Annotated in this window: 61 protein-coding genes and 2 tRNA genes (2 of these 63 only partly in view); 29 read left to right on the forward strand and 34 right to left on the reverse strand. The window is 40.8% G+C overall.

Annotation, left to right across the window (positions count from 1 at the left end; all coding sequences use genetic code 11):
* Positions 1-82, reverse strand: the beginning of a protein-coding gene (locus WDB87_RS14600; RefSeq protein WP_286246270.1) for a hypothetical protein. The gene continues 284 nt to the left of window position 1, outside the view; only the first 82 of its 366 coding nucleotides appear in the window; it begins with the start codon at positions 80-82; its stop codon lies beyond the left edge, outside the window.
* Between the two features lie 44 nt (positions 83-126).
* Positions 127-1,017 carry an oxidoreductase gene (locus WDB87_RS14605; protein ID WP_337850267.1) on the reverse strand — a complete coding sequence of 297 codons (891 nt, stop codon included), beginning with the start codon at positions 1,015-1,017 and terminating at the stop codon, positions 127-129.
* A gap of 291 nt (positions 1,018-1,308) precedes the next feature.
* On the opposite strand from WDB87_RS14605, the gene WDB87_RS14610 reads away from it, so the two are divergent.
* Positions 1,309-2,226 (forward strand): helix-turn-helix domain-containing protein, encoded by a 918-nt coding sequence (locus WDB87_RS14610; RefSeq protein WP_337850268.1) that lies wholly within the window; start codon positions 1,309-1,311, stop codon positions 2,224-2,226.
* A gap of 219 nt (positions 2,227-2,445) precedes the next feature.
* Here WDB87_RS14610 and WDB87_RS14615 read toward each other — a convergent pair whose 3' ends face one another.
* On the reverse strand, positions 2,446-3,843 hold the full coding sequence (locus WDB87_RS14615) for a heavy metal sensor histidine kinase (protein WP_286246267.1): 1,398 nt from the start codon (positions 3,841-3,843) through the stop codon (positions 2,446-2,448).
* On the reverse strand, positions 3,833-4,519 hold the full coding sequence (locus WDB87_RS14620; RefSeq protein WP_337850269.1) for a heavy metal response regulator transcription factor: 687 nt from the start codon (positions 4,517-4,519) through the stop codon (positions 3,833-3,835). The genes WDB87_RS14615 and WDB87_RS14620 overlap by 11 nt, the downstream gene beginning before the upstream one ends.
* Positions 4,520-4,685: 166 nt before the next feature.
* Between WDB87_RS14620 and WDB87_RS14625 the strand changes: the two genes are divergently transcribed.
* The 8 genes from WDB87_RS14625 (at position 4,686) to WDB87_RS14660 (ending at position 11,161) form a co-directional block, all read left to right on the forward strand.
* Positions 4,686-6,509, forward strand: a complete 1,824-nt coding sequence (locus WDB87_RS14625) for a copper resistance system multicopper oxidase (protein ID WP_286246265.1) — start codon at positions 4,686-4,688, stop codon at positions 6,507-6,509.
* Entirely contained in the window at positions 6,506-7,369 is an 864-nt protein-coding gene (locus WDB87_RS14630; RefSeq protein ID WP_286246264.1) for a copper resistance protein B, read from the forward strand. Before WDB87_RS14625 ends, WDB87_RS14630 begins: the two co-directional genes overlap by 4 nt.
* Positions 7,370-7,391: 22 nt before the next feature.
* The gene (locus WDB87_RS14635; RefSeq protein ID WP_286246263.1) at positions 7,392-7,799 is read left to right on the forward strand and encodes a copper resistance CopC family protein; all 408 of its coding nucleotides are present in this window, start codon (positions 7,392-7,394) and stop codon (positions 7,797-7,799) included.
* An 11-nt stretch (positions 7,800-7,810) separates the two neighbouring features.
* Positions 7,811-8,719, forward strand: a complete 909-nt coding sequence (locus WDB87_RS14640) for a copper resistance D family protein (protein ID WP_286246262.1) — start codon at positions 7,811-7,813, stop codon at positions 8,717-8,719.
* A 23-nt stretch (positions 8,720-8,742) separates the two neighbouring features.
* Positions 8,743-9,231 carry a YybH family protein gene (locus tag WDB87_RS14645; RefSeq protein ID WP_286246261.1) on the forward strand — a complete coding sequence of 163 codons (489 nt, stop codon included), beginning with the start codon at positions 8,743-8,745 and terminating at the stop codon, positions 9,229-9,231.
* A gap of 10 nt (positions 9,232-9,241) precedes the next feature.
* Positions 9,242-9,760 carry a DUF411 domain-containing protein gene (locus tag WDB87_RS14650; protein ID WP_286246260.1) on the forward strand — a complete coding sequence of 173 codons (519 nt, stop codon included), beginning with the start codon at positions 9,242-9,244 and terminating at the stop codon, positions 9,758-9,760.
* Positions 9,761-9,892: 132 nt separating this feature from the next.
* Positions 9,893-10,405 carry a DUF305 domain-containing protein gene (locus WDB87_RS14655; protein WP_337850270.1) on the forward strand — a complete coding sequence of 171 codons (513 nt, stop codon included), beginning with the start codon at positions 9,893-9,895 and terminating at the stop codon, positions 10,403-10,405.
* A gap of 24 nt (positions 10,406-10,429) precedes the next feature.
* Entirely contained in the window at positions 10,430-11,161 is a 732-nt protein-coding gene (locus WDB87_RS14660) for a glutaredoxin (protein ID WP_286246258.1), read from the forward strand.
* 337 nt (positions 11,162-11,498) lie between these two features.
* Here the strand turns inward: WDB87_RS14660 and WDB87_RS14665 are convergent, their stop codons facing one another.
* From WDB87_RS14665 to WDB87_RS14675, 3 genes are all read right to left on the reverse strand, one after another.
* Positions 11,499-12,581: an endonuclease/exonuclease/phosphatase family protein gene (locus tag WDB87_RS14665; RefSeq protein WP_286246257.1), complete on the reverse strand. Its 1,083-nt coding sequence runs from the start codon at positions 12,579-12,581 to the stop codon at positions 11,499-11,501.
* Between the two features lie 23 nt (positions 12,582-12,604).
* Positions 12,605-12,967, reverse strand: coding sequence for a hypothetical protein (locus WDB87_RS14670; RefSeq protein ID WP_286246256.1), 363 nt, complete (start codon positions 12,965-12,967; stop codon positions 12,605-12,607).
* A gap of 76 nt (positions 12,968-13,043) precedes the next feature.
* The gene (locus tag WDB87_RS14675; protein ID WP_286246255.1) at positions 13,044-13,292 is read right to left on the reverse strand and encodes a TIGR03643 family protein; all 249 of its coding nucleotides are present in this window, start codon (positions 13,290-13,292) and stop codon (positions 13,044-13,046) included.
* A gap of 124 nt (positions 13,293-13,416) precedes the next feature.
* Here WDB87_RS14675 and WDB87_RS14680 point away from each other — a divergent pair, with 124 nt between their 5' ends.
* The 3 genes from WDB87_RS14680 (at position 13,417) to WDB87_RS14690 (ending at position 16,915) form a co-directional block, all read left to right on the forward strand.
* A complete protein-coding gene (locus WDB87_RS14680) occupies positions 13,417-14,112 on the forward strand; it encodes a substrate-binding periplasmic protein (RefSeq protein ID WP_286246254.1) in 696 nt (231 codons plus the stop codon).
* An 11-nt stretch (positions 14,113-14,123) separates the two neighbouring features.
* Positions 14,124-14,780: a YoaK family protein gene (locus WDB87_RS14685; RefSeq protein ID WP_286246253.1), complete on the forward strand. Its 657-nt coding sequence runs from the start codon at positions 14,124-14,126 to the stop codon at positions 14,778-14,780.
* A gap of 74 nt (positions 14,781-14,854) precedes the next feature.
* Entirely contained in the window at positions 14,855-16,915 is a 2,061-nt protein-coding gene (locus tag WDB87_RS14690) for a TonB-dependent receptor (RefSeq protein ID WP_337850271.1), read from the forward strand.
* 21 nt (positions 16,916-16,936) lie between these two features.
* On the opposite strand, the gene WDB87_RS14695 is transcribed toward WDB87_RS14690, so the two are convergent.
* On the reverse strand, positions 16,937-17,719 hold the full coding sequence (locus WDB87_RS14695) for an AraC family transcriptional regulator (RefSeq protein ID WP_286246251.1): 783 nt from the start codon (positions 17,717-17,719) through the stop codon (positions 16,937-16,939).
* Between the two features lie 102 nt (positions 17,720-17,821).
* Between WDB87_RS14695 and WDB87_RS14700 the strand changes: the two genes are divergently transcribed.
* Complete coding sequence (locus WDB87_RS14700) at positions 17,822-19,024, forward strand: MFS transporter (protein ID WP_337850272.1); 1,203 nt, start codon at positions 17,822-17,824, stop codon at positions 19,022-19,024.
* Between the two features lie 17 nt (positions 19,025-19,041).
* On the opposite strand, the gene WDB87_RS14705 is transcribed toward WDB87_RS14700, so the two are convergent.
* The 6 genes from WDB87_RS14705 to WDB87_RS14730 all read right to left on the reverse strand — a co-directional run bounded on the left by WDB87_RS14705 (position 19,042) and on the right by WDB87_RS14730 (position 23,705).
* Complete coding sequence (locus tag WDB87_RS14705; protein ID WP_286246249.1) at positions 19,042-19,266, reverse strand: hypothetical protein; 225 nt, start codon at positions 19,264-19,266, stop codon at positions 19,042-19,044.
* 78 nt (positions 19,267-19,344) lie between these two features.
* Positions 19,345-19,791 (reverse strand): RidA family protein, encoded by a 447-nt coding sequence (locus tag WDB87_RS14710; RefSeq protein WP_286246248.1) that lies wholly within the window; start codon positions 19,789-19,791, stop codon positions 19,345-19,347.
* A gap of 13 nt (positions 19,792-19,804) precedes the next feature.
* A complete protein-coding gene (locus WDB87_RS14715; protein WP_337850273.1) occupies positions 19,805-20,218 on the reverse strand; it encodes a GFA family protein in 414 nt (137 codons plus the stop codon).
* A gap of 30 nt (positions 20,219-20,248) precedes the next feature.
* Positions 20,249-20,860 carry a TetR/AcrR family transcriptional regulator gene (locus tag WDB87_RS14720; RefSeq protein ID WP_337850274.1) on the reverse strand — a complete coding sequence of 204 codons (612 nt, stop codon included), beginning with the start codon at positions 20,858-20,860 and terminating at the stop codon, positions 20,249-20,251.
* Between the two features lie 102 nt (positions 20,861-20,962).
* Complete coding sequence (locus WDB87_RS14725; protein ID WP_286246245.1) at positions 20,963-22,252, reverse strand: M20 family metallopeptidase; 1,290 nt, start codon at positions 22,250-22,252, stop codon at positions 20,963-20,965.
* A gap of 19 nt (positions 22,253-22,271) precedes the next feature.
* The gene (locus WDB87_RS14730; protein ID WP_337850275.1) at positions 22,272-23,705 is read right to left on the reverse strand and encodes an amidohydrolase family protein; all 1,434 of its coding nucleotides are present in this window, start codon (positions 23,703-23,705) and stop codon (positions 22,272-22,274) included.
* Between the two features lie 137 nt (positions 23,706-23,842).
* Between WDB87_RS14730 and WDB87_RS14735 the strand changes: the two genes are divergently transcribed.
* The 7 genes from WDB87_RS14735 (at position 23,843) to WDB87_RS14765 (ending at position 31,500) form a co-directional block, all read left to right on the forward strand.
* The gene (locus WDB87_RS14735; protein ID WP_337850276.1) at positions 23,843-25,912 is read left to right on the forward strand and encodes a bifunctional 2',3'-cyclic-nucleotide 2'-phosphodiesterase/3'-nucleotidase; all 2,070 of its coding nucleotides are present in this window, start codon (positions 23,843-23,845) and stop codon (positions 25,910-25,912) included.
* 162 nt (positions 25,913-26,074) lie between these two features.
* Positions 26,075-26,989 carry a LysR family transcriptional regulator gene (locus WDB87_RS14740; RefSeq protein WP_286246242.1) on the forward strand — a complete coding sequence of 305 codons (915 nt, stop codon included), beginning with the start codon at positions 26,075-26,077 and terminating at the stop codon, positions 26,987-26,989.
* Positions 26,990-27,097: 108 nt separating this feature from the next.
* Positions 27,098-29,053: a TonB-dependent receptor domain-containing protein gene (locus WDB87_RS14745; protein ID WP_286246241.1), complete on the forward strand. Its 1,956-nt coding sequence runs from the start codon at positions 27,098-27,100 to the stop codon at positions 29,051-29,053.
* A 118-nt stretch (positions 29,054-29,171) separates the two neighbouring features.
* A complete protein-coding gene (locus tag WDB87_RS14750; RefSeq protein WP_337850277.1) occupies positions 29,172-29,639 on the forward strand; it encodes a DUF4405 domain-containing protein in 468 nt (155 codons plus the stop codon).
* Positions 29,639-29,932, forward strand: a complete 294-nt coding sequence (locus WDB87_RS14755) for a hypothetical protein (RefSeq protein ID WP_337850278.1) — start codon at positions 29,639-29,641, stop codon at positions 29,930-29,932. Before WDB87_RS14750 ends, WDB87_RS14755 begins: the two co-directional genes overlap by 1 nt.
* Positions 29,933-30,010: 78 nt before the next feature.
* On the forward strand, positions 30,011-30,730 hold the full coding sequence (locus WDB87_RS14760; protein WP_337850279.1) for a GDSL-type esterase/lipase family protein: 720 nt from the start codon (positions 30,011-30,013) through the stop codon (positions 30,728-30,730).
* Entirely contained in the window at positions 30,727-31,500 is a 774-nt protein-coding gene (locus WDB87_RS14765; RefSeq protein WP_337850280.1) for a polysaccharide deacetylase family protein, read from the forward strand. The genes WDB87_RS14760 and WDB87_RS14765 overlap by 4 nt, the downstream gene beginning before the upstream one ends.
* A gap of 209 nt (positions 31,501-31,709) precedes the next feature.
* Here the strand turns inward: WDB87_RS14765 and WDB87_RS14770 are convergent.
* Positions 31,710-31,794: transfer RNA gene (locus tag WDB87_RS14770), tRNA-Leu, on the reverse strand.
* Positions 31,795-32,085: 291 nt separating this feature from the next.
* Between WDB87_RS14770 and WDB87_RS14775 the strand changes: the two genes are divergently transcribed.
* Entirely contained in the window at positions 32,086-32,586 is a 501-nt protein-coding gene (locus WDB87_RS14775) for an RDD family protein (RefSeq protein ID WP_286246236.1), read from the forward strand.
* Positions 32,587-32,664: 78 nt separating this feature from the next.
* On the opposite strand, the gene lptG is transcribed toward WDB87_RS14775, so the two are convergent.
* Both lptG and lptF read right to left on the reverse strand, forming a co-directional pair.
* Positions 32,665-33,732, reverse strand: coding sequence for an LPS export ABC transporter permease LptG (gene lptG / locus WDB87_RS14780; protein WP_286246235.1), 1,068 nt, complete (start codon positions 33,730-33,732; stop codon positions 32,665-32,667).
* The gene (lptF, locus tag WDB87_RS14785) at positions 33,729-34,841 is read right to left on the reverse strand and encodes an LPS export ABC transporter permease LptF (RefSeq protein ID WP_286246234.1); all 1,113 of its coding nucleotides are present in this window, start codon (positions 34,839-34,841) and stop codon (positions 33,729-33,731) included. The genes lptG and lptF overlap by 4 nt, the downstream gene beginning before the upstream one ends.
* A 308-nt stretch (positions 34,842-35,149) precedes the next feature.
* Between lptF and pepA the strand changes: the two genes are divergently transcribed.
* The 3 genes from pepA to WDB87_RS14800 all read left to right on the forward strand — a co-directional run bounded on the left by pepA (position 35,150) and on the right by WDB87_RS14800 (position 40,176).
* The gene (gene pepA / locus WDB87_RS14790; RefSeq protein WP_337850281.1) at positions 35,150-36,661 is read left to right on the forward strand and encodes a leucyl aminopeptidase; all 1,512 of its coding nucleotides are present in this window, start codon (positions 35,150-35,152) and stop codon (positions 36,659-36,661) included.
* A 161-nt stretch (positions 36,662-36,822) separates the two neighbouring features.
* A complete protein-coding gene (locus WDB87_RS14795; RefSeq protein ID WP_286246232.1) occupies positions 36,823-37,269 on the forward strand; it encodes a DNA polymerase III subunit chi in 447 nt (148 codons plus the stop codon).
* 54 nt (positions 37,270-37,323) lie between these two features.
* Positions 37,324-40,176 carry a valine--tRNA ligase gene (locus WDB87_RS14800; protein WP_337850282.1) on the forward strand — a complete coding sequence of 951 codons (2,853 nt, stop codon included), beginning with the start codon at positions 37,324-37,326 and terminating at the stop codon, positions 40,174-40,176.
* Positions 40,177-40,287: 111 nt separating this feature from the next.
* On the opposite strand, the gene WDB87_RS14805 is transcribed toward WDB87_RS14800, so the two are convergent.
* Complete coding sequence (locus WDB87_RS14805) at positions 40,288-41,535, reverse strand: outer membrane protein transport protein (RefSeq protein ID WP_337850283.1); 1,248 nt, start codon at positions 41,533-41,535, stop codon at positions 40,288-40,290.
* 283 nt (positions 41,536-41,818) lie between these two features.
* On the opposite strand from WDB87_RS14805, the gene WDB87_RS14810 reads away from it, so the two are divergent.
* Positions 41,819-42,142: a hypothetical protein gene (locus WDB87_RS14810; protein WP_337850284.1), complete on the forward strand. Its 324-nt coding sequence runs from the start codon at positions 41,819-41,821 to the stop codon at positions 42,140-42,142.
* Here WDB87_RS14810 and WDB87_RS14815 read toward each other — a convergent pair.
* Positions 42,102-43,331, reverse strand: coding sequence for an HD-GYP domain-containing protein (locus WDB87_RS14815; protein ID WP_337850285.1), 1,230 nt, complete (start codon positions 43,329-43,331; stop codon positions 42,102-42,104). The two genes, WDB87_RS14810 and WDB87_RS14815, sit on opposite strands and share 41 nt — an antisense overlap.
* A 148-nt stretch (positions 43,332-43,479) precedes the next feature.
* Positions 43,480-43,554, reverse strand: a tRNA-Arg gene (locus WDB87_RS14820).
* 234 nt (positions 43,555-43,788) lie between these two features.
* On the opposite strand from WDB87_RS14820, the gene WDB87_RS14825 reads away from it, so the two are divergent.
* A complete protein-coding gene (locus WDB87_RS14825; RefSeq protein WP_024031630.1) occupies positions 43,789-43,971 on the forward strand; it encodes a hypothetical protein in 183 nt (60 codons plus the stop codon).
* Here WDB87_RS14825 and WDB87_RS14830 read toward each other — a convergent pair.
* The 3 genes from WDB87_RS14830 to WDB87_RS14840 are packed head-to-tail and all read right to left on the reverse strand — an operon-like array spanning position 43,968 to position 45,688.
* Entirely contained in the window at positions 43,968-44,774 is an 807-nt protein-coding gene (locus WDB87_RS14830) for a phosphotransferase (protein ID WP_337850286.1), read from the reverse strand. The genes WDB87_RS14825 and WDB87_RS14830 overlap by 4 nt on opposite strands.
* Positions 44,775-44,777: 3 nt before the next feature.
* Positions 44,778-45,395 carry a nicotinamide riboside transporter PnuC gene (gene pnuC / locus WDB87_RS14835; protein ID WP_004588465.1) on the reverse strand — a complete coding sequence of 206 codons (618 nt, stop codon included), beginning with the start codon at positions 45,393-45,395 and terminating at the stop codon, positions 44,778-44,780.
* Between the two features lie 41 nt (positions 45,396-45,436).
* The gene (locus WDB87_RS14840) at positions 45,437-45,688 is read right to left on the reverse strand and encodes a hypothetical protein (RefSeq protein ID WP_055015263.1); all 252 of its coding nucleotides are present in this window, start codon (positions 45,686-45,688) and stop codon (positions 45,437-45,439) included.
* A gap of 98 nt (positions 45,689-45,786) precedes the next feature.
* Here WDB87_RS14840 and WDB87_RS14845 point away from each other — a divergent pair, with 98 nt between their 5' ends.
* Complete coding sequence (locus tag WDB87_RS14845) at positions 45,787-46,026, forward strand: DUF2960 domain-containing protein (RefSeq protein WP_004588463.1); 240 nt, start codon at positions 45,787-45,789, stop codon at positions 46,024-46,026.
* Positions 46,027-46,040: 14 nt separating this feature from the next.
* Here the strand turns inward: WDB87_RS14845 and alr are convergent, their stop codons facing one another.
* The 9 genes from alr to rpsF form a co-directional block, all read right to left on the reverse strand.
* Positions 46,041-47,120, reverse strand: a complete 1,080-nt coding sequence (alr, locus tag WDB87_RS14850; protein WP_337850287.1) for an alanine racemase — start codon at positions 47,118-47,120, stop codon at positions 46,041-46,043.
* Positions 47,120-48,499, reverse strand: coding sequence for a replicative DNA helicase (dnaB, locus tag WDB87_RS14855; RefSeq protein ID WP_004588461.1), 1,380 nt, complete (start codon positions 48,497-48,499; stop codon positions 47,120-47,122). The genes alr and dnaB overlap by 1 nt, the downstream gene beginning before the upstream one ends.
* A 113-nt stretch (positions 48,500-48,612) precedes the next feature.
* The gene (locus WDB87_RS14860) at positions 48,613-49,551 is read right to left on the reverse strand and encodes a DUF4097 family beta strand repeat-containing protein (RefSeq protein WP_337850288.1); all 939 of its coding nucleotides are present in this window, start codon (positions 49,549-49,551) and stop codon (positions 48,613-48,615) included.
* Positions 49,552-49,560: 9 nt separating this feature from the next.
* Positions 49,561-50,037: a hypothetical protein gene (locus tag WDB87_RS14865; RefSeq protein ID WP_337850289.1), complete on the reverse strand. Its 477-nt coding sequence runs from the start codon at positions 50,035-50,037 to the stop codon at positions 49,561-49,563.
* On the reverse strand, positions 50,030-50,578 hold the full coding sequence (locus WDB87_RS14870) for an RNA polymerase sigma factor (RefSeq protein WP_286246222.1): 549 nt from the start codon (positions 50,576-50,578) through the stop codon (positions 50,030-50,032). Before WDB87_RS14870 ends, WDB87_RS14865 begins: the two co-directional genes overlap by 8 nt.
* A 186-nt stretch (positions 50,579-50,764) precedes the next feature.
* A complete protein-coding gene (rplI, locus tag WDB87_RS14875; RefSeq protein ID WP_089346781.1) occupies positions 50,765-51,217 on the reverse strand; it encodes a 50S ribosomal protein L9 in 453 nt (150 codons plus the stop codon).
* Between the two features lie 35 nt (positions 51,218-51,252).
* Positions 51,253-51,480 (reverse strand): 30S ribosomal protein S18, encoded by a 228-nt coding sequence (gene rpsR / locus WDB87_RS14880; RefSeq protein WP_002962753.1) that lies wholly within the window; start codon positions 51,478-51,480, stop codon positions 51,253-51,255.
* A 12-nt stretch (positions 51,481-51,492) separates the two neighbouring features.
* Positions 51,493-51,810: a primosomal replication protein N gene (priB, locus tag WDB87_RS14885; RefSeq protein ID WP_004588456.1), complete on the reverse strand. Its 318-nt coding sequence runs from the start codon at positions 51,808-51,810 to the stop codon at positions 51,493-51,495.
* A 43-nt stretch (positions 51,811-51,853) separates the two neighbouring features.
* Positions 51,854-52,195 (reverse strand): 30S ribosomal protein S6, encoded by a 342-nt coding sequence (rpsF, locus tag WDB87_RS14890; RefSeq protein ID WP_004588455.1) that lies wholly within the window; start codon positions 52,193-52,195, stop codon positions 51,854-51,856.
* A 411-nt stretch (positions 52,196-52,606) separates the two neighbouring features.
* Between rpsF and WDB87_RS14895 the strand changes: the two genes are divergently transcribed.
* Positions 52,607-53,806: an alpha/beta hydrolase-fold protein gene (locus tag WDB87_RS14895; protein WP_337850290.1), complete on the forward strand. Its 1,200-nt coding sequence runs from the start codon at positions 52,607-52,609 to the stop codon at positions 53,804-53,806.
* A 19-nt stretch (positions 53,807-53,825) separates the two neighbouring features.
* A complete protein-coding gene (locus tag WDB87_RS14900; protein WP_337850291.1) occupies positions 53,826-54,635 on the forward strand; it encodes a hypothetical protein in 810 nt (269 codons plus the stop codon).
* Between the two features lie 134 nt (positions 54,636-54,769).
* Here the strand turns inward: WDB87_RS14900 and WDB87_RS14905 are convergent, their stop codons facing one another.
* Positions 54,770-55,936, reverse strand: coding sequence for an FAD-dependent monooxygenase (locus tag WDB87_RS14905; RefSeq protein ID WP_337850292.1), 1,167 nt, complete (start codon positions 55,934-55,936; stop codon positions 54,770-54,772).
* Positions 55,933-56,215: the 3' portion of a 2-octaprenyl-6-methoxyphenyl hydroxylase gene (gene ubiH, locus WDB87_RS14910; RefSeq protein WP_337850293.1), read on the reverse strand. The gene runs 905 nt beyond the window's last position; the window shows 283 of its 1,188 coding nt (coding positions 906-1,188); its start codon lies off the right edge, out of view — the gene reads right to left on this strand; it ends in the stop codon at positions 55,933-55,935. Before ubiH ends, WDB87_RS14905 begins: the two co-directional genes overlap by 4 nt.

The raw sequence follows: 56,215 nt of genomic DNA on the forward strand, positions 1-56,215 counted from the left end.
CTAGCTCAGGGTTATAGCTGAGAATCCCCCCTAGTAATACAATGATAAAACCCACCACCTGTAAAACTATTTTACTATCCATAAAAATCCTTAAACATACTTAGCGCAATGTTCCTGTATCATGGGTTAATAGTTTATTCCTGTTAATTCTTCAGATAGCGTCCAAAGCTTTCGCGCAGCTACGATATCATGTGACTGCTTGCTTGATTCTACCTTGATGGGTGCGCCATGTAGTTCAAAGAAATCCTGTGGGCCGAAGAAATCACCCGAAGATGCACTTTCGTCTGTTGCAGCTCGTAGTGTTGGTAGTGCTCCCATTTCTTTACTCTGGCCGAAAAAGATATTTAAAAATTTCACCACGCCACGCTGAAGTTCCGACGTCGTCCATCCTGGATGAGCTGCTGTAACTATAGGGTTGTCACCTTCTGGTTCGAGCCGTCTTTTCAGCTCATAGGCAAAGTAGAGATTCGCCAGTTTGCTATCTGCGTACGCCATAAAATTACTGTATTTTCGCTTTTCCCAGTTCAAATCATCCAAATCGATCTTCGAGGCCTTATGTGCGCCAGCAGAAACTACCACCACACGGGAGTTCAGTGTCTTCTTGAGAGTCTCAAGTAAATGGCCGACCAATGCAAAGTGACCTAGGTGATTCGTCCCCATCAAAATTTCAAATCCGTCATCAGTCTTGGCATACGGGCACGCTACTCCTGCGTTGTTGATCAGTAAATCAAGGCTGTCGAAAGTTGCTAAAAACTGTGAACTAAACGCTTGAATTGAGCGAAGACTGGAAAGGTCCAGCTGCATAACCGAAATGTCGGTGTCTGGGTAGTCTGCTCGAATTTCCGCAGCTACCTTCTCACCTTTTGATACATTTCTAACCGCAAGTACTACCGTCGATTGTTTTTTTGCTAGCACCCTAGCAGTTTCCTTTCCTACCCCGCTGGTTGATCCTGTCACAACTGAAATCCTGCCTTGTTGAGTAGGTATATCGTCAGCACTCCAAGGTTTATTTGCCATGAATTTTATTCCTCATTTTTTAGATGGTTGGGCTACTTAGAAACAAAGCCTTGAGCAAAATGCAGTTAAATTCGAAGGGCTTCATAATCGATAGAGTAATATTAAGAGACATGACCAAAAGTAGCAGTGCACAAATCTGCAAGAGTTGTATACATAATAACAAATCGAACCGCTTCGAATTTTTGTATACACTTAAAGTTAATTTGTGCACTGAATTTTCTATTCAACTAGGCCACAATATGGGTATGAGCTAAGTAAATATCGCTAAAGGTTGTACGATAAGGTTAAACAATGAAACACTTCCATTTTGATACCATTAAACAACTCAATGCTGTTCTCGGTATACGCCCACCCGAGCACCCTTTAGTTGATGTTATGAAACTAAATCCCAACAGTGATGACAATCAATTACTCAGCGGTGAGAGCATCTCACTCACCACTAGTTTCTACGCGATATCGTTCAAAAACATCACATCAGGCGAGGTCATGTACGGTCGCACCCAATACGACTGTTCAAGTGGAACAATGCTGTTTATTGCTCCCGGCCAAGAGCTTACTGCCAGCGGTATAATCATTGACTCCGTTGCTCGAACCATCTGCTTTCACCCCGATTATATCCGTGGTCACAAGCTGCAAGACGAACTTAAGCAATATCAATTTTTCAATTATTCGGTTAACGAAGCTTTACACCTTTCACCAAAAGAAGAGCAACATATGGTCGCGATGTTTGATGCGCTTGAGGCTGAAAACAACAACAGTTTAGATGCATTCAGTAAGGACCTTATCCTATCGCAAATTAGTACCTTGCTAATGTATGTCAACCGCTACTATCACCGCCAATTTATGATGCGTAAAGAGGCCAACACCTCAATATACGATCGGTTTTCAAAGCTTTTAGATGCTCGCTTAGACGCTGTAATTCAAGAGTCTGCGTCAATCCCTGAGGTGGAAGAGTTAGCGCAAGGCATGAATATGACCAGTCGCTATCTAAGTGACGCCTTAAAGGCGGAAACAGGTAAAACAACCAAAGATTGGATTCATTATGCGCTGATTGAGAAATCAAAAGATCGCTTACTTTCAAGCAAGGATTCGGTGGCAACCATTGCTTACTCGCTTGGTTTTGAATACCCGCAATACTTTTCTAGGTTGTTCAAAAATAAAGTTGGTATGACGCCTTCAGAGTATCGAACTGAAAATATTCGTCACTAAGTAATATAGAATCCATTATTTGTTCTAATCGCTGATATATTGGCTGCCAACTCATTTTGGGGCAGAAACGAGTTAAACCTGAAAGGCAATTCCACGCCCTGAGCCTCTCAACTGCAAAAAATATTGATCATAAAGTAAGATATTTTACTGTGCCGGATGGCACTTCGCTATACTTAACCGAAGAGCTACAAGCAAACATTGAGTTATCGATTTTAATAATTAGCTTTTAACTAAATTTAAATAAACTTTAAAACTGGTAGTTTGAGTATTTGAACAGACCTCTATCTCTCCATCGTTTGCTTGTGCTAGCGCTTTGACTATTGCAAGCCCTAAACCTGCTCCGTCGCTATGCCGTTGGCGCGACTTATCAGGTCGATAAAAGCGATCAAATAAATAAGGTAAATGCTCAGAAGGTATTCTCTCCCCTGTATTAATTACTGAAATGCATATTTTTTCATCGCTGAACATTTCACTATTTACTGTGATTGTTGAACCTTTTGGTGCGTACCTAATTGCATTAGATAGTAAGTTTGATAGTAATTGTCGAAAGTGTAATTTGTCACAATAAAAGCAAAGGTTTTGACCTTTTTTATTAAATGCAATCAATGAGTCTTCAGCCAAAGCATCAAAATATTCAAATAACGCTTCAATTTCATCATGGCTTTTTAAAGTGTTCTGAACCGGTTTAATTAGCCCATTCTGAGTTTTTGCGAGCCAAAGCATATCACTAACCATTTTAGTTAATCGTTCGAGCTCTTCTAAATTAGAAAATAAGAGCTCTTGATACTCTTCCAACTGCCTTTTTTTAGATAATCCAACCTGTGTTTGAGTAATTATATTTGTTAGAGGGGTACGTAGTTCATGAGCAATATCACTAGAAAAATTTGATAAGCGAATAAATTCACCTTGGAGCCTGTCGAGCATTGAGTTAAACGACTGCACCATATTAACAAGCTCAATAGGCACTTTATTTTCATCAAGCCTTACATCCATTTTATTAGTTTGGATATCATGCATTTTCTGGCTTAAACCTCGTAAAGGGTTTAATCCTTGATGTATAGCAAACCAAACCACCAATAAAATGAGTACCGCTGAACCAAACATAATAGCCCAAAGGCTTTGCTGAAATTGATTGAGAAAGTGTAAATGAAAGCTCATGTCTATCGCTGTAGTAATTTTATATTGCTGTTGCTCAGTACTTAAATTACTCACCAGAGCTCGGTAGGTATGAGTATCATTTTGCCATGAGACAATATTGTTACGGTTAAAGCCAGTTGAAGCCTTAGCACTCATTACGAAATCACTGAAATCTCGTTCAGAGCTTTGAAAAATGAGTTCTCCTTTTGCGGTATTTACCTGATAGTAAACACCATGATGACCCGCAACAGCGTTAGATAATTCATTTTTAAGCTTTAGGTTTGATTGATATTGTTGTGTTAAAACTAATTCAATAGATTGATTAATAACATGTAGCTCACTACTATCTTGCTGGAAAAAATGATGTTTTATCGAACTATTTATTAAAGAAGCAACTAAAGTTAAGCACGCAATAACGGTAACAGCTACAAACAACACTACACGCATCGTAAGTGATAAAGGCCGTGACTTAATAGCCATCAGTTTCAACCTCTAATTTATAGCCCATACCACGAACTGTATGAATTAATTTAACAGTAAAGTCATCATCAACTTTTGCTCTTAGCCTACGAATGGCAACATCAATCACATTGGTGTCGCTATCAAAATTCATATCCCATACTTGAGAAGCAATTAACGAACGTGGCAGTACTTCACCTTCGCGCCGTAACAATAGCTCAAGTAAGCTAAATTCTTTATTACTCAATAAAATACGCTTGCCTGCACGTTGTATTTTTCGCTTTGGAATATCCATTTCTAAGTCAGCAACGGTCATTATATCGTCAACTGTTTGCGCTGCACCACGGCGAATAAGAGTGCGTACCCTAGCTAAAACTTCAGCAAAAGCAAAAGGCTTTATTAAGTAGTCATCAGCACCAAGCTCGAGGCCCTTAACTCTATCGTCTATGCTATCGCGAGCAGATAAAAAAAGTACTGGGGTTTTGTTATCTGCTTCACGCAGCGACTGTAAAATTTTCCAACCTGATACGTCAGGCAACATGACATCAAGTATTATTACATCAAATAATTCGGTCATTGCTAGGTGATGACCGTCAAGGCCATTACGTGCCAAAGAAACCTGAAAACCAGCTTCACTTAGTCCCTGTTTTAAATAATCGCCCGTTTTTTCTTCATCTTCAACAACTAATAAGCGCATATAATTCCTTCATTAAAGTCCTAACAATTACCTCTGCAAATAGTATGCATTATATGTGACTACAGCAACATGACGTGAACATTACAACCTTGTAATGTTCACGTCATGTTAAAGACAGGTCTACTTTCTATACTCAAGACATATTCTGCTATGAAGGAGTAAGGAAATGGGGTTTAAAAAGTCATCACAACAGGTTAGCACACCACGAAGACGATTTGTTCAAGGCTTAATTGCAGGAGGTGTACTTGCTGCTTTTCCGAGTGTATTGCATGCTGCATCATCTTTAGTAGCAGGAACAATAACAGGCACTGTACCCGAACTTAGCGGCAAAGTAATTGATCTGGTTATAGATGAATCGCCGGTTAACTTTACTGGCGAAGTACGTATGGCGACAACTATCAATGGATCTATACCCGCACCTACCTTGCGCCTCAAAGAAGGCGATGACGTTACTATTAGAGTAACAAATAAGTTATCAGTACCGAGTTCAATTCATTGGCATGGCATTATTTTACCGTATCAAATGGATGGCGTACCAGGTATCAGCTTTAAAGGCATTATGCCAGGCGAAACCTTTGTTTATAAATTTAAGCTGCAACAAAGTGGCACATATTGGTATCACTCACATAGTGGTTTTCAAGAAATGACAGGCATGTACGGTGCATTAATTATTGAGCCGCGAGAAAACGATATTATTAGTGCAGATAACGAGCATGTTATTCAATTATCTGATTGGACTGATGATGACCCTATGGCGTTGTTCCGTAAATTAAAAGTACAGAGTGATGTATTTAACTTCAATCAACCTACTGTTCCAGAGTTTTTTGATGACGTTTCTAGCAGCAATATTTCAAATGCTCTACAACGCCGAAAAATGTGGAACCAGATGCGAATGAACCCTACAGACTTAGCTGATTTATCTGCATCAGCAATGACTTTTTTAATGAACGGTAGTACGCCAATGGCAAACTGGCGTGGAATGTTTAAAGCTGGGGAGAAAATTAGACTTAGGTTCATTAATGGCTCTAGCAATACTTTTTTTGACGTACGAATCCCCGAGTTAAAACTAACGGTTGTACAAGCAGATGGACAAAACGTTGAACCAGTGACAGTTGATGAATTTAGATTTGGCCCTGGTGAAACCTACGACGTAATTGTTGAGCCTAAAAATGATGCCTATACGATTTTTGCTCAAAGTATGGATCGCTCTGGTTACGCAAAAGGAACTTTATCAAGCTCGCCTAATATTGATGCGCCAGTACCTGCACTTGACCCTGTTGAGTGGTTAACGATGACCGATATGATGGGCAATATGACTCACGGCGGTGAGCATTCTGCAATGGCTGGTATGGCAGGCATGTCAAGTATGAACTCTAAAAAAGTGGATCATAGTGCTATGGGGCACGGTGCAATGGCGATGGATCATAGCAAACATGGTATGTCTGAAAACCCATTAGCGGTTGCCAGCTCTAAAGTGCGTCATGCAAAAACGGAGTATGGAGCTTCTGTTGATATGCGCGTTGATATGCCTAGAACAAACCTTGATGATCCCGGTATTGGTTTACGTAAAAATGGTCGCCGTGTTTTAACACTTGCAGATTTACATTCACTTGAAGGGATCACTAACCAGCAAGAGCCTGAAGCTGAAATTGAGCTGCATTTAACCGGCAACATGGAGCGTTATAGCTGGTCATTTGATGGCTTAGAATTTGGTAAAAGCACGCCAGTGCATATGAAGCATAACCAACGTTTAAGAGTTATTTTACAAAACGATACCATGATGACGCACCCTATGCATTTGCATGGTATGTGGAGTGATTTAGAAAACGAGAGAGGTGATGTGCAAGTGCGACGTCATACGATACCTGTTCAACCCGCACAAAGAATCAGCTTTTTAACCACCCCTCACGATGTAGGGCGCTGGGCTTGGCATTGCCATTTATTATTCCATATGGATGCCGGCATGTTTAGAGAGGTAGTCGTATCATGAAACAATTAAAACTATCTAAATCATTAGGCTTATTAATGTTAACTGGGGCTTCATTAATTAGTTTCCCTTTATTAGCGCAAAGTGAAATGGCACAAATGAGTAGCGCTAAGATGCAACCACAAGGGGGAGATGCACCTAAAGACGCAAGAGACCCTCATGCTTATTCTGCGGGAACAACTTTAACAGAAGGCCCATATGCGCTTGAGGGTAATGAGCGATTAACACTCGCCGATGAGCATCCATTTTACGCATTACTAGGCGATCGTCTTGAATATAACGAGCAAGCAAACGCAGGTGTGTTTGACTTACAAGCATGGTACGGCACTACCTTTGATCGATTGGTAATTAAAACCGAGGGTGATTTCAGCGAAGGGAGTATTGAAGAAAACCAAACCGATATTTTATGGGGTCACGCCGTATCAGCATATTGGGATACTCAAGCAGGTGTTCGTCTTGATTACAATAAAGAAGGTGAAAATCGGCAATGGTTGGCTTTTGGCTTACAAGGTTTAGCCCCTTACTGGTTTGAAATTGATATGACAGCGTACGTGGGTGAGCGAGGCAATACCGCATTTACATTAGAAGCAGAGTACGAACTACTACTCACGCAAAAGCTAATTATACAACCGCGAGCCGAAATTACACTTTATGGCAAAAACGATAAACAAAACGAACTTGGAAGTGGCCTATCAAGCAGCGCGATTGGCTTTAGGGTTCGTTATGAGTTTACACGCCAGTTTGCGCCCTATATTGGCGTTGAATGGAGTAATAAATTTGGCAATACCGCCGACTATGCCACATCAAGTGGACAAAGTAGCAACAACACCGCATTTGTTGCGGGTATTAAATTTTGGTTTTAGTCATTTTAAATAAGAGGTAATTATGAAGTTTTTTAATTCTGCAGTAGCCATTATAAGTTTAGTGCTTACATTTTCCGCATCAGCGCATATATCACTCAAGCAATCAACACCTGCGCAAGAAGCCATGTTAATGAAAAGTCCAGAGCAACTTTCGTTAACTTTTGGTGGTGAAGTAAGGCTAGCAAAAGTCATCATCAAAGATGAAAAAAATAAATCAATAAACTTTGATTTCAAACCCAGCTCCACCCCAAGCACAGACTTTAGTTGGTCATTACCGAGCCTACCCCAAGGCACTTACACGGTTAAATGGATTGCACTGGGTGGTGATGGACATAAAATGACCGACACGTTTAGATTTATGGTACACAAAAGTGAATCGCAAAAGATGATGCAAGAACAATCTAATACCCACAGCAAACATAATCATTAAGTAGCAACAGAATGCAATTAAGTGAATGGTCAGTACTTTTACTATTATTAAAACTAGCAAGCTATATAGCAATTGCAGGGCTTGCGGGCACTTTATTAATGCGCTTTATGTGTGGCAACAGCAATGTTGCAGGGCATCACTTAATTAGCTTTTATCAGTTCTTAAAACGTTGGCAAATTACGTGTGTAACTATCGGTAGTATTACTGCACTTTTACAAGTACCAATAGAAGCTGGGGCAATGGCCGAATCAGGCTTTATGGGAATGTTTGACCCCTTTATGCTTGAAATTGTTTGGCAATCAGTCATAGGTGAGCAAGCAACGTTGAGAATACCAGCGCTTATTATTGCTCTAATTAGCGCATGTATGTGGAATGTGAAATCAGATGATAACGTAGCAGGTTATAAAAACGGTGCCGTTATACTAATCATGCTTGGGTTTATCGCTTATAGCTTCACTTTTACTGGGCACAGTGCAAATGAAAATGGGTTAGTAAAAAGTATTTTAACCTTTCACCTTATTGCCATTGCGAGCTGGTTAGGGTCATTGTGGCCGCTTTACAAAAGCTGCACTTTACTACCTACCAGTGAAGTGAAGCGGTTAATGCATTACTTTGGTCAACTCGCTATTGTTATTATATTTGTACTACTTATTTCGGGCTTAACTTTACTCCTGCAGTACTTAGAGTCATTTTCTGTATTGTTTACATCAAATTATGGGCAACTAATTTTATTAAAACTGTTACTCGTCAGTGCGATGCTGTTACTAGGTGCATGGCATAAGCTTTTTTTAGTCCCGCAAATCACTCAACAACACCATATAAATATATTAAAACGCTCGATCACTGTTGAAATAGTAATTGCCCTGTTTGTACTTATTACAACAAGTATATTTACCACACTTGTTGGTCCGCCTGTTTAACGATTAATAAAAAAGGAAAACGTATGTTAATTAAATCCTCTAACTTAAAAATTTTATTGCTGCTAATTTTTAGCGCTGTTGGTTCTTTTGCTGTTAGTGCACATGGCGATGAAGAACATTCAAAAAAAGGCTGGGTTTTTGTCAATCTTGATAGCGAAGCTGCAAAAACTGTCAGCCTATTTCATGCATCCCTAAAACAAGGCAATGGCGAAGCTGCACGTAAATTACTAGCCGACGATGTCATCATTTTTGAAGGCGGAAGTGTTGAGCGTTCTGCAGATGAATACGCGAACCATCATATGATAGCGGATATGAAATTCTTAAGTGCAGTTAATAGTGAACTACTCGAGCACCAAGTTTACACAGATGGAGACACCGCTTACTCAATTTCAAGAAGTAAAACTCAAGGAAAGTATAAAGGGAAAGATATTAAATCTACGGGAATGGAATCAATTACATTAAAAAACACCGATTCAGGGTGGAAAATTACTCATATTCATTGGTCTAATTAAGGGGTTAACAATGCAAGTAAACTACATAACCTCAGCGTTTTTTTTATCATTAACCATGTCATTTTCTACAATGAGTATCGAAAAACAGCACAAAACATCAATAGTTTCTGAGAATTCAAAAAAACATAAAATAGAGCTTACCGTTTATAAAAGTAAAAATTGTGGGTGTTGTAATAAGTGGATTGCTCATTTGGGAGAAAATAATATTCAAACAAAAGCAATTAACGTTAATGATATGGGGTTGATTAAATCTCAGTATCAAATAAAACCGAATATGCGTTCATGCCATACAGCCGTGTCAGCCGATGGATTTGTATTTGAAGGTCATGTTCCAGCTAAGCATATAAAACTGTTTTTATCTGAGCAACATGCTCCGCACATTACAGGCTTAAGTGTACCTGCCATGCCTATTGGCACTCCCGGAATGGAAATGGAGGGTATATTTCACAAATATAATATTGAGCTACTCACTGACAACTCAAGTGAAGAAATCTACAAATACATAAGTAAATCCAGCGAGCAGTTTTAGCCTAACGGCATAATTCTTGAACTAATTGTTAAATATCCATTTTACACAACAGGAAACACTGATTTGTGAGCTTGATAGTGTAAAAGTTACTCACATGTAAAAACAAAATACAAACTTTGAAGGAGCAATACAATGTCACACTATTCAAAATTTTTTTTAATGATAGCAACATCCACAATTACCATGCTTGTATTGATGTATTTGAACACCTACCAACTTAGCCATGTTTATTTTAGTGAAACTCGTACTTATATGGCGCTTTATATGGGAGCCACAATGGCAGTGGTAATGCTACTTTTCATGCTCAATATGTATAAAGATAAAAAGAAAAATATAACAGTACTCGTTGCTAGTGTTACCGTATTTGCGGGAAGTTTATTTTTAGTTCGATCACAAGCGACTGTTGATGATAGCTCATGGATGTCGGCGATGATCCCACATCATTCAATTGCCATACTCACAAGTGACAAGGCAAAAATCAAAGATAAACGCGTTCAAAAGCTAGCTACAAATATAATTGAAGCTCAAGAGCGAGAAATAAAAGAAATGCAATGGCTCCTAAAAGATATAGAGCAAAACGGCATTGCACAAACCAATGCTCAAGCACAATTAAGAGCGGTTCCAGATTTCAATTCAAATAAATAAACCATATAACATAAGGAGTAAAGCATGAGTAAATCAGCCCAACTTTTTAGAATGGTAACAGATGAGCATATTTGTCCGTTTGGTTTAAAATCAAAAGACTTACTAGAGCGAGAGGGATATACAGTTGATGATCAGCTTTTAACTTCTCGAGAGCAAACAGATGAATTTAAAAAACAACACAGTGTAGAAACTACACCTCAAACATTTATTGATAATAAACGTATAGGTGGCTACGACGATTTACGTGATTACTTTAATAAGCCACAAGCCGCCCAAGAAGGTACAACTTACACGCCCGTGATTGCGATTTTTTCGGTTAGTTTTTTGCTTAGTGTGGCATTTAGTTTTGCATCAGATAATAGCTTATTATCAATGCAAACCGCTGAACTGTTTGTAGCCCTAACAATGGCAGTGTTAGCAATACAAAAGCTTCAAGACTTATTTAGCTTTACTAATTCATTTATAACCTATGATTTAGTCGCTATGAAAGTAGTCAGGTACGCTTATGTTTATCCATTTTTAGAAGCATTTGTTGGCATTGGAATGATAGCCGGATTACCAGCCTATATTATTGCCCCTATTTCATTATTCATAGGTGGGGTTGGTGCTATTTCAGTGATAAAAGCAGTCTACATAGATAAACGAGAGTTGAAATGTGCGTGTGTAGGCGGTGACAGTAACGTACCACTAGGGTTTATCTCCCTCACAGAAAACTTATTTATGATAGCTGCCGGTATTTGGATGTTTGTTAGGTAAAAGGCAGGATATACTTTGCTATGGCACGTACCAGACTTTGTAGTTGTCTCTGGTAGTGCCTGAACTTAAAACCTCATTAATTAGCTCTGGCATTTCTTAGGGATCTTGACGTTACAATGACACTAACGCTCTTATCAATTGCGAAATTGAAAAGTACCAGCCTTCTTATCGGAGCTAATCTTAATTTGACTCTAGGATTTTTTAGGGATAAACATTTAATCATCCCACTGTTTAGCGTCATATAACTTTAATTAATGAATTGTGTTAAATTTCCCATAGTGAGTTTAAACACTCGATATAACAGACTAGTTAAGGCTTATTCACTAACAGCTAAAAATTAATAGCTATTCTCAAACCTTGGCACCTTTCGCTTATCGGCTTTACTCATAGCCAGCTCTTGTATTTCTTCTTGCTTAAGCTCATCTGATTTATCTTCTAATGAATGCTGCTTGGCGTTTTCAAACACTAGCTCAGTGAGTAGTGCAAAGTGGTCAGAGCCATATTTAGCAAGGCGCTTAATACGTTTTACTTTAAAGCCTTGGCTGTGAAATAAATGATCGAGCGGCCAGCGCATAAAAAAGTAACTTGCGTGAAAGGTGTTATAAAAACCACGGCCTTTACGTGGGTCTAAAAAGCCGCTTATTTGCATAAATAAACGGGTGCTGCGCGACCATGCTACGTCGTTTAAATCACCAGCTACAATGGTCGGGCGTGTTGGGTTTTTAAGTGCTTTTGCCACCATTATGAGTTCGCTATCGCGTGGGCGCGATGAGTCTTCTTCAGTGGGGCTTGGTGGTGCGGGGTGAATAAAGTGCCCTTGCATTTGCAGGCCTTCATTGTTTTCGAACAAGATATGAATTGAGGGAATATCGTCCTCTATTAACTCGCATATTTGCGCATCAAGAATTTTAAATTTACTGTATAAATGCATGCCGTAGCGGTTGTCTTTAGCGCATTCAATATAATAGGGGTAGTTTTTTTTAAGAACTGCTAACTTGTTTTCCCACCAGCTGTCGCTTTCAAGGGTAATTAATAAATCGGGCTGGTGTTTATCAACCAGTGAGATTAGTTGTTCACTATTGTGGTTTGACATAAGCACATTAGCCGACATGATTCTAACACTGTGATCTTCGCTCACTGAGGCAGTTTTAACTTCTTTTTTAGCAAGCCAGGTGTAAGGAAATATCCATTTCCCTTGTAAAACCATGGTTAGTAATGCGGTTAAAGCAGTATACAAATACCCGCTATTGTCGCTTTGCCACAGTAAACAAAACGACACGACTGCAACAGCGCTGGCTATATAAAACACCTGTAGTCGAACAAAGTCGCAGCTGCGCACTAAGTAGTGCTGGCTGTACGACATAGGTAACAAAGTCACTAATAAAAAAAAGCCAATGATTATAGCTAGTGCAATGAGCATTTAAATATCCTTATAAATTGTACTTAACGAGTTAATATTGAAAGTATTTCTCGAGTGTCGTGCACCATATGAATGGTAGTACGGTCAATTTCTATACTTACTGTACCATTACCTCTTGAGCGTTCAATAACGCGCCCTTGTTTATATACATTGCGATCTAGGTAATCGCCTCTGTGGTAACGCTTACTTAAACCGGGTGGCGTCCAACCAGCACGCACTAACTTTTTTTGCTGCTTTTTAGATAGTTTCTTGCTGCTTTTATAGTTGTGCTGCTGATGTTTATGGTGGCCGTTTTTATGGCCGTGATTGTTTTTATCGGGCTTTGCCTGTGCATTAACGCTAACCAAAGCACCCGTTAAAAGAACAGTATATAAAAACGCTTTCATAAATAATCTCTAATAATGTTAATAGCTAAAGATTATCAAACACGCCTTAACATCATATGAAACTGCAAGCAGCTATTTATCTCGGCTTATACTGTGTTTTGCAATAACTGCGCATTATGGCTGGGTCGCGAAGTTTTAAGTGCTTGGTTTTACGCCCTGCGTGACGTTTGCGCCACACTTTAAAACTGCCCTTTGAAATATGCTCTCGCATAAACAACACCAGCTGTGAATAATTAAGCCCGTATAGCTGCTCTATAGCCTCATAGGGGGTTCTATCTTCCCACGCCATTTCTATAATGCGCGATTGCTGCTCTGCGTTAAACATGTGGCTCTCACAAATTTATTCTATACGTGGTGTAAAAATACATAGATCAACACAATTAAAGGTAATTAACCTGTATAATAAGCACTGTGGTTCTATACTTATAAAAACTTTTGGATTTATGTTTATGCGCGCTGTATTAATGCTTTTAGCCTTAACTTTTTCTCAATTATTGTTGGCAGCGCCTAATAAAACCCTGCGCTGCGTAACCACGCACTATCCTCCTTTTACAATATACGATGAGCAAACAAATACCTTTACTGGCCTTGATATAGAGTATCTAGAGTTTATTGAACGTAATTTAAATTTAAACATAGATGTAGTGCACTTACCGTGGGCGCGCGTTAAAAAAGAAATGAAATTAGGCTACTACGATTGTTACTTTGCGTTGGCTAATAATACCGAGCGTGCGCAATATTTAGACTTTACCAGTGAGCCTATGCACACCACCCAATTTGGTTTATTTACAACAAATAAGGAAAAACAATTTACAGATGACTTATCAACTGCGCGTATAGCTATGTTAAGAGGCGTTGCTTTACCTAATATTATTGCTGCGCATTATAATATTGATGATAGTAATTTAATGCGTTCACTCTCAACGAAAGCCACGTTTGATTTGCTGGATAAACAGCGTGTTGACTACGCAATTACTAATTATCAAGCCGGTTTATGGTACTCAAAAGGTTATAAAAACATACGAGCAAAGCAACTTGAAGACTACACCCTACCTGTTTATATTGCTTTTAAGCACGGCGTAATAAACACCAAATTGGTTGATGAGCAAATAAAACGCTACAAAGCGCAATTCGGTGTGCATTAATAAGGTAGGCGATGTTAACTAAATTACCAAAATGGGTTGAGTACGGCGCGTTTACGCTCGCTTTTATTGCTGGCGTTGTTAATGCAGTAGGATTGTTAGGATTTGAGCATCAGGCCATTTCTCACCTTTCAGGCAGTGTTACTTTACTTGGTATAAAACTAATGAGCAGTACCTCTGCTGCGTTACTACTTATTAGTATAATTGTAAGCTTTATGCTGGGCTCGGCGCTTTCTGGCTTTTTACTCACTGGTGGTTCGTTAAAGCTTGGACGCCATTACGACACTTTATTATTTATTGAAGGCCTTTTATTACTTTTAAGTGCTTATTTGCTCGACCAGTCTTATGTTTATGGCATTACACTTGCCAGCGCCGCGTGTGGTTTACAAAATGCATTAGCCACTAATTATAGTGGCGCCGTAGTGCGAACTACTCACTTAACCGGAATTTTTACCGACCTTGGCCTAATGATAGGTAAAGCACTTAAAGGCGAAACCTTTGATACCCGAAAAGGTGTAATGTTTTTGCTTATTATTATTGGCTTTTTGCTAGGCGGTATTACTGGATTTATTTTATTTGAGTATTCCTCAATACTCGCTTTAGTGGTGCCGGCACTGGCGTGCTTTGTATTATCAGTAACGTATAGGGTATATAGAATACGCGCACTTTAACGCAATCGGTTTAAAAACGGTTTAAAACATCTTACCATGGCGTTAATAAAGCGTTACTCACCTTAAAGGAATGTATGAAACCTTATTTTTTACCGCTGTTATTGCCACTAAGCCATGTTGCAATTGCCGACAGTCAAACCGATGATGCAATAGAAACCATAACAACCACCGCATCGCGTACAGAAGCACTTGCCACACCACTTCCTCTTACTATTAGCACCTTATCTGAGGCGCAATTAAACAGAATTGCGCCAACGCATGTTGAAGAGTCGTTACAGCGCATTGCTGGCGCAAATGTACAACGGGGTAACGGGCAAGAGTATTTACCTGCACTTCGCTCGCCAGTGCTTTCGGGGGCGGCTGCATGTGGTGGCATACTCACCCTTGAAGATGGCATTCCACTACGTGCTGCAGGCTTTTGTAATATTAACGAGCTATTTGAAGCGCATAGCGAAATGGCAAAGCGCATTGAAGTATTAAAAGGCCCAGGCTCTGCCCTTTATGGCTCAAACGCTGTGCATGGTGTTATTAACGTAATAACCCCTGATACAACACAAGGCGGTGGACTAGTCGGGCTTGATTATGGCTCGTATGGTTATGCTCGTTATAAGCTTCGCGCTGGGCAAGACTATGGCAACAGTGGGATTGGCATCAACGCAAGTGTTACCGACGACACAGGTTATCGCGACGACGAAAGCGTAAAACAGCAAAAGGTAAATATTCGCCACCGCTTTGAAAACGATAACCTGTTACTGACCTCTGGTCTTACATACACAAATTTAGATCAGCAAACAGCGGGCTTTATTACAGGCTTTGAAAGCTATAAAAACGAAGACATAGCACAGCAAAACTTTGACCCCGACGCCTTTAGAAAAGCCCGTTCATTTAGAGCGTGGAGTAACGCCCAGTGGCAATTAAAAAATGGCAATGTGCTTTCTATCACGCCTTATGTACGCGACCAAAGCATGGACTTTTTTAAGCACTTTTTACCCGGCACCCCACTTGAAACCAATAGCCAAACAGGCTTTGGTGTGCAATCGCTGTATCAACATAACTTACAAAGTAATATAAAAGTAAACCTAGGGTTTGATGGCGAATATAGCCGCAGCGATTTTACACAAAGTCAAAACGAGCCAACTCAAGGCTCTGCATTTTTAGTAGCCACGGTACCGCAAGGCAAGCACTACGATTACGACGTAAACGCAACACTGTATGCGCCGTTTGCATCAGTTGAGTGGCAATTAAATAAGTGGTTTATTAGCGCAGGCCTAAGGTATGAGCATATGCAGTACGATTACACTAATAATATGCTCACTGGCCGCACAAAAGACGACGGCGCAGAATGTGGCTTTGGCGGTTGCCGCTATAGTCGCCCTGCCAGTGGTAAAAATAGTTTTAGCAATACATCGCCTAAGCTAGGGGTAAGCTATAAGGTTAATAACAACAATACTGTATATGCTAACTTTTCGCGTGGTTACAGAGCGCCCCAAGCGGCAGAGCTTTATCAATTACAACGCGAGCAAACCACCGCTAATTTAAACCCAGAAATAGCCAATAATGCCGAGCTTGGTTTAAAGGGTTACTACTCTAATGTAAGGTATGCATTAGCTGTGTATGCCATGAGTAAGCACAACACTATTTATCGCGACAGCGACTTTTTTAACGTTAATAATGGCAGCTCTCGCCACAGAGGTATTGAGCTTGAAGTGGATTACGCATTAAGTAAAACACTTAACTTACAGTTTGCAGGTACACATGCAAAGCACACGTATACTAATAATCAATTAATTAATGGGCTAAATATAAACGGTAACAACGTAGACACCGCGCCGCGCAATGTGGCTAACCTTGATTTCAGCTGGCAAGCCTTTAATAACCTAGCGCTTGCACTGCAATGGCATAGCGTAAGTAGTTACTATACCGACCCAGAAAACCTGCATAGCTACGACGGACATGACATTTTAAGCTTGCGTGCTAAGTGGCAAGTGACCAATAACCTAGAAGTGCTTGCCCGTGTAATTAACCTTACCGACGAAGCTTACGCAGAGCGTGCTGATTACACCAGTTTTACTGGCGACAGGTACTTTCCTGGTAAGCCACGTAACGCTATGCTTTCAGCTACTTACACATGGTAATACGTTAATTTAATAGTTTTGCTAATTTAAATCGCCCATGTATTTAGTGGGCGATTTTCCCATAACCTTTTTAAACATAGTTATAAACGCACTCACCGACTCATACCCTAATAACGCCGACACTTGCTGTACGCTTTGCCCATCTGACAATGCCTGCAGCGCGGTAATTACATGTAATTGCATTCGCCACTTACCAAAGGTCATTCCGGTTTGCTTTTTTATAAGCCGCGCCAAGGTCCGCTCAGTTAATGCAAAATCGTGTGCCCATAGTGCAAGAGTTTTGCGGTTATTGGGATGCTCAATTAACTCCCGGCTCATGGTTTGAATAACTACATGCTTAGAAAGCACAAAATCAAGCGGCTGGGTTGGCATTTCTATTAATAAATCAAACAGTACCTGAGCTAAACGTGCTGTTTTAGAGTCTTCAATATAGGCTTGGTTTTCGCCTGCCAGCTTAAGCATTAAACTTTTAACGAGGGGGGTAATAGCCAAAGTGCAGGTATGTGTGGGCATGCCTTTTAGGTTGGCATCAATAAATACAAAGCATAAATTGGCGTTATCTGATGCACGATTACTGTGGCACGTATTAGCAGGCACCCAAATAGCGCTGTGCGTTGGCACCATCCACATTTTATTAGCCGCTTCGCAGGTTACATAGCCATCAAGCGCTAATATTAACTGCCCCTTAGGGTGAGTATGTAATGGGTATTCTTTACTGCCTTGTGCGGTATCTACTTTAGCAATTATAGGTTGTACCATATGCTCATAATTTTGCAGATAGCCCCACCCTTTAGGTTCAAACATAACTTTGTCTGTTTTTAGTTATTTAATGTCAGTATAGCTAAATTATAATACTGCTGATTTGTTTATACTAGCGCCCATAATTAGCTAACATATTTTGTAATAATGACTCACACACCTCACAGTAACACTGGCACGTCGCGCTTTTCGAGCGTGCTACTGGTAATAGGTATTTTACTTATTGCCGCCAATTTACGTGCACCTTTTACAGGGGTTGCCCCTGTGCTTGAACAAATAATTACGCACTTTGGTTTAACCGCTTCGCAAGCGGGGTTTATTACTACGTTACCGCTAATTGCCTTTGCAGTTATATCGCCTATGGCTGCAGGCCTCGCTAAACGCCAAGGGCTTGAGCGTACATTGTTTTTTGCTGTATTTTTAATATTAATGGGTATTGCTGGGCGTGTGGTTAATTCGTCAATAATGCTATTTGTTGGCACTGCCATTATTGGTGCGGGTATTGCTATCGCTAACGTTTTATTACCGAGTTTAATAAAGCGCGACTTTGCGGCAAAAGTCGCCGTTATGACCTCTGCTTATGTGCTCACTATGGGCGTTGCCTCGGGTGGCTTTTCAGCATTAGTTTATCCGCTTAGCCAATATGAAGGGTTAGGTTGGCAGTTTGCTTTAGGCGCTAGTGCACTCATTACAGTCACCACTTTAATTGTGTGGATGGCGCAATTAAATAAACACACAAAGCCGGCACAAACAGCACAGGCCTCAACACTTAATAAAAGCGTATGGCGTTATGCACTTGCATGGCAAATTACACTATTGTTAGGTTTAAACTCTTTTTTAAACTACATCATCATTACGTGGCTGCCGGGTATTTTGACCGAAGCAGGCCAAAGTGCAACGCAAGCAGGCGCCTATCATGGGGCTTTTCAAATTGCGACCGCTATACCTGGGCTTGTGCTTATACCGCTACTTGCAAAGTTAAAAGATCAAAGCATGCTTAGCTTTATACTTGCATCACTGAGTGCGTGCTGCGCGCTAGGGCTACTTTATATGCCAAACTTTGCACTGGTATGGACGCTGCTACTTGGTTTTAGCTCGGGGGCGTGCTTTATTTTAGGACTGTCGTTTATTAGCTTACGTACCGATAACTCCACGCAAGCGGCATCGCTTTCGGGTATGTCACAAAGTATTGGCTATTTGTTAGCGGCTATTGGCCCTATGGTTGCAGGGGCTTTGCATACAGCAACAGGGAGTTGGAGTGCGCCGCTTTGGTTATGTGCGGGTGCAGGTGTGTTATGTGCTACATGTGGATGGTTTAGCGGTAAAAATACCACGCTTAACAACTGTTGATTTACTACCCGCTGAAACTAACTTACTAACTGTTGTAACCATGAAAATAAACCTGTTCTTGGCTTTTTTACAGGGGTATGTTTTTTCTCATAGCGCTTATTTGTGGCTTCGCGTTGTGCGCGGCGCTCTTGTGCTAAATTAGCTTTTGCAGCAAAACGTAGGCGCTGTTCTTGAGTCAACTCGTCATTAAAGTTAATGGCTGATTTTTTAACTGCTCGGCTGCTTTTAGGTGAACTACACATAATATTTCCTCTGTTGTGTAACTACTCAAATAGACAGCCGTTTAAGTTATAAAATTTCAAAAAACTTACTTTTTAAATTTAAAGTGAGCCTATACATTCAACTTCTACTAACGAATCAAGGGCTAACGCTTTAACAGCAAATGCACTACGCGCTGGGTACGGCGCACTAAAATATTGCGTATAAATAGCGTTAAACGCTTTAAAGTCGTTTATATCGGTAAGCATAACGGTGCATTTAACTATATTGCTCATGCTGTAGTTATGCTGCTCTAAAGTGCGCTTAATGTTTTCAAGAGTTTGCTTAGTTTCCTCTTCAAAACCACCCGCTGCTAGCTTGCCGGTTGCAGGGTTAATCCCTATTTGACCCGACATATAAAGCGTATTGCCGGCTTTTACTATTTGCGAAAATGGTAAATTAGGGTTAGCTTTGCTTGTATTTAAAAAGTCGACATTACTGGGGTTTGCCTGCGCAAAACTCGTAAGTAGTGCACTAGCTAATAACGCAGTTTTTATCAGTGTTTTCATTACATTGGCCTTGTTATTTTTGTGGGGTAGTCTCAAAGGCAGGCACTTGGTGTAAATCGTTTAGCCATTTAAGGGTTGATTGCGACCAAATTTGCGCCGCTGGGGTAAATTCATCACGCTGATCTACAGCACCTATGCGCAAGCCGTACACTCTATCGGCTTTTGCTTCGTTCGTTGCGTAAAGTGTAGTGCCGCACGTACCACAAAAACCTTGTGCACGTTTATTACCGCTTTGTGCTGTTTTAACATACTCTTTTGGCTCGCCCTTGGTAAATACTACCGAGTTAGGCTCAGCCATTATTACCGCCCTAAATGGCCCGCTCGACATGCGTTGGCAATCGCTACAATGACATACAAGTACGTTATTATTTTGCGATTGGGCTTGGTATTTAATTTCACCACAATAGCAGCTTCCAGTAATTTTCATTTTACTCTCCTTGAGTATGTTTAAAGGTGTTTAACCTAAATAAGCTAAAATAATTTTAGGTAGTTCTTGCGCGTATTGATGCGCAGATAAATCACACGCAATCGCAGGGGTTAAATCGTGATACAGTACTTTATCAAGCAATGAACTGACAATTAAAAATACCGCAGTACCTGCAGCCGTATCGCTCACTTTGCTATCTGTTTGGCTAAGTAATTGCGCTAACCGCTGATAAATTACTCGCCTATTTATGTGTTTATCACTGCCTAATAACTCACTATGCAAACGCGAATTTAAATGTAGCGTTCTAAATACCCCTTGTTGTGATAATAAAAACACATATGTTTTATGGCATAAAGTGTTAACTACATCATCTAGGTTTTTATAGCTCTGCGTCTCAAGCTCTGTTACCCAGCTATTTAATTCAATGCCAAAGTCTTGATACAACATGGGCAGCAGCGACTCTTTATTTTTAAAGCGACGATAAAACGTACCTACCGATACCTCGGCGTAGTCTGCCAGCTCTTTTATACTTATGTGTTCAAAAAACTTACTTTTTAAACTGTGATGCAGCGCTTTTAATAATTTTTCTTGGGTTTGCTGGCTGCGTTGTTGCTTGGGCGCCAAAAAAGGGTGTTCAGACATACATTCAACCATGTTGGTTTAACGTGCACGTACTGTGCAGCTTATAAGTATAAATAGTAATACCCAGCCAGTAATTGCTTTACTCGCTGGGTAGTTATGTCGTTATTTTTGGCTATTTAAATAATCTACCGCTAATTGGCTAAGCGCTTTGGTACCCACTTTAAACGACGATTCATCGGCATAAAAATAAGGTGAGTGGTTACTTGCTACCGTTTTTAAGTCTTGGCTTGCAGGCGTGCCACCTAAAAATACAAATACACTGGGTATTTCTAGAGCATAAAACGAAAAGTCTTCTGCGCCGGTTATTTTACCCATTTCTTGCACGTTTTGTTTACCTGCTGCTTTTTCAAGGCTAGGTAACATTTGCGCAGTAAGCTCAGGATTATTAACCGTTACAGGGTAGCCTTCATGAATATGCACATCGGCCGTTGCCCCCGACGACTTAGCAATATGCGTAGCGGTTGTTTTAATATTTTCAAAGATTTGCGCGCGATTATCCATATCAAAATTACGAATAGTACCAACCATTTCAACTTCTTCAGGAATAATATTATTACGTACACCACCCGCTATTTTACCAAACGACACAATAGCCGGCTCTTTGGTTATGTTTACTTGGCGGCTTACAATGTGATTAACGCCCGTTACAATTTGCGCAGCGGCAGCAATTGGGTCAACACCTGTCCACGGTGCTGAGCCATGCGCTTGGCGACCATGTACGGTTATTTCAAAGCGATCGGCACTGGCCATAAATGGCCCACTTCGATAACCAATTTTACCTGTATGTAGACTTGAAGTAATATGCAGGCCAAAGGCTACATCTGGTTTATATTTAGTAAAAATGCCTTCTTTAAGCATTAACTCTGCACCGCCTTCTTCGCCTAAAGGTGCGCCCTCTTCAGCAGGCTGAAACACAAACATAATATTGCCATGCAGCTCATCTTTCATGTTTGCCAGTACTTGTGCAGCGCCCATTAGCATAGCTACGTGCGTGTCGTGGCCACAGGCATGCATTATGCCTACATCAACGCCACGGTAAGTTGTGGTTTTAGTTGATTTAAATGGCACATCCGTTTTTTCTGTTACCGGTAGTGCATCCATATCGGCACGTAACATTACCGTAGGGCCAGGCTTTGCGCCTTTTAAAATACCCACAACCCCTGTGTAAGCAATATCGGTTTGTACTTGCATACCTAACGACTTTAAGTGTTTAGCCACAATGCCTGCGGTACGCGTTTCGCGATTACCCAACTCAGGGTTTTGGTGAAAGTCGCGTCGCCACTCAATTACCTGCTGCTCTACATTTTTAACGTGTTGATCAAGGTTTGCCTGCGCGTTAAACGCACCAAGTGCAGCAAAACCTAATGCCACTGAGAGTAGTGATTTTTTCATCCTGTTTTCCTTTGTTATTTTAATGAAGCCCAACAACCGATTTAGTGTTATCGAAAAGTGCTGTTGAGTTATAGCCTACACCATTTTTAAATACAGTTTCCATATTACGGATAGCCGACGCATTTTTTGCAAAATCGCCATTTATAATGACTAAGTCAGCTTGTTTACCTACTTCAATACTGCCTATTGTATTTTGCTTATTTAAATACTGCGCTGCATTTAACGTGGCTATTTTTATAGCTTGTGGCTGCATAAATCCAGCCTCTACGAGTAATTCAATTGCACGCTGATTTGAAAAGCCAGCAATAACGCCGCCATAACCTGTTGGGTCTGTGCCCACCATTAATTTACCACCCGCGGCTACAAACATTTTTTCTAGCTGCATCATTTTTTTAAATACTAAAGGCCAGCTAGATTCGCTCTGCTTTGCTATTTTTTCAAAGCGCGACTCGTACTGGTCACGTACTTGCGGTATTAATGCATCAAGTGCTTTTGGGTAGGCTTTAGGGCGGCCTTTAGTAAAGGTTTCAAACACAGTAAGTGTAGAGGTAAGTGCTACATTATTATCCACTAAGTAATTTATTAGGCTCGTTACTTCTGGCGAGTTTATATCTAAATCTACAAACGATTGCTGTACGTCTTTATTACTTGGGCATACATCTTTTTGCTTGCTTTTAACAAAGTCGGTGGCGGCAAAAAAGCCATGCTCTAGGTTATCAATACCTAAAGCGGCTGCTTCGCGGTATGTAACTGAACACAAATGAGCCGTAACTTTGTTATTTTGCTCGTGCGCTTTTTTAATAACCACATCAAGCTCATTTTGATGAATATGCATATACGCTTTATATGAGGTAACCCCCTCTAAGCCCCAGTAGTCCATCATTTTTTTAGCATCGTCTGCATCGCGTAGCGACTTTATTTTTAATATAGGTAAGCCGGGGCCATTTAAATACGGCGCCGTTACATCTATATCTGGGCCTAAACTTTTACCTGCGTTTATATCATCTCTTAATTTTAAATCAGCATAAGGTGCAGTTGTGCCAGCAGTGCGAATTGTGGTTGCACCGCCTGCTAAATATAAACGCGGAAAGCTGTAAAGCATTTCGGTGTAATGAGCTTTGCCGGTTGGATAAAACATGTGCTCGTGCATCATCACCAAACCCGGAATTAACGTTTTTCCAGTACCGTCAATAATATTCACACCTTCAGCAACGTCTATCTCAGCTGTGGCACCTATGTTCACAATTTTATTTTTATTTATTACAACCGTTTGATTAGTTTGTGCTGGTTTGCCGGTGCCATCGATTAACGTAACATTTTTAATTGCATAACGCCCCGCCTGGTAACTTACAAATTGCTCATCAACTGCGTAACTTGGAAAGCTAGTTAAAGCGCAAGCACTTAATAATAAAGATTTTTTAATTTTTTTAAATGCGTACATAGGTATACTCATAGTGTGTGCTCATCTTGGTAGAAGACATTACTATAAAGGCACCATGTAAAAATGTAAATTCAGATTCACATTTTAATTCATCATACTTTAACAAACCTTTTTTACTGTACTCCTTTTTAAAATTACACGGAATGAACATGAAAAATCGAATCGCTAAAAAATACTTTTTAAAATCAACACTGGCACTAACCATTGCTCTTTCATTAACGGGTTGTGACATAAATGATGACGACGATAACGACCCAATCGTTGTGGTAACTCCAGACCCAGCGCCTGTTACTTTGCGCGTAATGGAAACAACCGACATACACATGTATTTATCTAACTACGATTACTTTGCACAAGCCCCATCAGAAACTTTAGGTTTTGTTAATACCGCAACCCTTATAAAAGAGGCGCGCAGTGAAGTGCAAAACAGTGTACTTGTTGATAATGGTGATTTAATTCAAAACAGTCCACTTGGCGATTACGAAGCGATTGTACGTAAAGACGATATTTTAAATGGCGCAACCCATGTTGCTTTTAAAGCTATGAACTTGCTTGATTACGATGTAGCTAACTTAGGAAACCATGAATTTAATTTTGGCTTAGAGTTTTTAGATGCCACATTAAGTGGTGCCGACTTCCCGTATATTAATGCCAATGTATACGTTGATGATGGTGATGATGACGACAGCAACGATGAAAACCGTTATACACCGTACTACCTTCAAGATAAAACCGTATTTGATATAAACGGCAACGAACAAACAATTAAAATTGGTTACTTAGGCCTTACCCCTCCGCAAATTATGCAATGGGATAGCGCGCATTTACAAGGCAAGGTAATTGCAAAAGATATTGTTGCTACTGCTGAAAAATTTATTCCACAAATGAAAGCACAAGGCGCCGATATTATTATTGCCATTCCGCACTCTGGGTTAACAGCCAGCGCCCAAGAAGACCTCGCCGAAAACACGGCCCTATACCTGTCTAAAGTAGATGACGTAGACGCCATACTATTTGGTCATAACCACCGCTTGTTTCCCGGTGATGCGTCGTACGATGGCTATGAATCGGCGGGTATTGATAACGTAAACGGTAAACTTAATGGCGTACCCGCTGTTATGCCTGGCTTTTTTGGCAATAACTTAGGGGTTATTGATTTAATTGTTGAGCCTAACGATGAAGGCGGCTGGGAAGTAACCAGCTCAAAAGTAGAAACTCGTGCCATTAGTGGTACAGATGAAAACGGCGACTTTATTGATTTGGCTGCCGTAGATACCGATGTAGCTGCCGCAATTGAGCTTGAACACCAAGCAACAATTGACTGGGTGAGCGAACCCTTTGCTAAAATTTCAAACCCAATTTATAGCTTTTTTGCTTTGGTGCAAGACGATCCGTCAATTCAAATAGTATCAGATGCACAAATAGCGTGGGGTAAAGCGTTTATTCAAGGCACTGAGCTTGATGGCTTACCTGTGCTTTCGGCAGCAGCCCCTTTTAGAGCTGGCCGCAATGGTATTGAAGATTACACCAATGTAAAAGCAGGTGATATTACCTTGCTTGATACTGTGAGCTTGTATGTGTTTCCAAACACTATTCGTATGGTAAAAGTAACAGGTAGCGATGTTAAAGAGTGGCTTGAACGCTCTGCGGGTCAGTTTAATCAGATTGATGTAAACAGCAGTGCTGAGCAAAACCTACTCGATACCACTTTTCCCACTTTTAACTTTGATATTATTGACGGTGTTACCTTTGAAATTGATGTCACTAAGCCAAAACGATATGACAACGATGGCGTATTAATAAGTGAAAACAATTCGCGCATTACTAACTTGCAATACCAAGGTGAAGCGATAGATTTAGAGGCAGAGTTTTTAATTGTAACTAATAACTACCGTGCATCGGGTGGAGGAAACTTCCCAGCGATTGACGGCACCAGCCGTGAAACGTTTGAAGGCCCAGATGAAAACCGCGGTGTACTGCGTAGTTACATTATTAGCGAAGCCGCTAAAAGTAGCACGGGCAGTATTGACCCGTCTGCCGATAATAACTGGCGCTTTAGCCCCGTGACCACCAGCACAGAGCTAAACGTTGTGTTTAGAACATCACCGCTTGATGAAGTAGCTAGCATTGCCCAAACACTGCCAGCGGTAGCGCCTACCTCACCACTTAAAACAGACGAAAATGGTTTTGCGCTATACACCATTGATTTAAAAAACTAATTGTACATAGCCTACAAAAACCAGCTTAACTGCTGGTTTTTGTTTTTTATCGGCGGTGTATTTTGATGTGCTCGCTTATTTTTATTAAAAACACATTTACGCCAAGCTCTGTTTAAGTGCTAGGATAATGGCTTGAAATACTGATAACTTGCAAATCAAACTATGAATTTAAATCAGCTCGATCTAAACCTTCTTATTATTTTAAAGCAGCTTTTAAACGAAAAACATATTAGCAATACCGCGTTAACCTTAGGCATGAGCCAACCGTCTATAAGCCGCTCATTAAGTAAATTACGCACGTTGTTTGACGATCAATTATTAATAAGAATGGCTGGAGGGTATGAGCTAACACCCAAGGCGCAATCAATTCAGCAAGATCTCAATTCTATTTTAAATATGGTAGAAACGCTGGTTAACAAGCAAACCTTTGATCCTAAAACAAGCACAGCCACCATTAAACTGTTTGGCCTACCGCCGCAAATGCATTTGTTTATAAAAACAATAATTAAAGAAGTACGCGAGCAAGCGCCTAATATCATCCTTGAAATAGACACCTTACCTAAACCACAGTTTTCTGACTTACTAAAAGGCGAGGCTCACTTTGTAATAACAGGTCATAAACCCGCCAACTCCGAGGGAAAACTCTATTGCCAACCATTGTTTGACCGAGAGTTTAAACTTGTTATGGCTCGTAATCATAAACTTGCTAATAGCGAGCTCAGTGTTGAGCTTTTGCGCGACTGTAACTTTGGGCAAATATCAATTCAAGGTGAAAAAGCGTTAACCATTGCACAAAACTTTGCTGCACTGGGTATTGATAATATTGCGACCCCAGTACGCTTAAAAAACTTTTACAGCATTGGCAGCATTGCTGAGAACACCGATATAATATTTTATGTACCCAACCATTTTGCCGCCGATGTGTGCCAACAGCATAACGTAGTAGCCAGAACGCCACCGCAAGAGCTCAACTTATCGTACGCACAAGTCGCCTTATATTGGCACCAACGCCATCACAACGACCCTGTATGTCAGTGGTTTAGAGAGCTTGTAAAAAACAAAGTATTTGAAGTCTAAATAACTGCTATTCATTCAGAGTATGTGGTTTAAATTGCCATTTAAGCCACCAATCTATTTAATACGAATCATTCTTAATAATATTAAAATTAGATAAACATACTCACCATGAAAAACACGCTCCCATTTAATAAGCACGCGCTTAACGTTGTTATTGGTACTTTGTGTACTGGTATATCATTCATAAGCTTAGCGGAACAAGCTCCCGATACCTCAGAAACCATCGAAGTATGGGGCACAACAATTACTAACAATTCGCTATTACAAGACGATATTGAAAGAAAACAAGCCAACCATTTAAGTGATTTACTCCGTGACCAAGCGGGTATTGACGTAGGTGGCTCGCACTCTATTGTGCAAGGTATTAATATTCGTGGTGTTGACGATTTAGACCTCAACATTACTGTTGATGGTATTAGCCAAAACAATAATATGTTCCACCACTCAGGAAACTTACTTATTAATGCTGATATTTTAAAAGCAGTAGATATAAAAGTAGGGACTAATTCAGTGCTTACCGGCGGCCTTTCAGGTGGTGTTGCTTTTGAAACTAAAGACGCTAAAGATTTACTAGAGCCTGGCCAAGACTTTGGCGCACGCTTATACACAAACTTAGGTACTAATGATTACGCCGGTGGCTCTGCTGCGGTATATGGCCAACTAACCGATAACATAGACGCCCTTGCCTACTACACCTACACCGACAGAAATAACTTTGAAAACGGCAATGGCAAAGAAGTTACAGGTAACGAAGGACGCACGGTAGATGGCATCTTCAAGCTCGGCTGGGATGTAAACGAGAGTAACCGTTTAGTGTTCTCATACGACAGATACAACGATGAAGGCGATTACTACGTAAAAACCAACTTTGGTGCTGGCTTCGCTGAAGATTCAGACGCGCAAACAGAAGATATTGACTACACACGTACCAGTACTTCACTTGCCTACAAGCTAGATAAAGGCGATGCAATCACCCTACGTGCAAGCGTTTACCGTAACGAGCTAAGCTATATTGCACTGGGTACAGAGGGTAACTCTGAGCATACGGGTTACACTGCCCTTGCCACATCTAAAATTGCACTTGCTGGATTTAACCATACATTACGCTATGGCGGCGAAGGGTATGAGCAAGTATCTAAACGTATTGCAAACCACGTACAAACCAATAAAGACACTGCAGACTCTCACGCCATTTATATTGAAGACGAAATCGCTGTAACCGATCAGCTATTTGTAACCCCTGGTGTGCGTTACAACTATTTTAAAGTAGATATGTACTCTGCCGGTACTAACGATTCGTTAGATAAATCGTGGAACGAGTTAACGTTTGGTTTAGCGGCTAAATACCTAATTAACGATAACTGGAGTGTTAGCGCAAGCTCTACCGAGCTGTTTCAAGGCCCTGGCCTGCGCGAAAGCTACGTTGATTACAGTACTAACTTTGATAAAGACTTAAAAGCAGAAACCGGTGTAAATAACGCCATTGGTTTTGCCTTTAAAGATCAAAACATGATGGGCTTAGACTCATTTGGTTTTTCATTAAACCTGTTTAAAACCCGTATTGAAGATTACATAGACAACTGGGCAATTGGTAAAGGTCGCCCTATTGGTACTTATGAAAACTCGGGCGATTACGATATTGATGGTTTTGAATCAACGCTTTCTCTGCGTAAAGCGCTATTTAGTGCGCGTTTAAGTTACTCTAAATCAGACTCTGAACAGCTAGAAACAGGCGAGCAACTGCGTTATGAGGTAGGCGATAGTATTTCATTAAACTTAGGCTACGAAGTACCACAGTACGACTTAAAATTTAATTGGACCAGCCTAGTTAACAGAACTGATGACTCGGTATCAAGCGGTGCTGATATTCATAAAGTAGGTTATCAGGTTCATAACATTAGTATGCAGTGGCTACCCAGTCAGCTTGAAGCACTAAGCATGACCTTAGGTGTTGAAAACATTTTTGATAAAACCTATTACTCGCACGCTTCTTACTCAAGCGATACAGTGCAAGATTACGAAGCAGGCCGTAATGTTAAATTAAGCGCCTCATACGTTTTTTAATTTAATAATTTGCTCATGATTTAAGGCTCAATATTTTATTGAGCCTTTTGCTTTTTAAGGGGGCGTACCTTAAATAGCGGCAATCATAAATAGTAAATAAACTTTTTCAGGGTCAATAATGTCTGGTTGGAAACAAAACTTACAAAAGTTCCGTTATGTAATGGACACCTTACTGCTTATTAGCTTTATGCTAGTGAGTGCACCACAGGCCACGGGTGTGCCTTTGCACGAATGGTTTAGCCTATTTTTTATTATCCCTTTTGTTATTCACTTACTGCTGCACTGGGATTGGATAAAACGCAGCTTTAGCCGTTTATTTGCAAACATAACAGCACGCGAGCGCTTTAATATAGTGTGGGATTACCTACTTTATATAATGATGTTATTAGTATTTGTGAGCGGCTTTTTAGTGTCGGTTGCTTTACTACCGGCACTTAATATTAGTTTAAACATTCAAGATTTTTGGTCAAAAATACATCACGATTCAGCCACTTTTATTATGCCCATGTTAGGCGTACATTTGGCGCTTAACTTTTCTTGGATAGTAAAACTGACTAAACGTATGTTTGCCAAGGAGGCTAAATAATGAAACACCTAAAACAACAGTGGCAAAGCCGCACCAGCATCGTGTTAGTTGTATCTATTTTAGTGAGCCTTTTGCTGGTTAGTTTAGAGCTTACCGACTGGGCTGCACAAGTAAACCAAAAAGGATACTCCCACGGTGCACCTGAAGGTGAAAAGCCGAAAATAGCCCCTATTTTGATGTACATTTTACCCTTTGTAAAAGAGCTCGTACTAATAGGCGTGCCGATGTTACTGACATTAGGAATTGCTAAACTATTAGGATTAATAAAAAGGGTGGTTAAAAACAAAGCCTGAATACGAATGCAACACGTATCAAAAACCGGCGTTTATAGATACATTATTAAATTGATATAGCTATAAGCGCAGGTTTTTATGAGTTATAAACCAAGTAATTACACACTGCAATACATCACTATTCTACTTGGCACACTAATTATAGGTGCTGTATTAATAAGCTTTAAAGCTAATGCCGAAAACGCAATTCCTTTTCAATCCCAATGGCTAAAGAACCACTATGCTGAGCGTATAGCTCATTTTAAGCTACAACCTTTACGCAAAGACGACATAGTATTTATTGGCGATAGCATTACTGAGCAGGGATTAAATTGGGCTATTAGATTTAACGACCTACGCGTAAGAAACCGCGGTATTAGTGGCGATATGACCTACGGTGTTTTAGCACGTTTAAACGAATTAAAAGCAGCCCCACCTAAAGCTATATTTTTAAAAATTGGCGTAAACGATATTTTTAATTTTCATTATATAAAGCAAGTTAAAAACCTATCGTCGGTAAGTGAAAATATAGAAAAAATAGTAACTCAGCTCAATAACTCGCTTCCTAATACACAAATATATGTACAAAGTATTTTGCCCGATCATCGTGATTTTATAACGCAAATGGCGCAAACAGCTAACCAGCAAATTAAAGCAATTAAGCACGCAAAATTTACCTACATAGACTTACATCATGCATTTTTAAGCCCACAAGGCACGCTTAATGAAACGCTAACTACCGATGGCACCCATTTAAACAAGGCAGGCTATGATCTTTGGGCTAAGCAACTTGCACCAATAATGAAAACCTTAAAATGAAGAGTTTATTAATTGCCATATTAATGGCGGCAACCTTTACCTGTGCAGCCAGTAAAGGGCCTGTAAAAAGCTACCCTAACGGCGCCACTAAAGCTGTTATTTTTAGTTACGACGATGGCGTTACACAAGACAGAAAACTCGTGGCACTATTTAATAAGTACCAGGTTGTTGGTACGTTTAATTTAAACTCAGGTTTATTTGCTAAAAAGCTACCGTGGATGAAAACCTTTACCGGTAAAGAAGGCGAATATATAAAACAAAGTGAAGTAAAAGCGCTTTATAAAGGCCATGAAATAGCAAGCCACAGTTACTCACACCCAGGCTTTGCGGGCTTAGATACAACAGAGATAAAATTACAATTAGTCCGTGACAAGCAAATTTTATCGCCTATTAAAGGCAGCCCTGTGCACTCATTTGCATACCCTTTAGGCTCTTACGATAAAGCCGCTATGAAATTAGTAAAGCAAGCGGGCTTTACTAATGCCCGAACAGTAAACAACACCCTTAATTTTAAACTCCCTACCAACACCATGGCGTGGAACCCAACCGTTCACCACTCAAACGCAATGCCGTTAATTGAGCAATATATTGCGCTTAAAAGCAATGAACTCACTGTAATGATGATTTGGGGTCATTCATGGGAGTTTGACAAAAACGCAGTAAATAACAACTGGGATTACGCCGAGCAGCTTATTCAAACACTCTCAAATAAAGATGATATTTGGTATGTATCGGCTGGAGAGTTCATCGCATTTTTAGAAGGTAAGTAAGCTTGAAAAGCGCTAAATATGGCTCGTGAAAACACACTTAAATGTAATAAGAGTATTTAATTCATCCCTGAAGCAGTGTCCATCGTTCATCCATGAACTCACTTTGAGTAACTGATACTAGTGCCACTTTGCGTAGCGCTCAAGTCCGCCCCAACACAAATTTCAGACATAAAAAAACCTCTGCTAAAACTAGCAGAGGTTATAAAAAGTGGTACCAGCGGCCGGGCTCGAACCGGCACGCCTTTCGGCAGGGGATTTTGAATCCCCCATGTATACCAATTTCATCACGCTGGCATCATTTTTCTTTAACCTTCTAAACACGAGAAGATAAAGAAAAACCACTTTAGAGCTAAGGATTATTTATGTACCTTCGTCTCTATGCCAAGCATTATACAAACAATAGGGTTAGCAGCAAGCCTTTTATGACATTAGCCCGATCAACCGCTTAACATTTAGGCAACCCCAATAATTATAATTAACTGCTTAGCCCTTAAATATACAAAATAATAGCGCTAAACTATAGCGCTTAGTATTTGTAAGCTTTTTTGCTAAACTAGCGCGCATATTAATAGTGAGAGTATATTTATGTCGGGTGAGTTTCCACGTGCTGGGTTTTGGCGCCGTTTTGCGTCGTTAGTTTATGATACGTTAGCCATTATTGCATTTGCTATGTTAACGGTAGTGCTCTATTTATTTGCCGTACAAGGGTTTATTATCCTTGATGTTATTAGCTTAAATGGCGCTGAAGATGTATCGGCACTTATTCAAGACTCATTGCTGCTATCGAGTATTCGAAGCGCCCTACTTGTTATTGTTACCTTAGTATTTTTTGGCTATTTTTGGACAAAAAGCGGACAAACTATTGGCATGCGCGCATGGCGTTTAAAAGTACAAACTAATGAAGGAAGCTTAATTAGTTGGCCGCAGTCTATTGTTCGCAGCTTAAGTGCACTGCTTGGCTTAGGTAACCTTGTGGTATTAATTGATTTTAAAAACAAAAAAGCGCTACAAGACTATGTCTCAAAAACTGAGGTTATTACCCTTACTAAAGAAGAAAATAAACGTATTTACCGCGAGCTTGATTAGTACTAATTAAAGTAATTAAAAACCAAAAAAGGTGACCATAGGTCACCTTTTTTAGTATTAAATAAGCGCTTATAACGGCTATACCCGTTTATTCATCATGTACGTAGCAAAGCCTATGAATAGTATACTTGGCAGCACCGCACCTATAATAGCGGGTATTTGATAAACCATTACCACAGGACCAAATATCTCATTTGTTAAATGAAACACAATTCCCGTTACTACACCCATAATAATACGTGCTCCCATAGTAACGGTACGTAAAGGGCCAAATATAAACGACAATGCAACCAGCAGCATAACGGCAACAGACACTGGCTGCATTAACTTACGCCACAAGGCTAGTTCATAGGTGCTGGTATCTTGCTCATTTTGCTGTAAATACCCTAAGTATGACCAAAGCCCAGTAAAAGAAAGTGACTCCGGTTTTACCGATACAACGCCAAGCTTTTCGCCCGTTAACTGCGAGGGATAAAACTCTTCATCAACGTGCTCACTGCTTATTTGCTCATCACTAATATGAACCTTATTTACATCGCGTAATAGCCAGCCTTCATCACGGCCAATGGCCACTTTAGCTTTGGTAATTTGAGTTAAATCGAGTGACTTGTCAAAGTGATACATATGTACACCGTTTAAGCGGCCACTTTGATCTACATCTTCAATATTAATAAAGTTGTTGCCATCTTTAGCCCATACACCTTTTTGCGCATTAAATACATCGCCACCATGGATGGCTTGATTACGCATTTCTTTGGCGTGTTGTTGCGCCTCTGGTGCGCCCCACTCGCCAAGAGCCATCATGCATAGGGCCATAACCACCGCGGTTTTCATTACCGAGCCTATAATTTGCAAGCGCGACATTCCTGCAGCTTGCATTACCACCAGCTCACTATTTGAAGCCAGTGCACCTAAGCCTGTTAAACCACCAATAAGCGCGGCCATAGGGAAGAATATAACTAAATCCCCCGGCATGCTGTAAAAGGTGTAAAGCATTGCGGTCATTAAATCGTAGCTGCCCCGACCAACCGACTTTAGCTGATCAATAAACTTAATTAATGTGCTAATACCTACTAACACCAGCAAAGCAAACCCTGTGGTTTGTAAAATGCTGCGGCCTAAGTACCAATCGAGTGTTTTCATCATGCGCTTAACTCCCGTTTAGTTACAACAGCTTTAAGCCATGCACCCAGAGGACGCCCTTTTATAATTAATAAACCACCTATAAATAAAGCGCTTAAGTGAATCCACCATAAACCAATTGAAGGCGGTATTTTGCCATCTTCTACGGCAAATTTTGCAGCATTGAGTAAAATAAAATAACCTAAGTACAGGCTAATGGCTGGCACTAATTTAGCAAATTTACCTTGGCGCGGATTGACCACACTCAGCGGCACCGCTATTAAGGTTAGTAACGGAATAGAAAGCGGTATTGCAATACGCCACTGCCACTGAGCTATAGACTCAGAGGTGTTAAGAGGTAATAGTTGATTAGTGGGGATTGCCTCTAATTTACGGCGTTGATGCTCTATTTCTTGCTCGCGTATTTGTACGCTATAGCCATCAAACTGAGTTAAATTAAGGGCCGGTGTTTTGCCATCGGTTTCGTAGCGTTTACCATCGGTAAGCACTAATTGTTGCTCACCATTTACCGCCTCTACCACTACGCCTTGCTCAGCATAAACTAAACGCGCTAAATCGTCTGTTTCGGTATCCGGAAGCTGTGCTACAAATACTTTGTTAAGCTCTTTACCGCCGTTTTCAATGTTGTGAATAAACACCACGGCTTTTTCATTACCGGTTTGTTGAAAACGCCCAGCCCTTAAAGCTGATAAACCTGCATCGGCTTTGGCTTGCTCTTTTAATTGGTATTCTTGCTCACTCGCCCACGGCGCAAGATACATGGTGAGAGAGGCTGCTAATATAGCCAACCCCACACTCGAAATTAAAGTAACGCGTACCACATACCATTCACTCACCCCACAGGCTTTAAGAACGGTCATTTCGCTGTCGGCGTAAATGCGGCTGTAGGCTAAAATAATACCCAAAAATATACTCAAAGGCAGGATCAGCGACGCTAATTGCGGCAACTTCAGCGCAATCATCGATAATACTAATTTGGCAGGAATGCTCCCTTCTGAGGCATCACTTAAAATAACCACAAACTTTTGTGACACAAAAATGGTCATTAAAGTTAAAAATACGGCGACCTGCGATTTTAAAACCTCAGCGGTCAAATAACGAAAAATAAGCAATGCTCGCCCCTGTTAAACATAGAATTTCACAACAATAGTGATAATTTGATAATAAAGTAGCTATTTTACTCAGTTTTATCTGGTAAATAAGTCGTTATTATAAGCTAACAAAATTAATTATCCTACCTAAGTGCACGATATATTGTTGCATTAGTAGCCCTTAAACATATAAAGTTCAATTACACAGTAAGAGTCAGAAAAAATCAGCTAAAATTAAGATTATCCCTACATAAGTTACGTAGCTAAGACTAGATTTTATTTTTTTAGCCCCTATTAATAACGTATATGACTCACAACCAGGAGTAACAATGGAATTTAACGTAAAAAGTGGTAGCCCAGAAAAACAACGTAGCGCGTGTATCGTCGTTGGCGTTTACGAACCACGTAGGTTATCCCCCATTGGTGAACAACTCGATAAAATCAGCGATGGTTATATCTCAAATTTACTACGCCGTGGCGATTTAGAAGGTAAGCCGGGGCAAGTTTTATTATTGCATCATGTCCCTAACGTTTTAAGCGAGCGCGTATTGCTTGTTGGCTGTGGTAAAGAGCGCGAGCTTGATGATAAGCAATATAAGCAAATAATTTCTAAAACAATTAATACCTTAAACGAAACAGGCTCAATGGAAGCGGTGTGCTTTTTAACCGAGCAACATGTTAAAGGTCGTGATACCTACTGGAAGGTTCGCCAAGCGGTAGAAACAACACAAGATTGCCTATACACATTTAACCAGCTAAAAAGCAAAAAAGTAGACCCTCGTCGTCCACTTCGTAAAATTGTGTTTAACGTACCAACGCGTCGCGAGCTAACCATTGGTGAAAGCGCTATTGAGCATGGTTTAGCCATTGCCGCAGGTAGTAAGCTATGTAAAGACGTAGCCAACATGCCACCTAACATTTGTAATCCTGCTTATTTAGGCGTACAAGCGCAAGAGCTAGCTAACAATTTTGACAATATCACCGTTGACATTATTGGCGAAGAAAAAATGGCCGAACTAGGTATGAACTCGTACTTAGCGGTTGGTCGTGGTAGTGATAACGAGTCGGTAATGTCGATTATTAACTACAAAGGTGCAGCCGATGACCAAGCCCCAATTGTACTGGTAGGTAAAGGTTTAACGTTTGACTCAGGCGGTATTTCACTCAAACCTGGCGAAGCCATGGATGAAATGAAATACGACATGGGTGGCGCTGCTGGTGTTATTGGCGCTATGCGTGCATTAGCACAAATGCAGCTACCTATTAACGTGATTGGTGTGTTAGCCGGCTGTGAAAACATGCCAAGCTCTAACGCGTATCGCCCAGGTGATATTTTAACAACCATGTCGGGGCAAACCGTTGAAGTACTTAATACTGATGCAGAAGGCCGCTTAGTATTGTGTGATGCACTCACTTACGTTGAGCGCTTTGACCCAGATACAGTGATTGACGTTGCAACACTTACAGGCGCATGTATTGTTGCTCTTGGTGCACATGCTACAGGTTTACTATCAAACCATAACCCACTTGCGCATGACTTATTAAAAGCGTCTGAGCAAAGCGGCGACCGTGCATGGCAGTTACCGCTGTGGGATGACTATCAAGATCAACTAGATAGCCCATTTGCCGATTTTACAAACTTAGGTGGGCGCTCTGCAGGTACTATTACCGCAGCGTGTTTTTTATCTAAGTTTACTAAAAAGTATAACTGGGCTCATTTAGATGTAGCCGGTACCGCGTGGCGCAGTGGCGCTAAAAAAGGCGCAACGGGCCGCCCTGTTCCTATGCTTACTCAGTATTTATTAAACCGCGCTGGCGTTAGCGAAGCCGCGCACGATTAATAACTTACAAAGCTTGTATTAAGGCGCCGTTTGGCGCCTTTTTTATTGCTGTAATTATCTGTGTATTAATTGAAGCAAACCCCGTTATATGGCAAAATCGGCCTCTTAATTTATGTGTATCAACTATGTACACATTCAATGTCATGGGAAACCCCGATACAATGAACATCAATGCCCAATTTTTCGTTCTAAAGCAACCAGATGAGTCTAAAGCGAAGGCTGATGATCATTTTGCTTTAGCAGCTCAAATTGCCGCAGAGCAGTATCGATTAGGGAATCGTGTGTTTATTTTTGTTGATAACGAGCACACCGCCTATGCCATTGACGAAACCATTTGGGCATTTGATCCCGACAGTTTTGTGCCGCATAACCTGCAAGGCGAAGGCCCTAAAGCCGGCGCACCAGTAGAAATAGGCACCACGCCTCCTGTTGGCAAACGTAACGTTTTAATTAACTTAGCTAATAACCTGCCTGATTTTATTAGGCGTTTTAGCCAAGTTTTTGATTTTGTACCAGTAGAGTCTGTAGCTAAGCAAGCCGCTCGTGAGCGCTTTAAAAAGCTGCGCCAACTTGGTGCCAATATCAGCACGCAAGAGATTAATAGCTAGCCACATAGGCAAAGCTAACCAACTAATTTAAGTACTTATTTAAGGTTCTGTGTAATGGATAAAACCTACAATCCGCAAGATATTGAACAGTCGCTATACCAAGACTGGGAACAAAAAGGCTACTTTAAGCCATCTGGCCAAGGCACCCCATATTCAATTATGATCCCGCCGCCAAATGTCACCGGTAGCTTACACATGGGCCACGCCTTCCAAGATACAATAATGGATACCCTAACGCGTTTTAAGCGTATGCAAGGTAACAACACATTATGGCAAGTAGGTACTGACCACGCAGGTATTGCAACACAAATGTTGGTTGAGCGTAAACTGCATGCAGAAGAAGGTAAAACACGTCACGATTTAGGCCGCGAAGATTTTATTAATAAAATTTGGGAATGGAAAAACGAATCGGGTGGCACAATTACTAAGCAGCTTCGTCGCCTTGGTGCATCGGTTGATTGGGACCGTGAACGCTTTACGATGGACGATGGCTTATCTGAAGCGGTTAAAGAAGTATTTGTTCGTCTGCACAAAGAAAACCTAATTTACCGTGGTAAGCGCCTAGTAAACTGGGATCCAAAACTACACACGGCTATTTCTGACCTTGAAGTTGAAAACAAAGAAAAACAAGGCCACATGTGGAACCTACGTTACCCACTAGCTGATGGCGTTAAAACACAAGACGGCAAAGACTACATTGTTGTAGCAACAACTCGTCCAGAAACCATGCTAGGTGATTCAGGTGTTGCAGTAAACCCAGACGACGAGCGCTACCAGGACCTAATCGGTAAAGAGATTTTACTGCCTATAGTAAACCGTCGTATCACAATTGTTGCCGATGAACATGCCGATAAAGACAAAGGCACAGGTTGTGTAAAAATAACCCCTGCGCATGATTTTAACGATAACGAAGTTGGCAAGCGTCATAAAATGCCAATGATCAATATTTTCGATAAAAACGCAGCTATTCTTAGCCAAGGTGAAACATACACCTTTGACGGTAAAGAGCTTGCGTTTGATGCGCCAATTCCTGAGCGTTTACATGGCCTTGACCGCTTTGACGCACGTAAAGCTATTGTGGCCGAATTTGAAGAGCTTGGGCTTTTAGAAAAAATTGAAGATCATGGCTTAACTGTTCCTTTCGGCGACCGCTCTGGTGTGGTCATTGAGCCACTACTTACCGACCAATGGTATGTACGTGTTGCGCCACTTGCTGAACCTGCAAAAGATGCAGTTAAAAACGGCGACATTCAATTTGTACCTAAACAGTACGAGAACATGTACTTCTCGTGGATGAACGACGTACAAGATTGGTGTATTTCACGCCAGCTTTGGTGGGGTCACCGTATTCCAGCTTGGTACGACAGCGAAGGCAACGTATACGTTGGCCGCGATGAAGCCGAAGTTCGCCGCGACAATAATATTGCAGATAGCGTAGCACTAAGCCAAGACGAAGACGTACTTGATACCTGGTTCTCGTCAGCGCTTTGGACTTTTTCAACCCAAGGTTGGCCAGAAAACACCGATGATTTAAAAACCTTCCACCCGTCTGACGTGTTGGTAACGGGTTTTGATATTATTTTCTTCTGGGTTGCGCGCATGATTATGATGACGCTGCACTTTATAAAAGACGAAAACGGTAAACCACAAGTACCATTTAAAACCGTGTATGTAACGGGCCTGATACGTGACGATAACGGCGATAAAATGTCTAAGTCAAAAGGTAACGTACTTGACCCACTGGACATGATTGACGGCATTGAGCTTGAAGATTTAGTACAAAAACGTACTGGCAACATGATGCAGCCTAAACTTGCCGCTAAAATTGAAAAAGACACACGTAAGGTTTTCGCAAATGGTATTGAAGCACACGGTACCGATGCGCTTCGCTTTACCCTTGCAGCAATGGCATCAACCGGTCGTGATATCAACTGGGATATGAGCCGCCTAGAAGGTTACCGTAACTTCTGTAATAAACTATGGAACGCGAGCCGTTACGTATTGATGAACACAGAAGAGCAAGATTGTGGCTTCAACGATGCTGAAAAAGAGCTCTCGTTAGCTGATCGCTGGATATTAGGTCAATTTGAAGCAACAGTTAAAACGTACACCGAACACCTTGATAACTACCGCTTTGATTTAGCGGCTAATACACTTTACGAATTCACTTGGAACCAGTTCTGTGACTGGTACTTAGAGCTCACTAAGCCGGTATTATTTAAAGGCAATGAAGCACAGCAACGCGGTACGCGTAATACGCTAATTACCGTACTTGAGAGCCTACTGCGCTTAATGCACCCAATGATGCCATACATTACCGAAACTATTTGGCAGCGCGTTGCACCACTTGCAGGGCTTGAAACAACAGGCACCAGTATTATGGTACAGGGCTTCCCTGTTTATAATGAAGCAAACGTTGATGCACAAGCGATGGATGACTTAGAGTGGGTTAAGCAATTCATTTTAGCAATCCGTGTTATTCGTGGTGAGATGGATATTAGCCCAAGTAAGCCACTTAACGTGTTGCTGGCTAATGCATCAAATGATGACGTGCGCCGTATTAACGAGAACGAGTCATTTATTGCCTCGCTTGCTAAACTTGAATCTTTCACCCTGCTTGAAAACAAAGACGACGCACCCGCATGTGCAACCTCTTATGTTGGCAACCTTGAAATTATGATCCCTATGGCGGGCTTAATTGACGTTGAAGCCGAGCTTGCTCGTATTAACAAGCAACTCGAAAAAGCAGAAAAAGGCCTAGCCCAAGTGCAAAATAAACTAGCAAACGAAAAGTTTGTAAATAACGCACCTGAAGCCGTACTTGCAAAAGAAAATGCTAAATTAGCTGAATTCACTGATGCTAAAACCAAGCTACTTGAGCAAAAAACTAAAATAGAAAGCTTATAAGCTTTCATAAGAATGCCTATTAACACTATTTAATAGGTATTAAAAAAGCCGCTCACTGTTAAAGTGAGCGGCTTTTTTGTGCCTTGCGATTAACCACAAGGCATAACTACATTAAAATTTGTAGTTGTACTGAGCACCAATTACAACAGCATGGCCTTTTGACTCAAAGCCCCATTGGCTGCCTGAATCATCAGTTTCAGTAAAGTTCTGTGTTTTACCACGAACAACACTTACACCTAAATCAACATTTGATTGCGTATCGATTGCGTAGTTACCACCTACAGAGAACCAAAAACGATCTGTATCTGGGATAGAGATAGAAAGATGCGTTTGTGATACTGGCGACTCATCAAACGCTACACCTGCACGAAGAAGTAAGTCTTCGTTGTATTGGTAATCAGCACCGATAGAGTAACGGAATGCATCATCAAATTGCTCTTGCTTTTCAAACGGTACAAACTTATCACCAGTTGGTAACGTCACTTGTGCTTCTAGTGATTCAAAACTGCTCCAGCCTGTCCATAATACACTGTAGTGAACGCCTAGCTTTTCATCTAACTGGTGTGAACCAGAGAACTCCGCAATAGCTGGTAGAGTAATTTCCACTGAACCAGGAAGCTCAGGCACAGAGTTAGCAACACTTGAGAAGGTTCCCTCGAAGGTAATATCTGTTTCGCTGCGGTAGTTAAAACCAAAACGGCTATTGTCGTCTAATTGGTACATTACACCTACATTTAAGCCGTAGCCAGTATCATCACCCTCCAAATCAACGGCGTTTGTTGAAAATGGGATCCCAGGATTAGCACCTACTTTACGCACTATTGTCGCATCAGCATAAACATAGTTTAAACCAATACCAAAACTAAATTGCTCAGTTACTTTATATGCAACGCTTGCGTTTAGGTTAACTGTAACAATTTCAGTCTCACCGGCAATTTGGCCCGCTACGTAGTCATCGTTAAATTCTGTAGATAAACCAAAATTAGAAAACGCACCAAAACCAAGTGATACTTTATCGTTGTATGGCATAGTGAAGTAAGCTGCTGGTATCACAGCACTTGGTGCAATGCTATCGTCATCTAACGCACTTGGGTCTATACCGTTGCTAGTAGACTCACCTTCAATGCTCACATCTGGAATTACACCGATAGCTGCAACACTTAATTGCTTATCTTTAAAAAGCGTCATTAAAGCTGGGTTACGAGCAACAACTGACGCGTCGTCAGCGATAGAGGCTTCACCGGCGTATGCGCGGCCAAGGCCTGATGCGTTTTGCTCAGCTAACTGAAACGCAGCAGCAAATGTATCTGCAGATACTAACGCAAGCGAAGCTGCGATTAGAGTTTTAGTAAATTTCATTGTTAAGTCCTTAACCAAACTGCTGTTTGGGTATCTATGTGTTGTTATTAGGATTTTAAACTTGGCTACACTACCTTAATTTTTTATAAAAAACTGTAACAAAGCGTCAAAAAACAGCAAAAAACACGTTTTTTAACGATGATTTAACAACTATTTAAAACTCATCGGATGAGAAATATGTTATTAGAGTTTATACTCTAATTGTAATTAATTATCATTTAGATTGACTTGTAATTACCTGCATTTTAAACTCATTACAAAATCACCAAGGAAGCTAAAAAGTGTGATCATTTTACTTATTATGGCGGGGCTGACTTTTTGCGGCGCCAGTGTGTTTTGTTTTTATAAAGCAAATTATTGTGCCTGCACTCAAGCTGGGCAATGTGATAACCCTGTAAATCATTATTGGCTGGGGGCTATGATCAATGCGCTGGTATCTTTAACTTTTTGTTGTTTTGCACTGCATGTAGAGCTGGGTACTTTGCTATGGCTTACGTTAATGGCTAGTTGCTTTTTAGGTGCTTATATTTCTGCTAGGCGCGAAAAACTTAAGCGTTGTAAAAATGCTAGTTCAACAAATGCTCTTTTAACAAACGAGCCAAATTAATTTGATAGTCAAGTGGCTTGATACTCGACACTATTTTAATACTTTGATCAGACTCATTTAAATCTAAGTCTTTAGGGGTAACGTGGTGCCCATGCTTAGCATTATAAAATAGCTTAACTTTAGGCTTGATAGGATTTAATTTGTTGCCTTCAAGTACCAGCGCTAATCGTTCATTGGTTAGTTTAACAATAGTGCCTACAGGGTGAACGCCTAAACATTTAATAAAGTGTTGCACCAGCTCTGCATCAAACAGCTCTTTATGGGCTAACAAATAACGCAGCGCATTTATGGGTTCATCCCCTTCTTGATGCGGCCTGTCGGCTGTTAACGCATCGTACACATCAACAATCGCCATAATGCGCGCTGGGCGGCTAAGCTTTTCAGCTGTAATACCACGCGGATAGCCTGAGCCATCTAAACGTTCATGATGGTTAACTATCATGTCGAGTATAAGCGGGGTTATGCCTTTTTCACCTTTAACCAAGCCTAAACCTTGAGCCACATGGCGCTTAATAATATCCATTTCGCTGCCAGTGAGTTTACTTGGCCTAGAAATAATCCCCTGCGGGAGTTTAGCTTGACCTAAATCGTGAAGTAACGCGCCCATAGCAAGCTGCTGTACGGCTTCTTCTTTGTACCCTAAATACTTAGCAAACACAGCAGTGAAAATAGCGCAGTTAACCATATGGCGCCAATTGTAACTATGTTTGTCTTTTACGCGAGTTAAAATGGTCATTGCGCTGGTATTTCTAAATACCGAACTGACTATATCGTTAGCCATTTCATCAATCACCTTTAAATTAACCGACAACCCTGTGGTTACATCGCCATACAAAGCTTGCAGTTTACGATTGTGCTGCTCAAAACTAATGCTAGCTTTGGCAAATTCTTGTTCAAGGGTAATCGCAGGTTTTACCGCGGGGGGCTTTGTTTTACTACTTGAAGTTATGGGCTTTTGTGATGGTGTACTCTTCTTAGGTTTGTACTTATCGGGTATGGCGGCATCGCCCTTGGTAAAGTCGATAAGCAGCTCTAAAACACCTTCGGTTACTAAGCGTTTTATAATTGCTTGGTTTCGCACTAAGCCACTGGTTTTTATTTTTATACTGTTGAGCCCTTCATGCTGTTTGGTAACACTGTCAACAAACATACCTGGGGTGAGCTCTGAAATGGGTAACGCGATGAGCATAGCAGAAGCGTTTTCTACAATTAAATATGCCTATTAAATAGCATTATTTAACCCTAAAAGTCTACTTTTTGAGTTGCAAGCAATACTATATAACTATAAAGGATGAGTAAATGAGGTTATCGGTAGACAGGTACACCATAAAAGCAAATGGCGCTCTTGCTAGGAATCGAACCTAGAACTTAGCCTCCGGAGGGCCACGTGATATCCATTTCACCACAAGAGCACATTTGTTGCTAAAACACTAACTCGCGATATCAATGCTTTAGCACTGGCAATAATAAAGAGATCTTTAAATAAATACCAGCATCATTGAGTTATATGCCTATAAATCAAACTGTTTTTGATAAAACACTTCACAACTTGCCAAAAACAAGCTATTTATTGGTATTCGATAAAAAAATAGTAACCGTTTGGCAACATATTCTAAATGCTTACGGATTATATAGAGGATGTAATTATGAGTTTAATGTCGACTGAGCAAGTGGCTGAGTTTTTAGGTGTAAAAGCCGAGCGGGTAAAACGCCTTGCTCGTGAGAGCTTGCTTATTGCCAAGTCTGAAGATGAAAACGGTGAACCCCAATTTGATGCTGACGAAGTAGCAAAGTACAAAGAGCTTGCTGCGCGTTTTGGCGGGCTTTAAGCTTTTATCTCGCTTAATAACTTATTTAGCTGCGCGCGTAATGTGCTTGCCTTATTATTTATGTCGCGCTGCTCATACCACCCTATACACAACACCAAAAACACCACTTTAAAGTAACGTAGCTTGTCATAAGAGCAATAAAACTCACTGGGTACTGCTTGCTGGGTGCTATATTGCTCAAGCAAAGTCTGCTCTGCGTGCGCATTTAGCTCTAAGCTGCTCGCAAGTGCCGCTAAATCAAAATATACGTCGTTTGTTTGCGCATATTCAAAGTCAATCAAATACATGCCACTTGTATTTACTATTAGGTTATCTTTAACTAAATCGTTATGACAAAATCCACTGTTGTAGGGCAAGTCACTAATGGCGTTTAGCGTATCTTTAATTACGCGGTTGTGCTGTTGATATATGTCGCTATTAGCGTAATACACAAGCTCTTTTGCAATATCCATTGGCTGTGTAGCTAGCGGATAACTATGAACGCGTGCCAATTTTTCAACCAAGTCGATGCTGTAGGTATTAGTAGCAATATCACCACAAATATAGCGAAATGCAGCTCGTCTGTTGTTCTTATCGAGCCAAATGGGTTTAGGGCAAACATTATGCTGGCTAAGTGCAGCTTGGGCTTGTAGCCCTATTTTAGGCCAATGCGATTTGTAGCATTTTAATAAATAGTTTTGCTGTGCGGTTTTTATGAGGTAATTGTCGTTACTTAAACCATTCACTAATTTAGTGGTTTGTAGCACCTGCTCAGGTGCCACAAACTCACTACATAACGCGGCAATATGTGGATTACGGTGCATACGTTATAATTGCGCTAATGGCTTAGCTTGGCTTTGCTCGTACTCTTCGTACCAGGTTTTAAATCCCCACGCGGCCATAATAGTGTAGAAAATAAATAACGCGAGCGTTGGGTAATAGCCTTTTTCGTAATACAAATACATAGAGGCTGCATCAATAACAATCCAATACAGCCAGTTTTCGAGTACCTTTTTAGCAACCAAATACGTAGTTACCACCGCAAAACAGGTTGTAAAGCTATCTAGGTAGGCAAAATCGGCATGGGTGTAGTTTTGCATTACATAGCCAATAATAATGGCCGCTAAGCTCGTTGCACCTATAAGAATGGCGTGGCGCTGTGTAGACCATGAGGTAATACTAATATTGTCTGCTTTGCCTTTGCGCCATACCATCCAGCCAAATACAGCCATATACATGTAATAAAAATTGAGTAGCGACTCCATAAGTAGCGCGCCATTCCAGTACATTATGGTGTAAATAAGCGTGCTAAAAAAAGCGGCAGGCCAGCACCATAGGCTCTCTTTTATTGCCAGTAATAAATAAGCAATAGACAACCCTACCGCAATATATTCCCAATGCGACATTGCTGTAAAACCACTTAAGGTTTGTGTTAAAAAATCCATGTGTGCGGTTACCGTTTTTAATACACGTTAAATAAAGGCGATTACGCTGGAGATAAATCGCCAGATAAAAACTTACAAACAAAAATAGCCTTACCAAACTCTTCGTACGAGCGTTTAATCTCGGTGTTTAGCACTTGCATTACTAAATCGTAATCGCCAAAAATTTGCGTAGAAAGCGTATTGGTGATCACTTTTAAGTTGTCGTATTCGTTTAAGCGGTCAATAAAACCTTTTATAAACGGGATGTAATCTTGATGAAGTGGGTATTTACTGATCTCTACTGATAATTTCATTTTAAACTCTACTTTTAATTATTTGATTTCAACAAATCGTTCAATGCCAGTTCAATACAGTGTAAAATTACATTCACACTCAATTAGCTGAGCTTATTATGGCACGCAGAATAACCTATACATTTAAAAACCAACCGCGCGAAATTAACTTCGCAAAAGACAAATACCACGACATGTATCAAGCTATTGCCGCTGCCGAAGGTATTGATTTAACTAACTACTTAAACATGGTACGCCAAATAGAAATGACCTCAAAAGGCTCTTCTGCTGTCCGTAACTTTCGTGACCAAGAATTTGCCCGTATGGGCTTTAGTGACATTTACTTTATTAAAGAATAAATATCACTTATTAACTATCGCTGGTACTCGTAACTTACGCGCGGTGTAATATTACATAGCAATTCGTAAGGGATAGTATCGGCGCAGAGGGCTATTTCTTCAACCGGCAGCTCCGGCCCCCACATGGTAACGCTGTCGCCTACTTTAACATTGTGCTCGTTTGCGCCTATATCAATGCTTATCATATCCATAGATACACTTCCTACAATACCGTAACGCTGCCCAGCAATCATAACTGGTGTGCCTTCTTTGGCATGACGCGGATAGCCATCGCCGTAACCCATAGCCACTACGGCTAATTTGGTCGGTTTATCACTTTGCCAACGGCCTCCATACCCTACTTGCTCATGTGCGGCAACATCACGCACTGCAATCACCTTTGTGGTTAAACGCATGACGGGTTTTAAATTGTGCTGCTGCCCAGTGCAGTTTGTCATTGGCGACACCCCATAAAGCATAAGCCCAGGGCGTATCCAATCACCATGCCCTGCTGGCCAAGCTATAATACCGGCCGAATTTGATAAGCAATGCGCTTGGTCTATCCCCTTTACAAGCGAATCAAATAAGCTAATTTGCTGCGCCGTTTTAGCATTATGTGTATCATCAGCACACGAAAAATGAGTCATTAAATTAATGGTACTTTTAGCATTGGGTGTGCGCTGTAAGCGGCTATAAAATTCTTCAAACTGCTCAGGTGCTATACCTAATCGGTGCATACCGGTGTTTATTTTTAGCCAGCAAGTAATTGGCGCATCTAAGGTGGCACTTTCTATTGCTGCAAGCTGGTTTTCGTCGTGCACAATAGTTTGAAAATTATTAGCCAATAAAATAGGCAAGTCGGCTTTATTAAAAAACCCTTCAAGCAGCACTATTGGTTTTGTTAAGCCACCGGCGCGCAGTGCGAGGGCTTCATCAATTCGGGCAACTGCAAAAGCATCAGCACTATTTAAGTGCTGGGCAATTTTCACTAAACCATGCCCATATGCATTGGCTTTTAATACCGCCATTATTTTGCTACTTGGCGCAAAATGTTTTACTTGCGATAAGTTATGCGCAAGGGCGGTTAAGTTAATTTCGGCTGTGGCTAAGCGCATTAGTATTCATCATCAACTGCTGGCCCCGCGTAATTATCAAAGCGAGAAAATTGCCCTTGGAAGGTTAAGCGCACTTTACCAATAGGACCATTACGCTGTTTACCTATGATAATTTCGGCGATGCCTTTTTCAGTACTGTCTTCGTTGTATACCTCATCGCGGTATATAAACATGATTAAATCGGCATCTTGCTCTATCGAGCCCGACTCACGTAAATCAGAGTTTATTGGGCGCTTATCAGCACGTTGCTCTAGGGTACGGTTTAGCTGCGAAAGCGCTATAACCGGGCACTGTAATTCTTTTGCGAGCGCTTTTAATGAACGCGATATTTCGGCAATCTCTAAGGTACGGTTGTCAGATAGGCTAGGTACGCGCATTAGCTGCAGGTAATCGACCATGATCATACTAATACCACCGTGGTCGCGCGCTATTCGCCTTGCACGTGAACGTACATCGGTGGGGGTTAGCCCTGATGCATCATCAACATACATTTTGCCTTTTTCCATCAACAACCCCATGGTTGATGAAAGGCGTGCCCAATCGTCATCATCTAACTGGCCGGTACGTACCTTAGTTTGGTTAATACGACCAAGTGACGCAAGCATCCTCATCATAATTTGTTCTGAGGGCATTTCTAGTGAGTAAATAAGCACAGGCTTGTCTTGCGTCATTGCGGCGTGCTCTGCAAGGTTCATCGCAAAGGTGGTTTTACCCATTGAAGGACGTGCTGCAACAATAATTAAATCAGAAGGCTGCATACCTGCTGTCATTTTATCTAAATCAGCATAGCCGGTACTTACACCGGTTACACCGTCTTGCGGCGACTGGTATAGCTCTTCGATTTTATCGACGGTTTTTTCAAGAATGTTATGAATGCTTTGCGGGCCTTCAGTACTTTTTGTACGTTGCTCAGCAATTTTAAATACTTTACTCTCGGCAAAATCTAATAAGTCGTGGCTGGTGCGCCCTTCTGGGTTAAAACCGGCTTCGGCTATTTCGTTAGCTACGCCAATCATTTCGCGTACTACCGCGCGCTCACGCACAATATTAGCGTATGCATCAATATTCGCAGCACTTGGGGTGTTTTTAGCTATTTCGGCCAAATACGCAAAACCACCAATACCTGCTAGTTGGTTATTTTTTTCAAGGCTTTCTGAAATTGTAATTAAATCTATCGGATCGCCCACTTCAGCAAGTGCGGTCATGGCTTCAAAAATAAGCTTATGGGTGCGGGTATAAAAGTCCTGCGCAACAACCAGCTCTGCTACGCGGTCAAACGCTTGGTTATCAAGCATTAAGCCACCTAAAACAGATTGTTCAGCTTCTATTGAATGGGGAGGGACTTTAAGGGTATCGACTTGCTTATCTGGTTTGGCCATAACTTCACAGTACTAAAATTGAATGGCTCTATTCTATCGACTTGGCGGGGCTGTGCAAATAGCAAAGCAGGAAATCTTTTCCTGCTTTTTGTAATCATTAACGGTATTAAGCGTTATTTAGTTCGCAGCTCAATGCGCCCGCTTATGGTATCCATTTCAACACTTGCGCTGCCACCATTGGCACTAAACTCTAAATCGCTTGCGGGACCATATTTAGCTTTAGTTACTTTATCGCTGGTAATTTTATTAATAATTTTACCATTTGCATGGGCTTTAATCTCAAACTGGGCAGATACGTTTTGCGGAAAATAAAAATCAGCATCGCCACTTACCGACTCATAGCGTACATCAGCGCCTTTTAACAGCTCACTAATACGTATTTCAGCTTCACCGTTTACGGTGTTAATTCGCAAGCTTTTAATGCTCGATAATGTAAAATCAATATCACCATTTACGTTTTCTAATCGCACATCGTTTGCGGTTGTGCTTGATTTGATATCGCCATTTACAGCGCTAAAACGTAACTCTCCGCTTGATTGCTTATCGTTTATTTCACCGTTTACGGTTTCAAATTGAATATTACCGCTTAAATTTTGTGCATTTACATCGCCATTTACGGTGCTCAATTTTACAGTGCCGCTAATATCATCTACCGTAATTTCACCGTTAACTACATCAACCTCAGCGCCTTTTCTTAGTGCTTTTGCAGTCACCGACACATTTACGCCGGCAAACTCTAAATGACTGCTTTTTGGCATAAATACAGTTAAGTTAGAGCCATCTCCATTGTTGCCCCAGCCCAAATTACGTGGCATTTTTACTATAAACTCGGTTTTATCGCCCGTGGTTTTTAGCTCAAACCCTTGTGCTTTATCATCAAGCTCGCCAGATACTTTAAATTCGTTTTTATCCCAGCCAGTTATGTTTACATCGCCACGTTGGTTTTCAATAAAAATAGTGCCGCCGCTTGGCACCTCTATTTGCTTATCTATTTTTTCACCCGCTAAAACGCTTAGTGGTAATAGGCTTAGCCCAAGTAAAATTGCTTTCATGTTATTCCCCTATATTTGCTGCCAACGCGGTGCATGCACCTTGTTAATTAAGTCGAGTTGTTGCTGATAAACCTGTGCCAACATAGTCAATAACGCCTGATTTTGTGGCTCGTTTTCAAGTGCTTGTTTAATTGCTTGTTCAGCTTCTTCAAGCTCTTCTAGCTGTGCTTGCCAGTTATTGGTTAGTGCATGTTGGTTTTTGTACTGCACTAATAAACTTTGCTTTTGCGCTTTAAAGTAATCGCTCATAGCCACCACTTGGCTTGGCTCGTTATTTTTTATAAACATATTTATTGCTAATAACGCCGCTACACTACACGCAGCAATAGCACTTAACTTAGGCCATAATGGCGTTTTATTTGCCGTTGGTTTGCCTGCAACTATGGCGTGCTCTACCCCCGCCCATAGCGATTTATTAGGTGTTATGTCTTTATTTAAGTTATTTAAAGACTCGTTTAAGTAGTTATCAAAATTTTGTTTACTCATACTCGTACCACTCTTGTAATAACTGCCTTGCTCTATGGTATTGGGACTTACTTGACCCCACAGCCATACCTAATTGCTTGGCTATTTCTTCGTGGCGGTAGCCTTCAATGGCATATAAAACAAACACCATACGGGCACGCTCTGGTAAACGAACTATTAGTTTATCGAGTCCATTGAGGCCCTTACAGCTTTGTGCGCTTTGTTCATCCATACCGCTTTGCTCTATGCTCACTACTTTGTTTAACCAGCTTTTGTGCTTGCGTACATAACTAATCGCAATGTTGCTTGCCACGCTATGTAACCAAGTAGAAAATTGTGAGCGGCCGTCAAACTGCGCTATTTTATGCCACACCTGCACAAACACTTCTTGGGCGGCATCTTCAGCGTGCGCTTCATCGGCCAGTAAGCGCAAACATAAACCGTAAACACGCTTTATATGCAGCTCATAGAGCGCTTTGTATGCACTTTGGTCGCCCGACTTAACCTGCTCAATTAATGCAGCTTCGCACATGGGTGCGTTTTCGGGTTTAACGTGTAACATCCGTGACGTCGCCTTTTAGTTATTTTTATGTTTTTAGTTTATTGATAAGTAAGACGCAAAGACAGGCAAAAAAGGTTTAAACAAAGAATAAAAATAGTGAAATAATTTTATAAAGAAGTATTAGAGAGGAATTTTAGATACAAAAAAGCCGCGCTAAAAGCACGGCTTTTTGGGCTTAATTAAAAATTAAGCTTCAGCAATAACGATTACTTTAATAGTAGCTGTTACGTCTGAGTGTACTGCGATTGCAACGTCAAATTCGCCAGTCTCACGGATAGTACCTAGAGGTAAACGAACTTCTGATTTAGCAACTTCAACACCAACAGCTGAGATAGCGTCAGCGATGTCACGAGTACCGATTGAACCGAATAGCTTACCTTCGTCACCAGCTTTAGATACTAAAGTAACTTCTGCTAATGCTTCTAGTTTATCAGCGCGTGCTTGTGCTGCAGTTAACTGTTCAGCGATTTTCGCTTCTAAGTCTGCGCGACGAGCATCAAACGTTTCAATGTTTGCTTTAGTTGCAGGAACTGCCTTACCTTGCGGGAAAAGGAAGTTACGTGCGAAGCCAGATTTAACAACAACCTGGTCACCTAGGCCACCTAGGTTAGCGATCTTATCTAGTAGAATAACTTGCATGTTTCTACACCTTTTAAAAACTGTTAATCCGCTGCTTACTTATGTAAGTCAGTGTATGGAAGAAGGGCTAAGTAGCGAGCACGCTTAATAGCAGTTGCTAGCTGGCGCTGGTATTTAGCGCTAGTACCTGTAATACGGCTAGGTACGATTTTGCCACTTTCTGTAACATAGTTTCTAAGAGTAGCTAGATCTTTGTAATCGATTTGTTGTACGCCTTCCGCTTTAAAGCGGCAGAACTTACGACGTCTGAAATAACGTGCCATGAGATTAATTCCTCAAATAATTCTTTCTATATGCTGAGCATGCAAAACCAATTGGCTAAGGCCGTTACGACCTTCGTGGCGATTTAAAAAACCACTCACTTGCAATGCCTGCCCAACGTGCAAATGTTGAGTCTGTTGTTGCATTTGCTTACCACTGGCAACAACCTGAAGCCTAACGTAACTATTACGGTTAAGATCTGCTTCGGTTTGCATCGATTTATGTTCAACAACAAAAATACAATGCGGTATGCCTGCAGGGCTTTGGCTAAACTTGGGTGTTTTACAAACAACCCCCGATATAACCAGCTGATTCATATATGGGCTAACCATTACACTAACTGCTGACTACGTGCCATGCTAGGACTCAAAACAATTAAGCAGCTGGTGCTTCTTTCTTCTCTTCTCTTGCAAGAGGAGACGCTTCAGTTACTGCATTTTTAGTACGCATAACTAAGTTACGAAGCACTGCATCGTTGTAGCGGAAAGTAGTTTCTAGCTCGCTGATTACTTCAGTAGGTGCTTCAACGTTCATAAGAACATAATGAGCTTTGTGAAGCTTGTTGATTGGGTAAGCCAGTTGACGACGGCCCCAGTCTTCAAGACGGTGGATAGTACCACCCGCTTCAGTGATAGAACCAGTATAACGTTCGATCATACCAGATACTTGCTCACTCTGATCAGGGTGAACCATGAATACGATTTCGTAATGACGCATGGATATTCCTTACGGTTAATAGAGCCTTCTACCGTTTCGGCCGGTCGGTTTAAGGCAAGGAATTAATAGTGTAAAAGCCGAAATGAGCGCGCATTTTACGCTTAGATGGATAATTAAGCAAGCAGGTTTTTTTAAGCTTTAATAAATCAGCTATCAGCTATCAGCTATCAGCTATCAGCTATCAGCTATCAGCTATCAGCTATCAGGGTGATATTAGTATGCGTCCGCTTTATATCAACAAGCAGAATTACGATAAATGCATTGGGTTTGCGTGTAGATACGCAAAGCTTGCTTGCGTAAAAAGCGCAGCTTTTAATTACTTACCCCTCCATTTGCGCCTAAAATATAAACATTTACTCAAACCTAAAGCCGTGCAATTATTGAGCAACACATTATTTAATAAGGATATTTATGAAGCTCCTACTACCGCTTGTATTTGCACTTACTTTTAGTACCTCTTTTTTAAGCCACGCAGACACCGCTACAACCGATATAACCGTTGGTAAAAAAGTCATTCTACAATCAAAAATACTTAATGAAGATAGGCCCATCAGAATTTTCATACCTGACACCGTAAAAGATGATCAACCGCTTTATGTTATTTATTTACTTGATGGTGTTGAGCACTTTCATACAGCATCTGGCGTTATAAAATCCCTTGTTGATTACGAGCAGATACCTAATGCCATGCTTGTTGGTGTTGATACAACTAACCGTGTTCGTGATTATTTACCTAAAGTACAAGGTGAGCCAAAAACTGAGTTTCAAACCTTTGTAAAAAATAAGTGGCCTGACGCTGGGCAAACCGACAATTTTTTAAATTTTGTGTCTGACGAACTCATGCCATACATAAACTCTAACTACTCAACTAACGGCTACACTACATTAATTGGTCACTCTAATGCGGGTACATTGGCGCTTTATACTTTAGTTAATCAGCCGGAATTATTTAACAACTACATAGCTATTAGCCCAAATAGTTGGTGGAGTGACGAAGAGTTAAAAAATAATATTATTAAATACACTAAAAACCCTAAAGGCGCTCAAGAGTTATTTATTAGTGTAGCAAGTGAAGGGTCACGCTTTTATACAGGTGTATTAAATACGTTAGTAAATTTAGAACAACAAATGCCTACGCAGCTAAAATGGGAATATAAGCATTACCCTACATTTACTCATATGGGCACCATACTACCAGCCCTCAGCGATAGCCTAATTAACCTATTTAGCGACCTAATATTTAAAGTGACTGACGAGCACGGAAAATTTGCTGATGTATCGCTTATTACCGGTTACTACCAAGCACTGAGTGATAAGTACGGTTTTGAGCTTAAAATTCCACAAGATGTGTACGTAGAATTTGCCCATCGACAGCAAAAATTTGGTAACACTAAAAAAGCGATAACTACGCTTAAACACTTTACGCGTGATTACCCTAATGCTGCTTACTCCCACATGCGGTTATCGCAAGGCTACACGGCTGATAAACAGTTTAAAGAGGCTGTTACTAGCATGAAACACGCATTAGAACTTGCTAAACAAAACTCCAGAGATCCACTGTTAATTGATGCACTACAAGATATGGTGAAAGAAGCCCAAGAGAATTTGTAGTTGGAAATAAGGAGCTGTGATGACAACTTTAATTATTGATGAACACTCTGGTTCCTGCGACTCAATGTGGTCTGATCAAAACGGGCTTGAAGTACATGTTCCAGTCAACAAATACTTATTCATACCCACATTAGAACCTTTTGAATTACATCAATCTGAAAAAATCGGTGCTCCTAAGGTAATATTTTATTGTGGTTCATACGAGCAGATAATACTACATCAGGCATTTTCTTTAGGGATATTAGACGAAAGCCAATACTCAACTTATGCTAATAATGCTGTTTTATCTGGTTATAGGAGCTTTGGTTATGTAGAGATTTTACTAGGTGGCTGGGAGCCTATTTCACACGATAATATAGAAAGCAGATTGGGAATTTTGTACGGTGGAACTGGCGGTAACCATGCTTCACTCCATTACACTGAATGTTACAGCACTAAACTCGCCGTAGAAGAAGCTATCAAAATAGACCCAAGGTCAGGGCCACCTATTTCACACTATTACCACACGCTCAATGGAGAAGATTTTTTTGAAAATCTAGATTATACTGGTAATAAAATTGTGCAAAATGTATACTCATTAGCAAGTGAATATATTATTTCAATGCAAACGGATGGATTAGGGGGAAATATGAAAGACATTAAATACTCTGGCTGTACTACTTCCGCCACACCGGAAGCTCCGGCAATAAATATTTCTAATGTAATTAGTCGAGCTCAAAAGTCGCGTAGATTGATATCTCGGAGAAATAGAGACACAGCAGGAGTGAAATTTCGCTCGGATATGGAGATAACTCCTGAAAAGGTTGAGTTTAAGATGATAAAAGCTTAATTAATCCTCTATTTTTATAAACAAAAAACCGATGTTTAAATTAAACATCGGTTTTTCTTTGCTGAAAGCTGATAGCTAAAAACTAACCACTTTACTTTATCTGTTGGGTTTCGCTTCGCTCTTCCCAACCTACGTTATTTGCCTATCGCTTCTTTTGCGAACAGGTGCTTTATTGGGCCTAGGTTATCAACGAGTGACAGCCCTACTCCACGAATAAGTTTTTTAACCGGATTTGCACCTTCAAATAAGTCTTTTAACCCTTGCATCATGGCTATGTGCTTTTGCGCGTCAAGCTTGCGGGTGCGCTCGTAATCGCGAAGCGTACGGGTACTCGCAAACTCTTTACTATCCCGTGTTAAAAGCTCAATTAGATACGCGGCGTCTTTTAGGCCTAGATTCATACCGAGCCCTGCCAATGGATGAATGGTGTGTGCTGCATCGCCCATTAATACTACTTTGCCGCTTACCCATTGCTGGGCGTAGCGCATTTTAAGTGGAAATGCTGCGCGTTTACTTTGCACTTCACACAGCCCGCATTGGCCATCTATGGCTGCCATTACGGCTTTATTAAAAGTAGTGTCGTCCATTGCTAGCAATTCATCGCAATGGTTAGGGCTGGTAGACCACACAATAGAATGGGTATTGGCATCGCTAAGTGGTAAAAATGCTAGTGGCCCTGTTGGTAAAAACACTTGGCGCGCAGTGTTTGTATGTGGCTCTTTGGTTTTTACTGTAGCAACGAGTGCATGGTGATCGTAATCTTTAAAGCTGAGCGCCATATTAAATTGTTTACGAATAGCCGAATTTGCGCCATCGGCCGCCACCAGCAGTTTAGCAATAATAGGCTCACCACTTTTAAGGGTTACAAATACGTCGGACTCACTTTGGTGTATTTGTTGATACTGCGTATCAAACATGAGTGTGGCACTTGGCTGTTGCGCTAGCTCTTTTATAAGTGCAAAACGAATTATATCGTTCTCTACTATATGGCCTAAGTGTTCAAGCTCAAGTTGCTCGTTATTAAAGGCTATTTTACCAAAGCTGTCGGCATCGCGTACGTCCATATGCGTATAGGCACACGCTCGCTCTGCCATTATGTGTGGCCACACGTTTAATTGCTCAAACAAAGTTTGGCTTGCTATGCTCAACGCACTTACGCGTAATCCGTACTCATCACTTGGCGGTAATTGCTCTGGCGCGGCATCTAACACCACAACACTTACATTGGCTTTAGCGAGTCCTAACGCGAGGGTTAACCCTACGCAGCCGCCACCCACTATACAAACCTGTGCTTGCTTCATAAACGTGTACCTTGTTTAACTTGCCCCATTAGCTGCTTTGCCAACGGTGCTTTTAATGCAGGAAATAAATCCATTGAGAAAAGCCCAATGCTGCGCCCAAATGCTAAAACCCGTGACGAGTTTGAAAAAAGCCTAACCAGTGCATCAGTTAATGTCATTACAGTCTTTATATCGCTACTGCGTTTTTGTGAATACTCACGGGTAAACGCATAACTGCCTAACTCGTTTTTACTTGTTGCAATTAGATTACTAAGTACTTGTACATCACGCAGGCCTAAA

The organism is Pseudoalteromonas sp. C12FD-1 (assembly GCF_037414265.1).
Classification (GTDB): Bacteria; Pseudomonadota; Gammaproteobacteria; order Enterobacterales; family Alteromonadaceae; genus Pseudoalteromonas.

Excerpts from the sequence above, each read along its gene's own strand:
- WDB87_RS14755 (WP_337850278.1), top strand. The coding sequence starts at position 29,639 with ATGAAACACCTAAAACAACAGTGGCAAAGCCGCACCAGCATCGTGTTA.
- WDB87_RS14655 (WP_337850270.1), top strand. The coding sequence starts at position 9,893 with ATGTCACACTATTCAAAATTTTTTTTAATGATAGCAACATCCACAATT.
- WDB87_RS14605 (WP_337850267.1), bottom strand. The coding sequence starts at position 1,017 with ATGGCAAATAAACCTTGGAGTGCTGACGATATACCTACTCAACAAGGC.
- WDB87_RS14680 (WP_286246254.1), top strand. The coding sequence starts at position 13,417 with ATGCGCGCTGTATTAATGCTTTTAGCCTTAACTTTTTCTCAATTATTG.
- WDB87_RS14750 (WP_337850277.1), top strand. The coding sequence starts at position 29,172 with ATGTCTGGTTGGAAACAAAACTTACAAAAGTTCCGTTATGTAATGGAC.
- WDB87_RS14665 (WP_286246257.1), bottom strand. The coding sequence starts at position 12,581 with ATGCTCATTGCACTAGCTATAATCATTGGCTTTTTTTTATTAGTGACT.
- WDB87_RS14845 (WP_004588463.1), top strand. The coding sequence starts at position 45,787 with ATGGCACGCAGAATAACCTATACATTTAAAAACCAACCGCGCGAAATT.
- WDB87_RS14840 (WP_055015263.1), bottom strand. The coding sequence starts at position 45,688 with ATGAAATTATCAGTAGAGATCAGTAAATACCCACTTCATCAAGATTAC.
- WDB87_RS14635 (WP_286246263.1), top strand. The coding sequence starts at position 7,392 with ATGAAGTTTTTTAATTCTGCAGTAGCCATTATAAGTTTAGTGCTTACA.
- WDB87_RS14825 (WP_024031630.1), top strand. The coding sequence starts at position 43,789 with ATGAGTTTAATGTCGACTGAGCAAGTGGCTGAGTTTTTAGGTGTAAAA.
- WDB87_RS14620 (WP_337850269.1), bottom strand. The coding sequence starts at position 4,519 with ATGCGCTTATTAGTTGTTGAAGATGAAGAAAAAACGGGCGATTATTTA.
- WDB87_RS14640 (WP_286246262.1), top strand. The coding sequence starts at position 7,811 with ATGCAATTAAGTGAATGGTCAGTACTTTTACTATTATTAAAACTAGCA.
- WDB87_RS14625 (WP_286246265.1), top strand. The coding sequence starts at position 4,686 with ATGGGGTTTAAAAAGTCATCACAACAGGTTAGCACACCACGAAGACGA.
- WDB87_RS14670 (WP_286246256.1), bottom strand. The coding sequence starts at position 12,967 with ATGAAAGCGTTTTTATATACTGTTCTTTTAACGGGTGCTTTGGTTAGC.
- dnaB (WP_004588461.1), bottom strand. The coding sequence starts at position 48,499 with ATGGCCAAACCAGATAAGCAAGTCGATACCCTTAAAGTCCCTCCCCAT.
- WDB87_RS14805 (WP_337850283.1), bottom strand. The coding sequence starts at position 41,535 with ATGAAATTTACTAAAACTCTAATCGCAGCTTCGCTTGCGTTAGTATCT.
- WDB87_RS14815 (WP_337850285.1), bottom strand. The coding sequence starts at position 43,331 with ATGCTCATCGCGTTACCCATTTCAGAGCTCACCCCAGGTATGTTTGTT.
- WDB87_RS14715 (WP_337850273.1), bottom strand. The coding sequence starts at position 20,218 with ATGAAAATTACTGGAAGCTGCTATTGTGGTGAAATTAAATACCAAGCC.
- pnuC (WP_004588465.1), bottom strand. The coding sequence starts at position 45,395 with ATGGATTTTTTAACACAAACCTTAAGTGGTTTTACAGCAATGTCGCAT.
- WDB87_RS14765 (WP_337850280.1), top strand. The coding sequence starts at position 30,727 with ATGAAGAGTTTATTAATTGCCATATTAATGGCGGCAACCTTTACCTGT.
- WDB87_RS14895 (WP_337850290.1), top strand. The coding sequence starts at position 52,607 with ATGAAGCTCCTACTACCGCTTGTATTTGCACTTACTTTTAGTACCTCT.
- WDB87_RS14760 (WP_337850279.1), top strand. The coding sequence starts at position 30,011 with ATGAGTTATAAACCAAGTAATTACACACTGCAATACATCACTATTCTA.
- WDB87_RS14900 (WP_337850291.1), top strand. The coding sequence starts at position 53,826 with ATGACAACTTTAATTATTGATGAACACTCTGGTTCCTGCGACTCAATG.
- rpsR (WP_002962753.1), bottom strand. The coding sequence starts at position 51,480 with ATGGCACGTTATTTCAGACGTCGTAAGTTCTGCCGCTTTAAAGCGGAA.
- WDB87_RS14740 (WP_286246242.1), top strand. The coding sequence starts at position 26,075 with ATGAATTTAAATCAGCTCGATCTAAACCTTCTTATTATTTTAAAGCAG.
- WDB87_RS14800 (WP_337850282.1), top strand. The coding sequence starts at position 37,324 with ATGGATAAAACCTACAATCCGCAAGATATTGAACAGTCGCTATACCAA.
- WDB87_RS14730 (WP_337850275.1), bottom strand. The coding sequence starts at position 23,705 with ATGAGTATACCTATGTACGCATTTAAAAAAATTAAAAAATCTTTATTA.
- WDB87_RS14615 (WP_286246267.1), bottom strand. The coding sequence starts at position 3,843 with ATGGCTATTAAGTCACGGCCTTTATCACTTACGATGCGTGTAGTGTTG.
- WDB87_RS14710 (WP_286246248.1), bottom strand. The coding sequence starts at position 19,791 with ATGAAAACACTGATAAAAACTGCGTTATTAGCTAGTGCACTACTTACG.
- WDB87_RS14685 (WP_286246253.1), top strand. The coding sequence starts at position 14,124 with ATGTTAACTAAATTACCAAAATGGGTTGAGTACGGCGCGTTTACGCTC.
- alr (WP_337850287.1), bottom strand. The coding sequence starts at position 47,120 with ATGCGCTTAGCCACAGCCGAAATTAACTTAACCGCCCTTGCGCATAAC.
- WDB87_RS14720 (WP_337850274.1), bottom strand. The coding sequence starts at position 20,860 with ATGTCTGAACACCCTTTTTTGGCGCCCAAGCAACAACGCAGCCAGCAA.
- rplI (WP_089346781.1), bottom strand. The coding sequence starts at position 51,217 with ATGCAAGTTATTCTACTAGATAAGATCGCTAACCTAGGTGGCCTAGGT.
- WDB87_RS14690 (WP_337850271.1), top strand. The coding sequence starts at position 14,855 with ATGAAACCTTATTTTTTACCGCTGTTATTGCCACTAAGCCATGTTGCA.
- WDB87_RS14700 (WP_337850272.1), top strand. The coding sequence starts at position 17,822 with ATGACTCACACACCTCACAGTAACACTGGCACGTCGCGCTTTTCGAGC.
- WDB87_RS14870 (WP_286246222.1), bottom strand. The coding sequence starts at position 50,578 with ATGTTACACGTTAAACCCGAAAACGCACCCATGTGCGAAGCTGCATTA.
- WDB87_RS14675 (WP_286246255.1), bottom strand. The coding sequence starts at position 13,292 with ATGTTTAACGCAGAGCAGCAATCGCGCATTATAGAAATGGCGTGGGAA.
- WDB87_RS14630 (WP_286246264.1), top strand. The coding sequence starts at position 6,506 with ATGAAACAATTAAAACTATCTAAATCATTAGGCTTATTAATGTTAACT.
- WDB87_RS14745 (WP_286246241.1), top strand. The coding sequence starts at position 27,098 with ATGAAAAACACGCTCCCATTTAATAAGCACGCGCTTAACGTTGTTATT.
- WDB87_RS14905 (WP_337850292.1), bottom strand. The coding sequence starts at position 55,936 with ATGAAGCAAGCACAGGTTTGTATAGTGGGTGGCGGCTGCGTAGGGTTA.
- WDB87_RS14695 (WP_286246251.1), bottom strand. The coding sequence starts at position 17,719 with ATGTTTGAACCTAAAGGGTGGGGCTATCTGCAAAATTATGAGCATATG.
- rpsF (WP_004588455.1), bottom strand. The coding sequence starts at position 52,195 with ATGCGTCATTACGAAATCGTATTCATGGTTCACCCTGATCAGAGTGAG.
- WDB87_RS14830 (WP_337850286.1), bottom strand. The coding sequence starts at position 44,774 with ATGCACCGTAATCCACATATTGCCGCGTTATGTAGTGAGTTTGTGGCA.
- WDB87_RS14660 (WP_286246258.1), top strand. The coding sequence starts at position 10,430 with ATGAGTAAATCAGCCCAACTTTTTAGAATGGTAACAGATGAGCATATT.
- WDB87_RS14705 (WP_286246249.1), bottom strand. The coding sequence starts at position 19,266 with ATGTGTAGTTCACCTAAAAGCAGCCGAGCAGTTAAAAAATCAGCCATT.
- WDB87_RS14735 (WP_337850276.1), top strand. The coding sequence starts at position 23,843 with ATGAAAAATCGAATCGCTAAAAAATACTTTTTAAAATCAACACTGGCA.
- WDB87_RS14650 (WP_286246260.1), top strand. The coding sequence starts at position 9,242 with ATGCAAGTAAACTACATAACCTCAGCGTTTTTTTTATCATTAACCATG.
- lptG (WP_286246235.1), bottom strand. The coding sequence starts at position 33,732 with ATGATGAAAACACTCGATTGGTACTTAGGCCGCAGCATTTTACAAACC.
- WDB87_RS14860 (WP_337850288.1), bottom strand. The coding sequence starts at position 49,551 with ATGAAAGCAATTTTACTTGGGCTAAGCCTATTACCACTAAGCGTTTTA.
- priB (WP_004588456.1), bottom strand. The coding sequence starts at position 51,810 with ATGGTTAGCCCATATATGAATCAGCTGGTTATATCGGGGGTTGTTTGT.
- WDB87_RS14725 (WP_286246245.1), bottom strand. The coding sequence starts at position 22,252 with ATGAAAAAATCACTACTCTCAGTGGCATTAGGTTTTGCTGCACTTGGT.
- WDB87_RS14645 (WP_286246261.1), top strand. The coding sequence starts at position 8,743 with ATGTTAATTAAATCCTCTAACTTAAAAATTTTATTGCTGCTAATTTTT.
- WDB87_RS14775 (WP_286246236.1), top strand. The coding sequence starts at position 32,086 with ATGTCGGGTGAGTTTCCACGTGCTGGGTTTTGGCGCCGTTTTGCGTCG.
- WDB87_RS14795 (WP_286246232.1), top strand. The coding sequence starts at position 36,823 with ATGAACATCAATGCCCAATTTTTCGTTCTAAAGCAACCAGATGAGTCT.
- pepA (WP_337850281.1), top strand. The coding sequence starts at position 35,150 with ATGGAATTTAACGTAAAAAGTGGTAGCCCAGAAAAACAACGTAGCGCG.
- WDB87_RS14865 (WP_337850289.1), bottom strand. The coding sequence starts at position 50,037 with ATGAGTAAACAAAATTTTGATAACTACTTAAACGAGTCTTTAAATAAC.
- WDB87_RS14610 (WP_337850268.1), top strand. The coding sequence starts at position 1,309 with ATGAAACACTTCCATTTTGATACCATTAAACAACTCAATGCTGTTCTC.